We start from the raw sequence: 56636 nt of genomic DNA on the forward strand, positions 1-56636 counted from the left end.
AAATTCTATAATTTATAATGCACAAATACATTAAAAAAAGAAGAAATAACAGAAGTCCTTAATGCTGCCAGCATCTCGCTAATGGCAGAAGATACAAAAGAATTTGTTTCTAAAAATTCTCAAAACGTTTTACAAAATGTAGAGAAAGTTTTAGAAGATGCCCCTCAAAATAAAGAAACTTTAGAAATTGGAATAAATGCTGCTTTACTTAATAATGACATAAATAAAGCTAAGGAATATGCAAACCAATTAAGTAAGGAAAAACAAGAAGAAATTTTTACAAATGATTTTGGAGAGGTTAATGACGCAGAGGATTTAGATCAATTATTTAAGCAATATGATGCAAAAAAATTCATCAGTATTATCAGCTTAAAAAAAAACAACAGCTTCATATATTAAGTCATAAAATTACTCATTATATCACTTCATGGAATATTCCAGAGAAAGGGTATATTAAAAATACTGAAGCTACTTAATATAGGTAAATATAAAGGTCAAAATTGTTATAGTATTATTGATGAAAAAATAAAGAAAGCTGTTGATTCTTTACTGCCACGGTTTGAGAAAGCTATGGAGAAAGGAATAATACATCATCCATATGGAATAAATGGAGTTAAATTTTTGAAGGAGAATGCTGTTGCAATAAAAATTAACGCCGGTAAGTATATTAACGGATAAAATTTATGAAAACACAAGAAGAAGCTGAAGTATTTATTAACGGTCACCATTTGGAGATTTGCCCTACCGAAGGTTTATAAATTTTATCCTATCTAATTGATATTCTCTAACCTTCTTTGAACACTGAAAAGCCTCTACTTTATGCTGCGTTCGCCGTTTGATACCTTTGTAGCAATACCGAAAAATGGAGAATGGTGAGTGATAGTGGGCTCGAACCACCGACCTTTACGATGTCAACGTAATGCTCTAACCAACTGAGCTAATCACCCTGATAATTTTTTTAATCTTTATGTAGTTTTGGCTTTATTGAATTATGGACCTTATAATATTTACAATTAAGATAAGTGTCAATTGATTAGTTCAAGTTATATGTTAAAAAGATTATATTGATAAAAAATAGTTATATTGCATACATTTAAAAAAACAGAAAAAACTCCTAAAACAGCTATTTCAATAACTAAAACTTAAGATTAAAGGAAGGTTTTAATGAAAAACTTTGATGAATTTAAAAAAGAGTTATTATCAAACCCCGAAGTAAAAAAAGCTTATGAAGAACGAAAAATGAAATTTGAGATAGCAAGCACTTTAATAAAGGTTCGTCTTGCATCTAATATGACTCAGGCGGATGTTGCTAAAAAAATGTCTAATTCTCAAGCGCAAATAGCAAGAATGGAAAGCGGACATCATATTCCTAATTTCTTAAGCCTTCAAAAATACGCTAAAGCTGTAAATCAAAAAATTAATTTGTTGATTACCCCATCATAGGGTGTACTACTAAATCTATATGTAGTTTTTAACCCTTGTTTTTTTAAAAAATTCATTAATGTACTAGATTTCAAGCTTTATTTCCATTATTTATAATATTTTATTATTTAGTCTATAATTTTATGGTGGATTTAAAAACTAAAGCCTTTGATATTTCTCAAAATTTCACTATTTCTCTTGACGGTCCTGCTGCTTCAGGTAAAGGGACTATCGGTTTAATACTGGCCAAGAAATTTTCTCTTAAATATTTTCAGTCAAGTATTGTTTATAGGCAGCTTGCGTTTGACTGTATTAGTCAAAAAATAGATGTCACTGATATAGATGCGGTAATTGCTTTATCTAAAGAATTAAAACTCGACAATAATTTTGACTTAGAGAATGAGAATATAGGAAATATAGCATCGCAAATTGCCGTAATAAGTGAAATTAGAAATAATCTAAACAAATACCTGATTAATCTAGTAAAAACAACACCTAGAATGATTATGGAGGGTAGGGATATAGGCACCGTTGTTGCACCTGACGCCGATTTAAAGATTTTTATAACCGCAAATCCTCAAATTAGGGCTGAAAGACGATATAAGCAGTTGCAAGCAAAAGGAAAAACATGTATACTCGATGAGATTTTACGGCAAATAATTTTGCGAGATAAAAGAGATAAAGAGCGAAAAGCTGCACCGTTATTACCGGCTTCAGATGCTTTAATTATCGATACTTCAAAGCTTTCGGCTATGGAAGTCGTAGAAGAAGTAACAAATTATATAAAGAATAAAATAACTTGAAAAAGTGCTAGGTTATTTTATTCGATTTTATGGCGTTATTGCATGGCTAGTATGTCATTCCCGCGTAGGCGGGAATTCAGTAACTAAAAGGTAAAAACACACTGAATTTTTAATATTAAAAGCTCAATTTCGCTTTTTCTGGATTCCCGCCTACGCGGGAATGACATAGAACGCTTTTTTTAGCCATGCAAGAGCATCCAATTTTATTAACCTTTCAAAAAAATTTTATTAGCCTAGGCACTTTAGCTAATACTACGAGAAGAATATGTCAATAAAACTAAAACAACGATTTGTTCCACAACTTGCAGCAATGAATCACGAATTTGCGGAAGATTTCTCTAAAATGCTTGAAACCGTTGATACAAGTCATATAAAAGAAAAAACGGTAGTTAAAGGTCAAGTAATCGAAATAAAAAACGATATAATTATTGTTGACGTTGGATTAAAAAATGAAGGTAGAATACCTAAGTCTGAATTTTTAGCTTTACCTGAAGTTGGGGACGTAGTTGAAGTTTTCATCGAGAAAATTGAAGGACGTAACGGCAGAACAATATTGAGCCGTGAAAAAGCAGTTAAAGAAGAATTATGGGGACAACTAGAAATCATGTGTTCCAAGGGCGAATTTGTCGACGGTACGATTTTCGGTCGTGTAAAAGGAGGCTTTACCGTGGATTTATCCGGTGTAGTAGCATTCTTACCGGGAAGCCAAGTTGACGTTAGACCTATTAAAGATCCTACTTCTATAATGAATATCAAGCAACCGTTTAAAATTTTAAGTATGGATAAAAAGCTTGGTAATATAGTAGTTTCAAGAAGAGCTATTTTAGAAGAATCACGTTCCGAAGCTAGAGATGAGATGCTATCTAAAATTAAAGAAGGCATGGTATTAGAAGGAACCGTAAAAAATATTACTGATTACGGTGCGTTTATCGATCTTGGAAGTGTTGACGGTTTATTACATTTAACCGATATTTCTTGGGGAAGAGTTAACCATCCTTCAGAAGTGTTAGACTTTAACCAAAAGGTTAAAGTAATGGTTATTAAGTTTGATGAAAAAACCAAAAGAATATCACTCGGTATAAAACAACTTGATTCTAACCCATGGGAAGCAATTAAAGAAGAATTCCCCGTCGGTAAACAAATGACCGGTAAAGTTACAAATTTTGCTGATTACGGCGTATTTATAGAATTAAAAGACGGGCTTGAGGGACTTGTTCATTCAAGCGAAATTAGTTGGTTAAAATCTAATCAAAATCCTAGAAAAACGCTAACTATAGGGCAAGAAGTAGAATTCGTAGTTTTAGAGGTCGATACTGAAAAGCATCGTGTTTCTTTAAGTATTAAACAATGCCAAGAAAATCCTTTAACAAAGTTCGCTGAAAATAATCCTGTCGGTACTATAATTAAAGCACCGATTAGAAATATTACGGATTTCGGTATTTTTGTTGCACTCGGTAATAATATGGACGGCATGATTCATGAAGGTGATATTAGCTGGGAAGATAAAGGAACGGATCTATTAAAATCATACAACAAAGGTGACGAAATAGAATGCAAAGTTCTAGCCATTAATATTGAAAAAGAACAAGTTAGTTTAGGTATAAAACAATTGTCGCCGAATCCATATCAAGAAATCAGTGATGAATATAAAAAAGGCACCATAGTTAAAGCCCTTATAACAGAAGTTAAAGATGAGGGACTCGAAGTATTATTAAACGATAAAGTAGCAGGTTTTATTAAAAGAACTGAACTATCGGATGAAAAAGACGAGCAGAAGCCTGAAATGTTTCAAATAGACAAAGAAATAGAAGCAAAAGTTGTTTCTATCGAGAAATCAACCGGTAGAATTTTATTATCGGTAAAAGCTCATAAAATAGCAGAACGTCAAAAAGCTCTCAAAGAATATGGCTCTAGTGATAATACTACCAATATGGGAGATATACTTGCTAATGCTTTAGAAGATAAGAAGTAATAATCTATTATAAGTCATTGCGAGGAGAAACTGTAAGTTTCAACGAAGCAATCTCAGGAGTTCTATGCTACTTCATGAGATTGCCACGTCGGTTTATTAAAATAACCTCCTCGTAATGACGAAACACTATTTAATTAATCAATTTCAGGAGAAAATATTAATGTCGTATGTACCGATAGTAATTGAACCAACATCACGCGGTGAACGTGCTTATGATATATATTCAAGATTGCTAAAAGAACGTATAATCTTTGTATGTAGTACTGTTGAAGATCATATGGCAAACTTAATTGTTGCACAATTATTGTTTCTTGAAGCAGAAAATCCTAAAAAAGATATATATATGTATATCAATTCCCCCGGAGGAGTTGTAACCGCAGGTCTTGCAATTTATGACACAATGCAATATATAAAACCTAAAGTGGCTACATTATGCATAGGTCAAGCTTGTTCTATGGGTTCACTTTTACTGTGCGGGGGCGAGAAGGGGATGCGTTATAGTTTACCTCACAGTCGTATTATGATCCATCAACCATCAGGAGGTTATAAAGGGCAAGCTACCGATATAGAAATCCACGCTCAAGAAACCCTAAAAATCAAAAGGTTACTTAACGAATTGTATAGTAAACATACTGAACAAGAGTTAAAACATATCGAAAAAAGTATGGAACGTGATAATTTCATGTCACCGGAAGAAGCAAAAAAATTTGGATTAGTAGATAATATAATGTCTTCCAGAGATGCTATGGCATTGTTAGCAAAATAAAGATTAAATTTTATAGATTTAGTTTTATTATTATAGTATAAGAGAATTATAGTCAAGTCAGTGGGATTTGCACACCAGAAGCGAGGAGTTAAAACTAACTAATAGGAGAACGACGAATGACGATGCAGGCGGGTCCAAATCAATTGACTATATTGGGGTCATAGCTCAGTTGGTAGAGTGTTTGAATGGCATTCAAAAGGTCGGGGGTTCGACTCCCCCTGGCTCCACCATGTCTTATTGCTATTTCAATTTATAAATACTTCACACAGTAAACATATCATAAACTAAGGACTTTTTGCTTTTCAAAAAAAGTTAGATAATATTCAAATCTTATCATAATTCCTTTTTAGATTAGTTTTAACTTACTTAGTGAATTAATAAGAGGCTATAAAATGCATAAAGTAATTACACAATTATCAGAAATTAAATTAATTGGTATTACAACAGGTCGGAGAATATAAAGCTCAAAGCGGGGCATTTTAAAGGTAATACAAGTTATTTAATGATAAGCAATATATTAACATAAGCTTTACCCCACTTTCTACTTCTCATTTTTTGCTTTTTTTAAAATGGCTAAAAATGCCACATATAAAACTATGGTGGGATAAGGATATAGAATGGAGTTTAGAATTGATCGAACCAAAATACTCAAGCTATGTTATAGGGTATAAGCTAGAAAATAATGAGCCTAAAAATATACACGCTTACATTATAGAATCAGACTGTACTCCTTTACAATGCTTATGATTTTGAGCGTTCAGACCCATTAATAAACTTACCTTCAAAACTTGCAGCACTTGATTATTTCTTTAATGCTTAGGTTCTGTGGACATTTAATAGAATAATCATAATTATGACTCTTTTTTGCTGCAAATTATAAGTTTTTTTGAAATATGAATAACTATTCCTTCAAAAATCTTATTAATTTTCGCTAAAAAATACTTCAAAATAAAAAATCAATTAGAAATCTTCACAGAACCTAGATATATTAATATAGATTAAGTGTAAAAAGAATTAGTGAGAAAATGCTAAAAGATCAGAATTTAGATATAGAAAGAAAGCAAGACCATATTGAAATTAATCTTACGAAAAACGTTGAATCTACACTTAAAAGCGGTTTTGAATCTATTCACTTTATTCACAATGCATTACCGGAAATTAACTACGATAGCATAAATACAACTACTACTTTCCTCGGAAAATCTTTACAAGCACCTATCCTAATTTCTAGTATGACCGGAGGCACGACTAGAGCTAGAGATATTAACTATAGACTTGCACAGGTCGCTCAAAAAGCCGGTATTGCTATGGGGCTTGGCTCTATGCGGGTTTTGTTAACGGAACCGGATACAATCAAGACATTTGCAGTAAGGCATATAGCTCCCGATATCCCTTTACTAGCCAATATCGGTGCAGTACAGCTTAATTACGGAGTGACACCTAAAGAATGTCAATATTTAGTGGATGCTATTAAAGCCGATGCCTTAATTTTACACTTAAACGTGTTACAGGAACTGACTCAGCCGGAAGGTAATAGAAACTGGGAAAAGCTGTTACCTAAGATAAGAGAAGTGGTTAATTACCTCTCTATTCCGGTAATTGTTAAGGAAGTAGGATACGGTTTATCTAAAAAAGTTGCTGAGAGTCTTATTGACGCAGGGGTTAAGGTTCTTGATATTGCAGGGAGCGGTGGGACATCTTGGAGTCAAGTAGAGGCTTATCGTGCTACAAATTCGTTACAAAACCGTATAGCTAGTAGCTTTATTAACTGGGGAATCCCGACTTTAGATTCTCTAAAAATGGTGCGGGAAGTTTCAAAAGATATTCCGATTATTACCAGTGGCGGGTTAAAATCCGGCATTGACGGTGCAAAAGCAATTCGTATAGGAGCTAATATTTTTGGACTTGCCGGTCAATTTTTAAAAGCGGCAGATACTTCTGAAAGCTTGCTTTCCGAAGAGATACAATTGATAATCGAGCAGCTTAAAATTACCATGCTATGCACCGGATCACGCACTTTAAAAGATTTAGCAAAAGCAGAGATTAGGTTGTAGTAAAATTTATATTCATAATATATTGGCACCAAATTCAAAAATAACTCTTTCGGCCTTATAACCACTCATTTGAACAAGTTTAATTTCCTCAAGATAAATTACCTTTGGTAAATTCGTTAATGACTTTCCGCCAAAATATTAATGCCGGCTTATTTTCAGGAATAACCGCAACTTCCCATAATCTTTTATGCATTTGCCAAATTTGCTTAGCTACTTGCCTACCAACTCCTTTATTTTGAAATCTTGCTATAATAAAAAATTCCCCCATATTCCAATCGATTTTATAATGCGTTCCAACCTTATTAAGCAATATAAAACCTGCTATTTCGTCATTTAATTTAATTCAATAGGCTTTCCTATCCGTTTCTATAAAATATTTTTTGTAATTATCAGCTTCATATAAACCATCTCGTGGCAATGTCCAATCATATTCATCTGATTCAAACCCACAATAACGCGATATATCATATATATAAAACCGTACCATATTTTGGATTAGAGGGTAATCAGCAACGGTTGCAGTGGTTAAACGTATATTCTTTACAGATTCATTCTTCATAACTCTTTTCTTAAATATAATTTAGCCATTTCTCCGGAATTATGATAACCTAGCACTTCATAAAATATATGCGTACTGTCTTTAGCACATCGATAACCAGAAGTAAGATCAACGATTACGAGGCTATATTTTTTTGCTATTTCTTCTAAATATTCCATAAGCTTTTTACCTATTTGTTTTCCCCGATAATTCTCATCAATAACTAAAGCTTCAATATGAATTCTAGTTTTATCTGAGGCGAAAAGCAGCGATTTAGACCAAGCAATAAATCCAACTATTTTATTATCTAAACTAGCTAAAGCAACACCATACGCCTCACGATTTATAAAATTCTTAAAACGTGCTATTAATTCTTCTGAACTAGCAGGATAGCCAAGTTGAGCCATCAAAGGTAAAATATTTGTAATATTATCAGGAGTTGCTAAACTAATATTTACACTACTCATAATTATCCTTTTTCTCTTCGTTTCTTTAACCTAGCTAAATCTTTTGGACTAGGTAAATAGCTTTTTAATTTCGTAGGTAAATTCTTCGGTTAATTTAAGTTTAAATTTACCCGTTTTTAATTCAATAACAACATAGCATTTAAGTTTAACATGATAAAAAACTAAATCTAAGTAATAATCCTCTCCTTCTAATTCTATAGGTATGGATTACCTATAAATACAAAATCTTGACCGAGTTCTAATAAAAAATCCTTAATATTATCTATTAGCTTATTTTCTAGTGCTCGTTCTAAAATATTTTCTTTAATATCTAGAAATTCTAAATTATAAGGATTTTTTATAATTGATTTTGCTAAATCAGACTGCATTGCCGGTAAAGTATGTCCAAAATTATTTATACTTTTTCCTGATCTTGCGTATAAATTGCTTTTAATTTGCAAGGTTAGTACGTTACGTGACCAACCGTTTTCTATAGTTTTGTGTGCATACATACCAAAGCCTTTCAGTATGATTTTTAACTTTTGAGACAATGACTATATGATATCCCCAGGGAATTTCTCCAACAGGCTGTTGGGGGATTTGTTCATCGTTATATTCTTCAGCAAATTGCCTCATATAAGAAATATTTTGATAAGATAATCTTTTCATTTAATAAGTCTTTAGAAATATTTTCTATAACTTTTGCTCCCCACTTCTCAAGCTTTTGACGTTTAATTATTTGAAAACCAATATTTCAATATAGTTTTATCAATTCTTTATTTACGCTTAAATGTGCACGAATTCGTATTTGCTTGATTTCTAGCTTCAGATTCTCAATTAAATCGTAGTATGATTTGTAATCTAAAATATTATTCATTTACTCAATATTATTTGTATGCTCTAAAATCTTCTCTGCTAAAGCATTTGCCGTTAGATCACTAACATCTATTTCTAACAAATGAGAATGCGTTATATTAATTAACTCTGCGTTTCCTTCAATACTCAAAGATTTATAACACAAAACTCTATCGGGCCTTTGTATTCGTTTATTATTTTCCTCTACTGAAATAAGTAGTTTTACCGGTACAACAAGAGAGTCACGCTGCAAAGCCATATTTTCTACTTGCTTAAAAAGCTTATGATCACCTTAATTATCTTCTAAGACATTGGTTAATATTATTATATGGCTTTCCGGTTATTTAGGTATATGTTAAATATTGCTGAATATCATAGAAAGTACTAAAAAACACAAAATTTCCTTTCATATATCCTTTAGTGTTTTATAATGGCATACAAAAATATACTGCTCCTTTAAATTTATGGGAATTATTTGAAAATAGTGAATTAGTAAAAGCTACTTGGATTAATGATTATCAGCTAATTAATGTTCATGAAATTCCTGATGAAAAATTGACAGAAAATACTTGGTCCGGAATTTTATAATTTTTTATGAAGCACATTCATACACGAGATTTGTTAAAGAGATGGTAAGAAATAGCAGACCTTTTACCTATATTTGCTGAGGTTAATATAGGGATTGATTATATAGAGTTAATTTTATTCTACATTTTGACCAAACTCGGTCAAAATGATATAATAGAAATAGAAAAAATACTTAAATCACAATTAATATAGCCAAAAATTTAATCACAGCTGGTGTAAAAACTGATTTAATAGCTACCTCAACCGGATTAAAGAAGGAAGAGGTTGAAAAACTTAAATAAATTACTTATACATGTATTTATTATCATTTATATTAGGAGGATTAAATGCATTACTCCGTCAATTACATTTATCAATTTGCTCTATAGAGTTTTATAAAGATGTATATAAAAACTATCAAGGGTATGGAATAAGATATGTATTTACCTTATCTTTTATTCCATCAATAATTTATTGTATTTTTATATTAAATTACATAATAACTTTAAAAGATTATTTTAACGGAATACAATCATCAAAAGTTACAGCCAACATTGAATATATTATCAATCAATTACCGGAAATTAAATATAATAATTCAAACATTTCAGTTGAAGAAGTAGAGCCTATATATTTATATAGCAAGAATAACAATAAAATAGTCGTCATTGATACAAAAAATCAAGTTTCTAACAAAGAAAAAAGCAAAATACCGTTTGTACTTGAAGAGAATAAGCTGAAGATAAATTTAATTGTAGCCAATACTAAGAAAAATTTCCCAAGTACTGTTAACTATTCTGAGATATTCAAGCAAAATGAAGTAATTTTAACTCCTGAAATAATAAAAAAATATTTTGCCGATCATTTATTATATGCACCAAATTTATTTATTTATTTCGGTATGCCGGCTATTATATTATTTTGGTTTGTAACATTCTTATTAGAGAGAAGTATTATAGTTTTGTTAGTATATAGCTTAGCTAATTTACTTACTACTAAAACTTCAATACAAACTTCTATAAGGTTAGTAATGTTTTCAAGCGGAGTCCCGATAATATTACAACCGGTTATTATTATATTAATACCGGAATTAAGCATATTATTACAGCTACTACAAATGTTTACAACTTGTTTAGTATTTGTCGCTATTTGGCAAATTAACAAGAACCTATCGCACTATATGTAAGCAAAATCAGTTATCATATAATATGTGATTTTAAATCCTCAATTTACTAAAAAAACAGCCTATTATAAAATAAAAGTTTTTATTGTTAAAATGAAACCTAAAGGTATTTTTTTTATAGATTTAGGTAATTTAAATGGGTAAGAAAAAAAAGAAAGTAAGGTTTGCAGAAGAGCCGCAAGTTAAGGCATTTTCACAAGATAAAGAAGCAACAGAAGTAGACCTTATAAGAGGAAGAGTAATTAATATTTATGATAAAGGCGGCTACTTAAAGCCGGATCAATTGGTAATTCATGAACGAGAAGCTATTGGAGTAAAAAATGTTGAAGTAAAGAGCAATCTAAATTTCTTTCAACAAATTTTCGCTGCAGTAGGTCTTATAAAGGACACAAAAACAATCAAAGAAGAATTTACTTATACTATCGGCGATATACAAGGAATATTAAAGGATAACGGTCAATTTATTAATAATTCTGAAGAAATTAGAAAATTTGTTGATAAAAATAGAGATATTCAAATTGCAGATATTGACGGTATCGGTATTGGTAATTTAAATCATCAGGGTAAAATACAAATTAATTCAAAGTTTGGACTAAGTAATGAAAAAATTATTCTTTATAAGGATGGTCAATTAGCTGCTATTGCAAGAAAAGGTCCACTTATAAATCAAGAAGGAGAGCCTTTATACAAAGATAACTTAGTCCAAAAAGATAATAAAGTTTATCTAGTTGGAGATGTCAGAAGAAATATTGATACACCTTTTAGAGATCCCAAAACTAGAGCTAGAGATAATTGGAATAGATTAATAAAGAAATTTAAGCATGCTTTAATACCGGAACATGAGTTAGGAAAATTAAACGATGCAATAGTAGATTCTGTAAGAGTTAAAGTAGTTCATCCAAATCCAAAACTTGCAGAACATCATCTTCAAGAAATAGCTCAAGGTAAACAAATATGGGATGGGCATAAATTTAAAATATTACGTATGGGACCAGAAGAAAAAAATCACCAATTATTCTATGATACCTCCTCTCAAAGATTACTTGATGCTAACGGTAAAGTAGCTTCTACTATCGGTAAAGAAAGTAAAAGCATGAATAATGTTCAAGCATTTGTAATGGGAGAGGATGGAACAATTTATATGGGTACTCATAAAAATCAATATTTGCCAAATACTAAAAATCTTGTTCACGGTTCATTTTTAAGTGGAAAGCCTGCGGAAGCAGCAGGAGTTATAGGTATAAATGATAGGAGAAAAATTGATTACCTTCGTAATAATAGCGGTCATTATCAACCTGAAGCTTTAGATATGTACTGTGCTGTAAAAAAATACAAGAAACTATGCCCGGTGCTTTAGATAAAAATTGTCAAATCGATATTCAAGGGCATCTACGAATACTTGTTACTGATTTTGTAAAAAATATGGAAACCAAAGTAGGTTTCAGAAAAAATGCTAAAACTCATTATGAAAAACTAAGAGAGGAAAGAATAGAGAAAATTAAAAATTATCAAACTAATTTAAAAAATATTGCTGCTTCTTCAAAACCTAAAGCTAGAAATAGAACAACAAACAGAGGGCGTGGATAATAAATTAACTCTTTATAATTAAATGTCATTCCTGCGAAAGCAAGCATCCAGCTAAATGTCATACTCCAGCATTGTTGCGTGGATTGGTAAAACCCATTATGTCACCTAGTTCGCTTGACCACTGGGACCATAAAAATAATTTAAAGTACTAATATTTAATTGGGTCCCGCTACAAGTTTGCGGGATGATGACAAAGCAATTTTGGATTCCCGCTTCTAGCTAGGAATGATATTGAAGGTGTTTTTTGCACCATGCAACAACGTCCCTAGGTAATGTTGGATTAACACTTATTTATAATATTCTCTCCTTCTTTTCTACTGCTACTAGTTTTTACACAATTAAATTTTAGTTTATATTAACAAACTAATTTTTTATTAAATAATATAATTATATACTTGACTAAATTACTTGGGTATTGTAGATATTAAACAATTTTAAGTTTTAATAGGTTGGTTATATGATGCTGACGACGAAAGGAAGATATGCCGTAATGGCAATACTTGAAATGGCTTCAAAATCAAGTGCCGAACCGGTCACTTTGAATGAAATGTCCGTAAAACAAAATATATCGCTTAACTATTTAGAGCAGATATTTTCTAAACTTAAAAAAGCTGATCTAGTTAAGGCTATTAGAGGATCGAAAGGTGGGTATATTTTAATCGGTAACCTAGAAGAAATAAAAATTTCCGATATTATGGACGCCGTTAACGAAAATTTTATAATGACTACCTGCTATAAGAAGTCAGTTAAAACTTGCGTGCCTGATACAATAAAATGTAATTCGCATAAATTATGGCAAGGTCTTGGTAAGCATATTAGAGATTATTTTGAAAATATCTCAATTAAAGATGCTTTAAACTCAAATTTAAATATATGATATATTTAGACCATAATGCTACTACTTTTATCGACCCTAGAGTTAAGGAATTCATAATAAGTTTAATGGACAAGGAGCTTAACCCTTCATCAGCACATAGCTCAGGTAGATTTGCTAAGAATCTCATAGAAACGGTACGCGCACAAATAGCGACGGCTCTTGGTATAACCTTATCATCTAGAGAATATGATATTACTTTTACTTCATCAGGAACTGAAGGTAATAATTTAATAATGAAAAATTTTTATGACGGCGATATTTTTATTTCAGCTATTGAACATTTATCGATCTATAACCATATAAACTACGCTCCAAATATTAAAGTTATAAGTGTTAATACGCAAGGGCTAGTTGATTTAGAACATTTAGAAGAGTTGTTAGCTCAAAGTAATACTAGTAAAAAACTAGTTTCCATAATAATGGCTAATAATGAAAGCGGAGTTTTACAAGATATAGCTGAGATAGGTAAAATAACTAAAAAATATGAGGCAAAATTTCATAGCGATTTAGTGCAAGGTTTTGGCAGAATACCAATAAATATCAAAGCATTAGGATTAGATTTTGCTACAATTTCAGGGCATAAAATAGGAGGGGGGCAGGGTGGTGCTGCTTTAATTTCTAGCTCTAATTTTCAAGTTACTCCAATGATTATAGGAGGAGGGCAGGAAAAATCAGTACGCTCAGGCACTGAAAATGTTTTAGCAATTGCAGGATTTGGTTTAGCTTCTGCATTGAGGACAGACAATATCTCAGAAAATTATATAAAAATCAAAAAGTTACAAGAAAATTTAGAGAAAAAATTAAAAAAATATCCTAATGTAAATATTGTTAGTAATAACGTAGCTAGGTTGCCTAATACTACCTTAATTACTATACCAAATACGGATGCACAAGCGAAATTAATCGGGTTTGATTTACATAATATTTGCGTAAGTTCCGGTTCTGCTTGTTCATCGGGAAAAATATCTAAATCGCATGTATTAACCAATATGGGTGTAGGGGAAGAAGAAGCAAAATCTTCGATTAGGATATCTTTAAGCCATACTAATACGGTAAGTGATATAGAGGCTTTTATAGAGGCTTTTGAGGAGATTTACGATGTCATTCCTAGCTAAAAGCTACGTTGTTGCACGGCTCCGTTTATGTCATTCCCGCTTCCGCAGGAATGACATCAATGACTGTTTAAACTATACCAAAACATGAATTAATTTAACCATATGAACCCACAATTAAACAATTTAACCTTACCGATATATATGGATTATCAGGCGACGACTCCAATAGATCCAAGAGTAATGGAGGCAATGTTGCCTTATTTTACTACCAAGTTCGGCAATCCTCATTCACGCAGCCATTCTTTCGGTTGGGAGGCAGAAAACGCCGTTGAAGAGGCAAGGAGTATGGTAGCAAAGTTAATAGGAGCGGATACTAAAGAAATTATTTTCACTTCCGGTGCAACTGAGTCTAACAATCTTGCAATAAAGGGAATAGCAAAATTTTACAGCAATAAAAAGAATCATATTATTACCGTAGTCAGTGAACATAAATGCGTACTTGATGCTTGCAGGCATTTAGAGCAAGAAGGTATAAAAATCACATACTTACCGATTAAGCCAAATGGAATAATCGATTTAGAAACTCTAAAAAATGCCATTACCGATCAGACTATGTTAGTTTCAGTTATGGTGGTTAATAATGAAATAGGTGTTGTTCAGCCTTTAAAGGAAATCGGGAAAATTTGCCGTGAAAAGGGCGTTTTTTTTCATTCCGATATTGCTCAAGGTTTTGGTAAAATTCCAATTGATGTTAACGCATTTAATATTGATCTTGCCAGTATCTCAGGGCATAAAATTTACGGTCCGAAAGGAATAGGTGCATTATATGTAAGGAAAAAACCTCGTGTGCGTGTTACACCGCTCATAAACGGTGGCGGGCAGGAGAGAGGTATGCGTTCAGGTACGCTACCGACTCCTTTAATCGTAGGGCTTGGCATGGCTGCTGAAATAGCGTATAGTGAGATGGAAAAAGATACTAAGCACGTAAATTACTTATTCGACAGATTTTTAAATAATATACATAAGCGAATTTCAGAAGTTTATTTAAACGGCGATAAAAATCAAAGATATAAAGGTAATTTAAATTTAAGCTTTGCCGGAGTTGAAGGAGAATCAATGATCCTTGCCATTAAAGATTTAGCGGTTTCCTCCGGTTCTGCTTGTACTTCTGCCTCTTTAGAGCCGTCATATGTTTTACGTTCTATGGGAATCGGTGAAGAGCTTGCCCATACTGCAATTAGGTTCGGCATAGGTAGATTTACTACCGAGCAGGAAGTTGACTACGCAGTAAATTTAATATGCTCAAAAATCGATAAACTAAGGGAATTAAGCCCTCTTTGGGAAATGATGCAAGAGGGAATTGATTTGAAAAAGATTAAATGGGCTGTACATTGAGAATATCGGCATTGCGAGCAGCCGTAGGCTGCGTGGCAATCTTGTCAAATATCCTGAGATTGCTTCGTCAAAACTTGCAGTTTTTCCTCGCAATGACGGCTCAGGTATTCACGCAAGTATAACATACAAAACCAAATTTTAGAGAATAACAATGGCTTATAGCAAAAAAGTGATAGATCATTATGAAAATCCTCGTAATGTTGGATCGCTTGATAAAGAAAATAAAAATGTTGGTACAGGACTAGTTGGAGCTCCTGCTTGCGGTGACGTTATGAAGTTACAAATCGCAGTTGATGATGACGGGATTATTACAGATGCTAAATTTAAAACATTCGGCTGCGGTTCAGCTATTGCTTCAAGTTCTTTAGTAACGGAGTGGGTTAAAGGAAGATCGGTAGAAAATGCCGAGACTATTAAAAATACCGAAATAGCAAAAGAATTGTCACTTCCACCGGTCAAATTACATTGCTCACTACTTGCTGAAGATGCAATAAAAGCAGCTATAGCCGATTACAAACAGAAAAAAGAAAGCAAAAAAGACTCTTAAAATATGAAAAATGTTATTTCATTAACCGATTCTGCTGCAAAGCAAGTAAAATTGCTAATAGAAAAACGCGCCAAGCCTACCTTTGGTATTAGGGTAGGGGTTAAGTCAGGCGGTTGTGCCGGTCAGACTTATTACGTGGAATATGCCGATAGTAAAAATCAATTCGATGAAGTAGTTGAAGAAAAGGGCGTACGGATACTAATCGACCCAAAGGCATTAATGTATATTCTAGGTTCTGAAATGGACTATGTAGAGACTAAATTCAAATCCCAATTCACTTTCACCAATCCTAACGAAAAAGCTAATTGCGGCTGCGGCAAATCTTTTAGCGTGTAACACTTTAGAATCAATAAAGGTTTTAAAATATGTTTAACTGGGTTTATAATAAAATATTCTCTTATCCTTCACCTAACATTGAAAGCTTACGAAAAGCACTAGAGGAAAGAATTGATTTCTTTTCTCCGCTTAATACAGAAGAAAAGGAAAGAAGGGCTGAAATTAGACTTATGAGAGATGCTGATATCGAAAATGATAAAAAGTCTATTCTAGAAGCAATAGTAAAAAAGGACAAATTATTTTAGAACCCTATACGGAAATACCTTTAAAAGAAAGTTGGCTATTTAATCACAAAAAGGTTTTAACGCAATTAAATAACGGTATTAAAGATTCTGCTAAAGGGCAAGTTAAATTTATAGAAGATTTCAGTAAATATTTAGATGATGACTTTGAAAATTCTTTTTACTATTCAAGCTAGTAAAGATTTGGAAGAACTCGAAAATAATCAAGGATTGGAAAAACGTTTAAAAGCAGTAAAAAAACACTGGCATATCTACAGGCAACCCCTCGTCATCCTAGTTTAAATACCCATAAATATAAAACTGCTTATAGAATTTTTTGGTATTATGGACTAAACAAAGATAATATCACACTATTCTAGCAATTACAGCACATCCATAAAAAGTCAATTGCAGTTGACTATTACACCAATAGCTTTATTTTAAGAAAAATCATGCAAATCACCGGAAAATGAAATCCCCCAGCCTACTGCGATATGATTAGGATCGCGTATATTAGTATATTTAACTAAATCCTGAACAGGAGTATCATAATTTTGTGAAATTTTTGATAAAGCATCTCCTGATTTCACTGTATAAACTTTAGCGGTGCGATTTGGCATATTAACTCCTAAGATTATTTTTGATAGCTTAAAAAGCTATCAATCTTTTGTTTAGAAATCAAGAGTAAAATAATTATAGTAGTTTTAACTATTGCTAAAAATCATTATTTCAGCTATGTTAAAGCTGTTTCTTTAAATTAGATTAATATGTCACAAAAATTAGGTTTCTGGGCGGTTTTTGCCTTAGTAACCGGCAGTCAAATCGGTACTAGCGTTTTTATATTGCCGTTAAGTTTAGCACCGTTCGGTATATACAGCATTTGGGGCTGGGTACTTTCATTATTCGGTGCTATGAGTATAGCACTTGTATTTTCTACCCTTTGTGCAAAATTTCCTAAAACAGGAGGTCCGCACGTTTATGTACGGGAAAATTTCGGGGATAAAATAGCTTTTTTCACCGGTTGGACTTACTGGGTTATATCCTTTGTCAGTACAAGTATAGTAGTCATTTCGGCAATAGGTTATCTAACGCCTTTTTTTAAATCACAAGCGATTTTAGACTTAATATTACAGATCATATTATTAGGTGCTATTATGGTTTTAAATTTAAAAGGTCCTGAAGTAGCAGGAAAAGCAGAGTTTTATTTAACTCTCTTAAAATTTGTTCCATTGCTTATAGTAGGTTTATGTGCTTTATCATATTTTAATATAGATAATATAACTATTGCCGAGGAAGTAGAGAATTTAAGCATTCCGAGCATTATGGGAAGAGTTGTACTTCTTACTTTTTGGGGATTTATCGGCATAGAATGTGCAACTACCACGGCAAGTGCGGTAAAAGATCCGGCAAAAACCATTCCACGAGCCATAATAGTTGGAACTTTTTGCGTAGCAGTGTTATATATTATTAATAGCATAGGTATAATGGGATTAATCCCTGCTTCTGAACTCGTCAGTGCTAAAGCTCCTTATGCCGATGCCGCTTCATTATTATTCGGGGGTAAATGGTCAAGCGTAATTACGGTTATAGCCTCGATTATATGTATAGGTACACTCAATGCTTGGGTGCTAACTAGCGGACAGATAGCTCTTGGGCTTGCAGAAGACGGTTTATTACCGAAATTTTTTGCTAAGAAAAATAGCAATAACGCTCCAACTCACGGAATTATTGTAAGCTGCCTTGGCATTGTGCCGTTATTAGTCTTTACGGCAAATGATAATTTTGCCAAACAGATTACACAAATAATAGATTTCTCGGCAATCACATTCTTATTCGTCTATTTAATTTGTAGCTTAGCTTTTTTAAAGGTGATTTTTAGCTCAAAAGAAAATTTTTCTTATTATTATTTACTTATAGCTATAATATCGATTATCTTTTGTGCATGGGTTATCTATGAAACACCTGTTAAAACTCTGATTATAGCTAGTTCTTTTACTATCTTTGGTATTCCTTTGTATTATGGATGGTATAAATGTCATTCCCGTCTATGAGCGTTGCCTAGCTGGATGCTGAGCTGTCATTGCGAGCGACTGCAAGGAGCGTGGCAATCCAGAAAAAATAATAAAAAAATTCTGTAAATCAGAATTTTTTAACTGGATTGCTTCGTCAATTACTTAAGTAATTTCCTTGCAATGACGGCTCAGCCAGCGGGCAAGAGCACGACATAAGAGATATAAACATGACAAAAATCCGCATTAATCTGCTTAGAAATTTATTCACAGAATATGATATAGACGGTTATATAATTCCGTCTAACGATAAATATATGAGTGAATATGTTCCAAGCTATGCAAAGAGACTTGAATATATAACAGGTTTTACTGGTTCAAACGGTATAGCTATTATATATAAAGATACAGCATTATTCTTTACCGATGGACGTTATTTAGAGCAAGCAAATAAAGAGCTGGATTTAGAGCTTTTTAAGCTTTTTGACTTAAAAGATATATCTAAGTTTGGTAAAGATGCAAAAATAGGATACGATTCTGAATTATTTACTTATCCCACTATATCAAATTTAAAGTTCAATTTTCAGAAGATTAATGGAAATTTAGTTGATAAGATTTGGCCAAATCAGCCGCTAGAGCCAAACTCTAAAGTTTATTTGCATGATATTAAGTTGGCGGGCGTTAGTCATACTGATAAAATAAGTAAATGTCGTGAAATTTTTTTGGATTCCCGCTTTTGCGGGAATGACATAGAGGAAAGCGGGAATGACACCGAGCAATCTGCCTTAGTCATTCTCGATAGCTCCTCCATATGTTGGTTACTAAATTTGCGTGCCAGTGACGTTGCTTATACGCCTTTAATGTTTGCAAAAGTTATACTCACTTCTACACAATTATATTTGTTTATAAATCCTACAAGAATCGATGCCGAAATTATTAATGCTCGTCCTGAAATAACGATTTTACCGGAAGAAGAATTTGAAAATATTTTAAGAGATAGCGAGAATAAACATCTTTCCAAACCAGCTTATAGAATTTTTATTGATGATACTATAGCATCTGTTCATATAATGGACTTAGTAGCTGATAAAAAAGTACAAAAAATTACCGATCCATGCTTAATGCTTAAAGCTTGTAAGAACGATGTAGAAATTAAGCATGCAATCGATTTGCATATTAAAGATGCAGTAGCTTTATGTGAATTTTTTGCTGATTTTTCTCAATGTCATCCCCGTGAAAACGGGGATCCAGAAAAACATAATAACGAATTGACCGAGTATTCCCTCGGTTTAAAGCTTACAGAGCAACGAGCTAAACAAGAGGGCTATGTTTCGGATAGTTTTCCTGCTATTTGCGGATTTCAGGAAAATAGTGCTATTATTCATTATAGAGCTGACCAAAAAACTGCTAAAAAAATTGAAGGGCAGGGGATATTACTGATAGATTCCGGCGGTCAGTATCAAGGTGCTACTACCGATATAACTAGAACAATAGTAATAGGTACACCGACAGATGAGCAGAAAAAGCGTTATACGCAAGTACTTAAAGGACATATTGCTTTAGCTAAAGCCAAATTCCCAAAAAATATCATCGCAGGAGCTAATCTTGATATACTCGCTCGGCAATATTTATGGCAAGAAATGCTAGATTATCCACACGGTACAGGGCATGGGGTAGGGAGCTTCTTAAGTGTTCACGAAGGACCGCAAAGCATAAATCTTCGTAATAAAACAATACTTAAAGCAGGTATGATCTTATCTAATGAACCGGGGTTTTATGTTCCTGGAAAATATGGTATTAGGATTGAGAATTTGATGTATGTAAAAGAAAATAATGGATGGCTTGAGTTTGAGACCTTAAGCCTAGTGCCTTATGCTAGTAAATTGACTGATATGAAACTACTTAATATTGATGAAATAAACTATATCAAGGAATATTATAACAAAATTAGAGCTAAAATTTATGATTTATTATCCACGCAAGCGAGGAATTGGCTTAATAATGAAATAAATTTATATTGTAATTGACGTTTCCGCTATTTATTGGTATAAAGTCTATACATTTGGGACGTCGCCAAGTGGTAAGGCAACGGTTTTTGGTATCGTCATCCGGAGGTTCGAATCCTCCCGTCCCAGCCATTCGTCAATCCCTAAACATATTGACATGCATCCTAAAAGTAATTGTTCTATAATCTATATTATGGAAAATAAATGATAAGTGGTGGTGCATTCGATTGGATTTGAACCAACGACCTTTGCCTTCGGAGGGCAACGCTCTATCCAGCTGAGCTACGAATGCAAATAACTAATAAGAGCGCTCCAAAATAAATTTAATAATCGAAAACAAATAGTCTTTATAAATATTCTGAACCGGAATTTTATTTAATAACTTACTTGCTGCATTTTCTAAGTTACTCAAATAATTAACTGTTTCATTGTACATTTCATGCTTTACCATTAAGTCATGTATTTTTACAAAGTCATCTTTAGTACGCTTATCACATTTAATTATATTTTCAAGCCAAAGCTGCTTATCTTGCGCTAACTTATTATATAAAAAAATCAGCGGTAACGTAACTTTTCCTTCTAAGAAATCATCGCCAATATTTTTGCCTACCTGTTTATCATTACCCAAATAATCAAGCAAGTCATCTATAACCTGAAATATCGTACCGAGTAATTTCCCAAAGTCCTGCATATCTTTAGAAATATGGTCTACCTGCTCTGCTATAATAGCTCCAACTGCACAAGCAGTTCCAAATAGTTCGGCGGTTTTAGATTTAACTATTTGCTGATATTCGTCTATAGTTATAATACGTCGTTCATTTAACTTCACTAGCTGTACTACCTCCCCTTCGGAAATAATTGCTGAAGCTTTAGCTAGAACATTCATAGCTTTAATAGAGCCGGAAGCTACCATTAACTTAAAAGACTGACTAAAGAGGAAATCACCCACTAAAATACTTGTTTTACTGCCCCAAATAACGTTAGCCGTAGGTTTGAATCTTCTTAAAGTGCTGTCGTCTACCACATCATCATGAAGCAATGTGGCGGTGTGAATGAATTCAACGGCACTTGCGAGCTTTATATGATTATCGCCTTTATAATCAAACATTTTAGCAGTTATTATAGTTAAAAGCGGACGAATTCTTTTACCTCCTGCTTCTAGTAAATATTTACCGACCTTTTCTATTAACTCTTCATCACTTTTTAAACAGCTAATGATTAAATTGTTTAACTTAGTTACTTCATCTTTTAAATCTTGCTGTATTTTTACTATAATATTCATGGTTGGTATTTTTATAAATTGTTCTGTCATTGCAAGGAAAAACTGAAAATTTTGACGCAGCAATCTCATGCCAAAACCCTAAGATTGCCACGCCCCTTTCAGTTGCTTGCAATGATGATTAACGAAGTTCATCGAGTATACATTCCTCTAATATTTTTTGATTAACATTAGGAATTAACTCCATAATTTTTTCTTTTACATTTTCACCGGGTTGCACTTTTTTTACTGCTGCTTGATATAAAGATAAATAATATAAAGGTATAAGTTTATTTATATCATCTATATTACCTATTTTAGCTTTGTTTAAATCGGACAAATCAAACACATACTCAATGCTAGCATCAATTAAATTAGATGAATTCGGGTGATCAGAAATAGTTTTTAAAAATGATTTCAAAGCATTCCCGTATACTTCCTTACTCTCTTCCGAAAAATCTTTAAAATCCCCTACTCCGTATATATATGCACTTAAAACATCTATTATTCTAGAGTAATCATTAATTATTATCGTACCTTTACTGTAAGAATCTTTAAGAGCATTTACTATAGTTTCATTTGTTATATTAAATCCCGATGTGTTTGAATAGAGACTTAAAGCATTTATCTGTGCTCTAGTTAATTTGTTTAATTCAGTTACTAAATTAATATTTAAATTAAAATTATATTCCCTATCTTCAAAAATACTAAAATTATATTGTTTATTATTATTTAAAATATAGCTTAGTTCATTATTAAAATCTTTATATAGCTTATTATCAGAAAGTTTAAATAAATAGGTTTGCTTATCGTAATATTTCTTTATAAATTCTAATGAACCTATTATAAAACCAGGTTTTAGCTTAAATTGCGAATCTACCAAAAGATCAATATTATTATTGCCGAAATCGTTTAACTTACCTTTATATAATAAATTAATATTATTTTCAAAGTTATTACTATTGATTTTTGCATTAGTAACTTCAATTGTTAAATCTTTAGCAATATCTTTAAAATGCACACTACTAGTACTAATCAAGAAATTACCGGAAAATTTGAAATTATTATTCCAAGCGGGTCTATATAATAATAAGCCGGCAGGTATTATTCTATCTTCAAGGTTACTTTGTACTATTTCGGTTTCATAATAAATTGCTAATTTTTGCGGTATGTTATCAAGGAAATCCTGTTTACTTGTATAATACTTACTTTTGTCAAATAACATAGTAAGTATAGTATGATCTTCTTCATATAATTTTTGATTATCGACTAAGTCAAAAATTTCTGTTTTACCGGAAGTAAATTTAATATTTTCTATTAAATTTATAACTTCAAATAAATCTTTTTTAAATCGTACTATTTCAAATAATTTAAAATTTAACGGTATTTTTGTTGATAATATACAGTTCTCATTATAAAATCTTACTCCAAAGCCTCTTTGAACCGGCTTAAATTTTCCGAATGCTTCTCCGGAAAAATGTATAAATAATTTCTGCTTAAGTAAATCATAACCGATATTTATCGGTGTGGTAAATTCAGTTACTCTATTAATACTCTCTTCTTGCCAATTAATTACTGAAATACCTAATTTGAAAGGAAAACCATATGGCTGAACTTTAGAAAACTTAATAAGATATTGCTGATTAGGATTATTATCAGCCTCTTCTATATTGAGGTTGGTACCGGCATATTTTTGATTTATAGAGTGTGATAAAGAGAACATAATAGTAAACCACAACCCACTATATGCGAGTATAATAAAGATAGTTATAAATAATATTATTTTAAGAATTTTTTTCATCTTTAAATCGGTATTATAGTGTGATTTTCTGTTGTTGTATGGATAAGTTTTTTCGTCATTGCAAGGAAAAATTGAAAATTTTGACGAAACAATCTCAGGAGTTTGTTATTATTTCATGAGATTGCCACGCAGTCTACGACTGCTCGCAATGACTGGGTGGTATCCATGCAACAATGCCCGCTTGCAATGACGTTTACTTACACAGCTCTACATATTCCTTATTCAATTTTATAACGTTCCAAATCCATAAACTCATCATAACTATAAAAGTTACTAATAAATATATTATAATAGAATCAAAGGTAGCAGTCGGAATAATAATAAATATCAAAGACTGTATAAATGCTCCAAGCGATTTACCGAATTTAGTACCTATTACCTCTACGGCAGCTTTTCCCTTAGTTCTAAGCTCTAAAGATAAAGGAATATACGCCATTTCTTTTGTTGAATCGAATAATGAATATTTGGACGATTTACTCAGTATGTTCTGAATTGCTCCAACAATAATCGCTGCATATAGAAGATTAAAATCACCGAAACATTCTCCTATTTCTTCAATAAAAATTATAAAGATAAAAAACATCAAGCCGGTAATAGACAACATAATAGGAGTTAATAATGCCGAAATGAGCCAACCGAGTCTTCTAAGAATATTACTGCCTATTATCATGAAAGTAACGCATGATATCCCCATCCAAATATTAAACCTGCCCATAAAGTTAACATAGTCTATAGTGTTTGGATGTAATTCTTTTATTTTTGCTTTCCAAGGTCCTTCAACTATATTTATTAATAATCCATAACAGATTATTAATAAGGCAATACGACCTATATATTTTGAGTGAATTACTAATTTGATACTTTCAATTACCGAAAGTTTTGTTTTCATTTTAGCTGTAACTTTTTTTGCATCTAAAACATTTATGGAATCTGTTAAAATAAATCTATTTATTATTCTAAATAGAAGCATAGCAATTATTCCTGCAGTAACAATAATTGACATGATTGGCTGAAGCATTATAGCATTTCCGGCAGATGAATTAAAAGAATCCGGTAATAATTCTGAATCAATGACGTCCTGCCCGCTTGAGAAAAAGACAAGTACGCTGCCTGCTATTATAAGACCGATATTACCGACCATTCCAAGAACGGGATAGAATCTTTTAGCTTTAGAAGTATCAAAAATGTGATTGGCAAACTGCCAAAACATTAAGTTTATGACTACTGCACTCCATAATTCCGCGAAAATATACATCAGTGCATAACTCCATTGACTACCTATTTTAATAAACCATTTAAAATTAGGGTATGAAGCAATTAATTTATTTATCATTTCATCATTAGGATGATAAATATCTTGATTTGGATAAATAATATAGGCAAATAATAAGAAAAATAGTAAAAAACTACCGACTATAATGTAGAAAATATATTCAAAATTTAAGTTATTACTAAGTTTAACATAAAGTACGGTAAAAATTACGCACGAGGGTAATACTAACCATAATTTTAAGAAGCTAATAATTTCAGCCCCCATAGAGGGTACTACTAAACTATCTTTGATAGATCTTAAAGCCCCAAAATTAAAAAGGATACATAACATCATTAAAGCCATAGGTATAAATAGCTTTAATTCTTTCCTTTCTATAGGCCACATTATTTCTTTAACTTTTTCAAAGAAAATTTTAGGCGGTAACATTTTATTGTAACCTTAAATATTAAAGTTAACTTTTAAATCTCTTAAGTGCTAAAGTCAATTAAAATAATTAATTTATACTACTCCAAGGTGTTATTTCTTTATATCGCCAGTAATATTTTGTGATCTTATCTAATTTGTCCTGATTTGTCTTCCATAATTCCTGCTTATCGGTAGTCCATGGCTTAGGTCCTGCATAGTGTAAAATGAAATAAGAAAAATAAGGGCTTTGAGTCTCAAAATATGTAAAACAGTTCCATCTCATCGATAAGATTTAATAAATCTTGGTTAGAAAAAGAAAAATCACATTTTGACTTTTGTAAAGTTTCTAAAAGCATATTTTTATCTTGCTTTTTTTGCATATTTTTTAAGTTTAAAAATACTACCCCGCTATTTTTATAAGAATGAGCTATATTTCTCTTACATTCTTTTGTCACTTTATGACTAATCTATGGGAGTTATTTGAAAACAGTGAACTTGTAAAAAATACATATGGATTAATGATTATCAGTTAATTAATGTTCAAAATATTTCTGATGAAAAATTAAAAGAAAAAGCTTGGTCTGGAATCTTGCAGTTTTTTTTAAAACATATCCACAAACGAGATTTATTAAAGAGATGGCAAGAAGTAGCTGATCTTTTACCAGAATTTATTAAAGTTAATATCGGTATAGATTATATAGAGCTAATTTTGTCCTCTACACCTTGAATCAGATTAGGGAAAATGATAAAATAGAAATAGAAAAAATGCTTAAATCGCATTTAAACCCTGCATTAGGAGGAAACCTTATGAATAGCTTAGCTCATAGCTGGAAACAAGCAGGTATTGAAGAAGGTAGAAAAAAAGAGAAAATTACTATGGCTAAAGAAATGAAAAAAGAAGGGCTTTCTTTAGAAACTATTATGAAAATAACAAAATTAGATAAGAAAGATATTGAGAAATTAAAATAACATGATTACATTACATGCCGCAAATAAACAGAAGACTCACATTTTTGCATATTAAGCCTATAGGAACTTAGAGCTAAAGGCATATATACTCGATCAACTTCAAAAATTGGCTATGTTGTTTCATAAGCTCTGCGGTGCTCACGTATTAAGTATACGCTCCGCTCCTCGCCTTATAGACTCCTTGCTCTTTTTGAAGTTGATCTTCGTCTATCAATTCTTCATTTACTCGAAGTATATAAATTCATGTTAAATAACTCTCGTTTATGTATTATTTGGTTGTTTGGGCTTATTAGCGGTTTTAATCTAATGATTACCGGTAATACTTTAAATTATTGGCTTGCTAAAGAAGATATAGCACTGCAAACAATCGGTATATTATCATTCATAACGCTTCCCTACTCTATTAATTTCTTGTTAGCACCGATTTTTGATGCAGTGCAAATTAAATATTTAAACAAAATATTCGGTCATAGATTATCTTGGATTTGCTTAACTAGTAGTGCATTGATATTTCTTATATATATTTTCAGCTTTCTAGATCCTAGTACTAATCTATTATTATTTGCTTTCACGGCTTTAATTATTTCTTTTTTTAGTGCTGCACAAGATACTATATTAAGTGCTTTAAGAACGGAAATAGTACCTAAAGAATCGCTTGGGTTTACTTCAGGAATATACATATTCGGTTATCGGGTCGGTATGCTTTTAGCCGGTTCTGGAGCTATTTACTTATCTATTTATTTAACATTTAATGAAATATATAAAATCTTTGCCGGTTTAGTATTTATTTATTTAATTTTATTGATTGTAGGAATTAAGTATTGTTATTTAAACGAGAACATACATATACAGATAATCAAGAATGATATAAAAAATAATCAAAATAAAAAAAACATAATAAATTTTATATATAATGCGTTAAAACCTATAGGTTCTGTTTATTTCATTATTCTTATATTAATTTTCCTAGTATTATATAGGTTACCGGATAACTTAATTAATGTTATGATTAATCCGTTTTTGCTTCATCTTGAGTATGATGCTTTTGAAATAGCAAGCGTTGGAAAGTTTTGTGGAGTTGTAGGAGCTATAATCGGTGGACTTGTCGGCGGGGTTATTATGAAACATAAAAATATATTAAATAGTATATTTTTATTTGGTATTATTCATGCTTTAGGACATATTTTATTTATTTTTCTTGAAATAAACGGTAAAAATTCTTTATTATTATTTATTACGATAGGAATAGCAAGTATTACCGGCGGTATGACAATGACTGCTTATATCGCTTTTATTTCTGCACTCTGTCAAGGTAAATTTCGAGCTACTCAATATTCTTTTCTTTCATCGATGATGGGGATTTCGCGCTCAATTTTTCCTATAATTTCAGGCTATATGGTAGTAAATTTCGGTTGGCAAAATTTCTTTTTATTTACTACTATTATAACTATTCCGTCTTTATTAATATTATTAAAAATAAAAACTAAATTACAATAATGAATGATATATATTAAGTATAATATTTTTAATACCGTATTTTGCTATTTCTTCCATTATACCAAGTATTTTTATATTAAATCAAAGTGCAAAATATCGTAGCTTCAAAAAAGCTCTACCTAGTGTAATTGTTGCTTCGATATGTTATAATATACTTATACATATAATCGTTTTCAATCATGATTTCTTCTTTATTTTTATGATTTGGTATATAGCAATACCTTTTTTCATAATTGGATTTATTTTTCTAATCTGTATGGAATATAATACTTGGAATCAATCATATTTTAATTTAACAATAGAACCTTAGCCTATTTCTATGTGGAAACAAAGTTTAGTTTCTATATTGTGATATCAATATTATCTATATTAAACCCATATATAATGAGTATATTAAATATTGGTTTTTACAAATATCAAGGAAATGACATTGTTTATTTGTATATAGTTTTTATCATTGGCAATAATTGGTTATAATATTAGAAAATTAAATAAAAATGCTATAATATTAAAAATAATTAATAAAATGGGAGCAGTAACAATTTGGAGCATAGCTCTAGTATATAAAATGGCTATTTAAATGAATAATGATATATTAAGTGCTTTTTTACATGGCATCGTTTTAGCTCTCGGTTTAATAGTACCGCTCGGAGTACAGAATATTTTTATATTCAATCAAGGAGCAACACAGCCAAAGTTTAGCAAGGCTTTACCTAGCATAATTGCAGCCTCAATATGTGATACTATGCTTATATGTATGGCAGTTCTTGGGATATCTTTGTTAATTCTTGAAATTTCTTGGTTAAAATTATCTATATTTATTGTTGGATTTATTTTCTTAATTTATATGGGATATAATACTTGGAATCAGCCGCCTATTGATCTTACAATGAATTCCGGGGCTTTTTCAGCTCAAAAACAAATTTTATTTGCTATATCGGTGTCAATATTAAATCCGCATGCAATTATGGATACGATTATAGTAATAGGTATTAGTGCTTTAAAGTATAGCGGTATTGCAAAAATTATATTTACCTTAACTTGCATACTTATATCTTGGATATGGTTTTTTTCTTTAGCAGTTGCAGGTTATAATATTAGAAAGCTAAATAAAAGTAGTACGATTTTAACTATAATTAATAAAATAGCTGCTATTATTATTTGGGCAGTTGCTTTTTATATTGGAGTACAAATATTGTATGAAATCGGTTTTATTAACTAGACATATTGAAGAAAATAATGAAACTATAAAGGAAATAAGTAAATATAATTTAGATTTACGTGATATTCATTGTCCTTTAATTAAATATAAAACTCTAGATTTTAATATCGATATTTTAGATAATTACTCAAATATAATAATAACTAGTAAATATGCAGCAAGTATCTTAACCGGTCATAACTTAAAACAAGATATTTGGGTAGTAGGTAGTAAGTCAAAACGATTATTAGGCACGAAAGTAATGTATACTGCTAAAAATGTGGAAGATTTGATTAAGCATTTTCCTCCTGATTTATATGAGCAGACTATATATTTATCTTCAAATGAAATTACTAAAGATTTACCCAGCAAAATAGCTAGACATATCATTTATAATGTAGAATATTTGAATGAGCTGCCCGTATCTATTATAAAAGAATTTAAAAATAATATTGATTTTATATTACTTTATTCTCAAAATAGTGCTAGGACTTTAGTAAAATTATTACTGCAAAATAATTTACTAGAGTACTTACAAGATAGTTTAGTTGTAGCCATAAGTTTGAAAGTTGCAAATATAGTTAGACCTTTTATAAAAAATGTGGTTTATTGTGATGATCAAAACCTTAACGATATAATCAAGTTATTATCTGAAAATGCACAAATTCGATAGTTTATTTAAAAGCAAAAACATCTTTTTTATAGCAATAGTAATATTTGTCCTATCTTCTTTTACTCTTTATCATAATAGATCCGATATTTTAAAACTTTTTAAAAGTGAAAATAAGGATTTAAGCCAAATTCCTGATCAAGCAGTAGAAAATAAAGCAAATACTACCCTGGAAGAAAAGGAAGCAGCTCCTCTATTATCTACCAAGTCGCTTTTAAATTACGTAAGTTCTTTAAAGTTTCCTGAAGCACCGACTAATTTAGTAGAACCAAAATTAGAAACTGTAGTCAATTCAGCTTCATTCGGATACAAGGAACAAGGAGCGAAGAAGCCTATAACTAATAGGAGAGCGACGAGTGATGAGGTAGGCGTATGGGTATCACTTGACTATATTAATTACTTATTAAATGTAAATCTATTAGTATATAATTTCATGCAAGATAAGGATTATAGTAAAGAACTAAGAATAGTAAAATCCCGCCTGCTGCCTCAAGATATAAGGAATATTTTAAATAACTTAGAAGCATATAATAATTATCTTTTTTCTAAATCAAGTAGTACGGAAGTAATTTTTCCTACCAACCATAAGTGGCTGGAGAAGTTTATCAAAATTGAAAAAAAACCTTCTGCTATGATGATAAAAGAACAAGATAAACCTCTAATTTTAGAGAACTTAAACTATCTAATCGATTGTCTTTATTCAGAAAAATTTATGCAGGAGTTTGTAAATAAAGATGTTTAGGTTATTATTAATATGTGCTACTTTTTTACTGCTTTATTTCGGGTTTACTTTTATAGAGAGCTTTGATTCAAAAGTTTTTATTAGTTTATATGATTATAATATAGAGACTACCTTGTTCTTTAGTCTTATTTTAGGCCTTTTATTACTAATTTCTTGTTTTATTGTCATTAGATTTCTAATATTAATTATCGATTTACCATCTAAAATACATAATATTTTTAGTAAACGAAAAATTAATCATGATAGATATGCTTTAATTTTAGCTTTTGCCGAATATATTATGAATAATAAAGCTAAATCTGCTTCTATTGCTCGCAAAAATTTATCTTCTGAAGATCTAAAAGATTCACAAGAATTCCATAATTTAATCTTAGCCGTAACTGAAGAGGATGTAGATAGAAAAATTTCCTATTTTCAAAAACTTATTACATCTAAAGAATTTGTTTTTTACGGTAGCAAAAATCTAGCAAAACTTTATTATGATAAATCTTTTTATGAGAAAGCAGAAAATTACGCAACAAAGGCTTATAATTTCAATGAACTTGATATTGACAATTTAATTACTTTAATGCGTTGTTATGCTAGACTTTCTCTATGGACAAAATTTATTTTTATAACGAATAAGCTCGCAAAATTTCATAAACATGAGTCTATGCCGGAAATTGCTGAGTATTATTTATTAGCAGCGAAGCAAGAAGTAGAAAGTAATAATACGGCTAATGCTATAGATTATTTGGCAACGGCTGTAGATTTAAATTTTTATAACGACGAATTACTAGAATTTTACTTTAATTTAAATAATAAGCTTAATGTTAATAAAAAGATCAAAATATTAAAAGATGCTTTTCGTATTATCCCTTCTTTAAAATTAGTGCAGCTATTTAAAAAATTTACTTCTCTATCAGATAGGCAAATTTATGAAGAATTAACTCAAGAGTTAGATGCTAAAAAAGATGAAATATTAATTTTAGCAATAGAAGCTTATTTAGAATTGTAGACGTTGTGATATGGATTCTTTTATGTTATTCCCACGAGGTATTGTTGCGTGGATACCAAGTCGTCATTGCAAGCAGCCGTAGGCTGCGTGGTGATAAAAAAATTCTGTAAATCAGAATTTTTACTGGATTGCTTCGTCAATTGCTACGCAATTTCCTCGCCATGACGACTTGGGTACCTGCAACAACGCCTGCTCGCAATAACGGATAAGCCGAACCACACAACAAAAACTAATATAAAAATAATTTCTTTGGGTGCTTACTAATTTCTTCATTTACATTATTATTATGGTGATGATAATTAGATTGAATTGTTATTAAATAAGCATTTATTGCTTTAGAAAATTCTTCAGTTTTATAACGAAAGAAATGGTCAGCTCCATTGATAATTTTATAATCAACTTTAATATGGGATTGTTGCTTAGATAATCTATTTGCTAGGTCTTTTACATCATCTGCCGATACTATACTATCATTATCTCCCTGTAATATAAACCCTGGAATAGGACAAGGTGAGAGGAATGAGAAGTCATATTTATGAATTGTATTAACCGGCGGTGAAATAGCAATAAAATGATTTATTTCCGGACGTCGCATTACAAGTTGCATAGCTATCCATGCTCCGAAAGAAAATCCTAATATCAGATTAGACTGAGCATTTGGGTTATTCTGCTGTAACCAGTCGAGAGCTGCCCCCGCATCAACCACTTCACCGACTCCGTTATCAAATTTACCTTGTGATCCCCCTACTCCTCTAAAATTAATACGTAAGACGGTATAACCGTTATCTGCTAAAATCTTATAGGCATTATAAACTACTTTATTATTCATATTACCCTCATATAAAGGATGAGGATGAAGAACTAATGCAATAGGGGCGTTAGGCGCGGTAGCTTTTGCATATCTTCCTTCAATTCGTCCTTCCGGACCGTTAAAATAAATTTGTGGCATAATTATTCATAATATTTAATTTGTTCGATATGATATTTTACCACTTTTTCTTATTAGTGCAACTATTCTGAATTAAAATATGAGTGTATTGACGCATGCCGCCATATATACTAAAATGTAGTCAAATCAGTTGGATGTAATTACAAAGAGCGAGAAGCGCAGCCTATAGATAATCGGAGGGCGACGAGAGACGATGTAAGTGAATTCAAATCATTTGACTATAGCGGATAATAATAACTGAATGGAGCTATATTATGAATACAGTAGATATTAGATTACGCGTTTCAGCAGATATAAAACTTGAAGCAGCAGAAATATTTAAGCAAATGGGGATGACTATGTCAGAAGCCATGAGGATATTTTTCTAACTCAATGTATAAATAGCGGCGGTTTGCCTTTCAAACCACATATTAAGATTCCTAATGAAAAGACTATAAAAACTTTTGAGAATACAGATAAGCAAATTGGTTTAACTATCGCAAATAATACAAAAGAAATATTTAATAAGTTAGGCACCTAATTTGTATCATCATTACAAACGACTAAAAACCTTGTTGTACGACTTCTATGTCATTCCCGCGAAAGTGGGAGTCTAGAAAGGATCACCTTAATACTAGTATAAAAATTACAGATTATTGACAAAATAAACCTAAAAAAACAAGTTTTGTATAGGTTTTACTGGATTCCCGGTTTCGCGGGAATGACATATAAAGATTATCTAAGAAAATACTGCTCGCTCCACTGCATCTACGCTATGTTGCACTAAATCCTTAGCAATTTCTTTAGTAATCATCTTTTTTAGACCATTTTTAAGTTCTTGTCTAACACATCCAAGCATTTGCGGTTCTGCTACAATAATCAATTCCTTATATTTAGCTTGATCAGCAGTAGTTACTTTCTCTAAATGTTTAATAACGCTCCTTGCTGCTTCTTTATGTGCTATATCTTTTAGCGAAGTATGCGGCTCAAACAACGAAGCCGGTGTAGATTTATTTTGGTAAAGGCTTTGTCTTTTTTCTCTATGGTGGTGATGCTCCTCTAAATCCAAAGATAATTTTAAAGGTGTATTAGTAGTAATTTTAACTCCTTGAGCGTCGTAAAGCATCATTTGCTTACTATCGATAACCGCAATTAATTTTAACGCTGTTGTCCTTACCATAAATACCTCCATAAAAACTAAGTTGTAATTTTATGATAATACTAATTATTTTTAAAACCTAATATTAATTTAATAATTTTTGCTTTTCACTGTTAATAATTTGCTCAACCTTGTCATTAAGTATACGTACGTCTGTTTGCTCTATTTCTTCTTTTTCTATTACACCTATAATCTTTATCTTTATAGTTCCAGGTTGCTTAAACCAAAAACCTCTAGGCCAAAATAAACCGGCATTATGAGCTATCATCACAATTGGAACTTTAGTAATTGAAGCAAGCTTTACGGCACTTGGTTTAAATTTTACCGTTCTATCAGGCGGAACTTTAGTTGATTCCGGAAATATTATTAACCATAATCCTTCTTTTATTTTTTCCTGACCTTCTCTTAAAATCTGAGCAACCGAGCTATTAGTACCACGGTCAACCGCAATAGGTTTAACCATCCGAAGTCCCCAACCAAGCAGGGGTATATTAAATAATTCACGCTTTAATACCCAAGAATGTTTAGGAATAATCAGTTGCATAAACATTTGATCCCAAAAGGATTGGTGATTAGACACGACGATTGCAATAGTCTTCGGTAATTTCTCAAGCCCCTCTACTTCATATTTTAAACCGCAACAAATTTTTGCAAGCCACACAAAAGCATAAGAAAAGATAATGGCAATTCTATATCTTATGTGATAGTTGACATTGAAAAATGTTACTGGTATGTAACATATAAGAAAAAAAATAAATGTAAATAACGATAATAATCCGTAAAATGATAAAATTCTTAAACGCCACAGCATAATTATTAAGATAATTATATTAATTAAAATGGTATTTATAACATAATTTTACAATGAGTAAAATAAAAAGGTATTAAATGAAAAAAACTGTTCTTTCCGGTGTGCAAGCAACCGGTTCTTTACATCTCGGTAACTATCTTGGTGCAATTAAAAACTGGGTTAAAATGCAGGAAGAATATAATTGTTTTTTCTTCTTAGCAGATTTGCATGCTATCACGATTGATATTAAGCCATCAGAACTTAACAATTCAATTATGGAGGTGCTTGCTGTTTATTTAGCAGCAGGGCTTAACCCCGACAAAGTAACGATTTTTGCCCAAAGTATGGTGAAAGAGCATACTGAACTTGCTTGGCTACTAAATTGCGTTACACCGCTTGGATGGTTAAAGCGCATGACGCAATTTAAAGATAAAGCAGGTAGCGATCAAGAAAAGGCTTGTCTTGGGTTATTTTCCTATCCGGTACTTATGGCAGCGGATATCTTAATATATAAAGCCGATATAGTGCCTGTAGGTGAGGATCAGAAGCAGCATTTAGAGCTAACAAGAGATATTGCAGGGGTAATAAATAGAAAATTTAACAAAGAAATTCTAAAAGTTCCTGAGGTTTTAATTAGTGAAACAGGCACAAGAATCATGAGCTTACGGGATGGATTAAAGAAAATGAGTAAATCTGATATTTCGGATTTTTCCCGTATCAATTTAAAAGACGATAACGATCTTATTCATCAAAAAATAAAAAAAGCCAAAACCGATCATTTAAGTTTTGTTAGCTATGATCAAGAAACAAGACCGGAAATTAGTAATTTATTAGATATTTATAGCAGTTTATCCGAAGAAAGCTTGGAAAAAATAATCGGTAATTATCAAAACCAAGGTTTCGCAAAATTTAAAGAAGATTTGGCAGAAATTATTATTACAAATCTACAACCGATACGTGATAAATATTTAGAATTAATGAATGATAAAGAATATTTATTAAAAATACTGCACAAAGGAGCAGAAAAAGCAAGAATTAGAGCTTCTGAAACGGTTAATGAAGTGAAAGAACAATTCGGATTTGTAATTTAGATTCATATATTGCAAGATTTCCCTTGAAATATATAAGATTATTTGGTATGAATCTTCTTGGATAGGTGGCCGAGTGGTTTAAGGCACTAGTCTTGAAAACTGGCGTACGGGCAACCGTACCGTGGGTTCGAATCCCACCCTATCCGCCAGCTCAGTTTATAGTATTATACCCTTCTATTTGCTTTATAGTGCTTAGTATATTTATCTAGTAAAATCCTAATCATTTTTTGATAAGGCACATGTGCAGTTGCTGCTTCTGATTTAAAAAATTCTACGCTCTCTTTACTTAAAGAAATGGTTACTTTTACTGAATCATCTTTTAATAAAAGTTCTCTAGGATGTGGTAAGAAATCTTTTACTATTTTTATTTCCCCTATTTCCCCATCAGTGTATTTTATCTCTTGCTCATAAATTCTCTTGCCTTTACGCCAGTATCCTGCTCCAAAAATTCTTATATGATTACCTCGGAACATAAAACGGACTGTTAAATATTACCATCAACTTTACCTAAACAAAAATATCTTTTTTCTGTAACACTATGGTCTACATCTTGAAGGATTATCCTTTTGATATCTAGAAAAGCTTTTTGAGCTTCATAAAAGCTTACGTTATGCTACCAATATTAATTTTATTTAATAATACTTAGCTCTATACTAAATGTCCATATATGTAATTTAAAATCACTATCTTTACTAAATTCTAATAGACCTTCTAAATGATTTTTTTGTATAGAAGAAGCAATTTTAACTTCAAATGCATCATTATTTTGAAATATAAAATCAACCTCATATCCTTCTTTAGTACGCCAATAAAATAATTCATCTCTTTTGTTGTTTAAATATTTATAAGCTATTAATTCTAAGAATACATAATGCTCAAAAGATTTACCAGCATCAAACCCTGTTATTTCCTGATATTCATATTTCCTTAGGTAATTTGCTAAGTGCGGTATCGAAAAGGTAAAATTTAGGCATTTCCGTAATAATTTGCCTTTTGCTAAGTGATCTATACGGATAAAGATGATATCCTAAATACATATCTTCTAATATTTCAAGATATGTTCTAACGGTTTTTGCATCAACACCGCAATCTCTTGCTATATTACTATAATTTATCATCTCATCGTTTGAAATGCCTATAATCTCTAGAAACCTTGCAAGTGCTTCGCGTTTTCTTAAATTTGCTTCACAAACTGTACTTCAGGTAAAATATAGTCATATAAATAGGACGCAAGATATTTATGAATCTTTTTTGATGCAATATAATGATCAGGTATTAGTCCATGATTAAAAATTTTATGCCAATCAAGCTCTTTTATCTCAGAATAGCATAGAGCAGCAAAAACATATATCTCCAAGCTCTTCTGCCAAGTAAATTGCTACCTGTTGATTTTAAGCGCCTAGTACTGGAGCAGCAAAGGATAAATTGTAAAGATTTATTAGATTCTATTAAATAATGAACCTTATCTAACAGTAAGGGAATTTTTTGCACCTCATCAATAATAATAGTTGAGATGCCGTCTTTTGACTTCAACTCTTCTCTTAAACGTTCAGGATTTTGAAAGTAAACTTTATAGATATCAGCTTATAATAAATCTATATATATCCGGAAAACGTTGTTTCAGATATGTTGACTTACCAGTTTTACGTGCTCCCCACAAAAAACAGGACTGTCCTTTTGGTAATTCTAAGTCTAAAAATCTTTGTATTGTCATGATAATATCTTGCAAATTTAGATATTTTAGGAGTATATTCCCTAAATATCTATTTATCTAGTGGATTTAAGAGGTTATCTGTAAATAAATTGTAATTAGCAAGTAAAGAGCTTTTTTAGCAAAAATTGATAAGATTTTTGATAGGGTGTTTTATTCATATCTCAAAAAAATCTTATAATTTGCAGCAAAAAAGAATTAAATTATCGATTAAAATTTATTTACAGATAGCTTCCAACATCATTTTAGCGGCTTTTATGCCTGCTTCTGTTGAAGTTTTTATATTGGTAGTTTCGGTATGGAAAGTTATTTTACTGCCGTCAAGGTTACCGAGCATAAAATTGGTTTGTATATTAGACATCTTCCCAAACTCTACTTCTAGGGGTAATTTGTACGTCAATCCGGTACTCGCATCTGTGCGATTGCTTTTGTACGCTGCGGTGGCAAGTGCTTCTGTGTTTCCTTCAAATACCTCCCTATAAGCGAGTTTGGAAAGATGTCTAGGATTTGCATCTAGATATTGTGAATAAGCAGCAATCGGGGTGCGGCAATTAGCATCTAGATACTCTAAAAATGCTCTTTCGGGTTTTATGAGTTCAAAAGTGGGAAGATGATTAATTTGGTTGCATATCTCAAGCATAGCATTATCATCTTTTCTAATCTCAACTGCAATGACTCCCTGCCCTATACACGGTAACATCTGTGAATACTCTATCAAATGGCAATACTCCGGATTAAACACCTCTAACCTTTTAAGACCTGTATATGCTAAAATTGTTGCGTCAACTTCGCCGGTCATTAGCTTTTTTATTCTTGAATCAACATTCCCTCTAAAAACCGTTACCTTTAAATCCGGTCTTATTTTTTGGATAAATGCTTTTCTTCGTACTGCCGAGCTACCTATTACGGCATTTTGCGGCAGCTCTTCTATAGATTTATATTTTAGACAAACAAAAACATCTCTGGGGTCTTCACGCTCTAAAACAGCAGCTATTACTAGCGGTTCAGGTATTCTACCCGGTACATCTTTTAAAGAATGAACAGCTAAGTCAATTTTTTTATCAAGCAAGGCTTGCTCTATTTCCTTTAAAAATAAAGCTTTACCGCCTATATCGTATAATGGTTTATTTTGGATTAAATCCCCGCTAGTAATAATCGGCACTATTTCACAATTGATATCAGGAAAAAATTGTTTGATTTGCTGAATAACTAAATTAGTGTGTATTAAAGCAAGTGGACTTTTTCTTGTACCTATTCTGATAGAATTTGTCATTTGTTTTCTACTATTTCAAAAGGGCTAGTAAAACTTAAAACATTACTGTTTATAATTACTTCATGATTCATAATAACTGGATGATTTACTTCTCCATGCCCTATTCCTGCTGCTTTATAAGTTCCAATATTTTGAATATGATTTAAACAAAAACTTTTTATAGCTTGTTCTACAAACTCATCCCCTTTAGTAAAATCACCAAAGATTATTGCCTTTATGCATTCAAATATACCGGTATTTTTTAATTGAACTAGATTACGATGTACGGCATAGGCTTTTTCATTAACGTCTTCAAGCAATAGAATTTTATTGTCATCCCCGTGAAAACGGGGATCCAGTATTATTTTTTCTGGATTCCCGCTTCTGCGGGAATGACATAAAGAAGCATAGGAATGAGAATGAATTTGCAAACCAGTACTAATCAATTTAGTTAAAACCGTTAAATTCCCGCCTGTTATTGTACCTGTTATATTTTCCTCACTAATTTTCTTTATAGGTATAAGTTGTATTTCACTCTTTTCTCCTTTAAGAACATTTATTATAGGCATAATATCCTGATTAGTAGGCGGTAGTAACGAAGTTAACACTGAACCGTGAATAGTTGGGATATTATAATGGTTATTTAGTAATAAATGCAAAACGGTAATATCGCTATAGCCTATCAGGACTTTATCCCCTTTTTGTTCTATATTAAAACAATCTTCTACAAATTCACTGCATCCATATCCGCCACGAAAAGCCCAAATTATTTTAACCTGTTCATTTTCCATAGCTTCTTTAAACATTCTCAACCTTTCCTCTTTATAAGCAGCGAAAAAAGGCAATGCATCACCTGAAAAAATCTTATCATCTACTAAAGTTTTAAAACCATGCAACGCTAGTATTTTAATAGCTTCCTTTAATTTATCTTGTGCATCTAGACAGCTTGACGCCGGTGCTATAATTGATATAAAATCTCGTTGTTTATTAAAAATAATTTTTTTCATAATAATGTCATACCGTGGCCCTGCCACGGTATCCGGTAAAAATGTTAAAAAATGCGTGTTATAAGTTGTTTTTTGGATACCGTGGCGGGGCACGGTATGACAACAAACAGTACTGTATTCCTGTGATCAACGGAATGACATTTTCAATTACAAAGGCATCGTAAAAATAAAAGTAGTCTTTCCCTGTTTATCGTTTTCTGCCCAAATTTTTCCGGCGTGCAGTTCTATTACTTTCTTACATAATGCAAGTCCTACTCCTCTACCTCCTACCGTACGTGTTTTAGAGCTTACGACAAATACACCGAATATACTCTGCAATTCCTCTTTCAGTACTCCTATTCCATCGTCTTTTATACTATAAAACAAGATATTATTTTCTTGCATGTGTAGATCAATTTTTATTATTCCCTCACTACAATAGCTGATAGCATTTATTATTAGATTATCGAATGTGTGTTTAATACAATGAGGATCACAGTTAAAATTGAAAAGAATATAATTATTATATTCTTTTCAATATCAGATACAAAATTTAAGATTTTGCCGTTTAGATATAATTTCTTACATATTTTAATCCTTTCATGTAGCAATTCGCTTAAGTTTATATCTTTTTTATTGAGTGCATCATTAAGACTGGATAATTTTGAAAAATCTAGAATATTATTTATCAAGCTATTTAATTTAATAGAGCTTTTAGCTATAATCTCTACTGCATTGCGACGCTGATCTTCATTAAATTTATCATAATTAGCCCATAAGGTTTCACCAAGGCTAATAATACCGGTTAGCGGCGTATTGATTTCATGGTTTATATTACGTAAGAACTCATGTTTCAAATCAAGTAACTTCTCTAATTCCTGCTCTCTATAATTAACTCTATTACCTAAAGGAGTATTTTTTAGGTTAACTAATTTTTCTTGCTCCTGCCTTGGTTTTAAGCATACTATTAAAAGGCTACTAAATAAGGTTAGGAATATACTACTTTGAATTGAAAACTATCTATGCTAATTAATAACTTCTCATCCATAAAATATTTATAAAGCTCTATACTAGCAAACGTAACGGTCATAAGTAGTAAAGTAGCTTGCCACCTGAATATCGTTGCAATTATAAGTAAGTTAATTATCAAACACATTAATTGCAGTTGATCAAAACTACTTGATATATAACAAGTAAACTACCGAAAAATATTAATATAACGAAAGTAGCCACAAACCAAGATAAAGATATAATATAATTATTTTGAAACTTTAAAGACCATAAAGGATAAGTAATTAATATTGCAGCAGTTATAAGTGTGGTATGGTAAATAATATTATATATCTCCAAATGGTTCATTATTCTGCTACCTGATGTGATATATAAAGATGAGAACATCGATATTAAAATAAATATACCGACATAACTATAAGTAATTTCTTGATTTGGTAGGGTACTTTCCCAATATTTAAAGATGTTAAAATTCTTAAGATCACGAAATAAAGTCAAACCTTTTCTTTCTCTCTCTTGCCTGATTATTTTAACGGTTAGCGGCTCTTTTAAAGAACTAAACCCTCCGGGTTGCTTTAAAATATAATGGCTTCCAAGGAAAAAGAGTAAATTTACAATAGTTGCGGGTAGTATCGGATAAATACCTAGAACTGCTCTTAAAGAAAATATTTGCCACAATATAATAGTTAATATTGCAGTAATCATACCGATAAAAAAACTTTTGGCACTTGATTTAAAACCGTATATTAACAAAATTAACGGCAAAGTGATTAGCGGTAAATAGATGCTAGTCAATAATAAAAATAGATTTATTAAATCTTTAGTGTAGAGCGATATAATAAAACCTATTAATCCTATAGTAATTGCATTTAATGAAGCTTTTTTAATGATGTCATTAGTAAAAGTTACCACTGCAACGTTAATATAAGAGTGTGTACTTGCGATTATCATTGCCATAATAACGCCGACTATTAACCCCTTAAATCCTATATAACTTTTAATGATCCGTAAAAACAATTCATTGGTGTTAACTACCGGATCTTGAGACAATAATAATATTGCAATCCAAATGAATAAAACGGATAAAAAAAGACAAATAACTGCCGAAATAAAAAATATTCGTGATATTTGCCTTGTGTCTTCTGCCATCAATATTCTTTGAAAAATTGAAGGACCAAGTGACGGAATCACAAAATATATAAAAATATTTAAAGAAATCCAAAATTTAGGACTAGTATAGTGAAACAATCCTTGTAAATCAGTAAGACGAGTTTGTACATTTGAGTCTATAACTATATGCGGATCGCTAAAAACATTCCATACGACAATTCCTATTACTGGAATAATTGCACTATAAGTAAAAAACTGTACGGCTTCGGTAAAAGTAACCGATTTTACACCGCCAAAAGCAGAATAGCTTATTATTACAGTGGCAATACATAAATCTATGTAAAAATTTGAAATGTTAAAGAATAGCTGTAATATTAAACTTGCTACGTGGAATTGCATGGCAATCCTACCTATAGACATTAATATACTAACTATCGACGTAAGAATACGAACTTTGTTACCATACGCCTCCCCTATTATTTCTGCTGCCGATAAGCTACCCAAAAAATTCTCAAAGCGAGGAGCTATAAAGTCACTAATTAATAACCAACTAACAACGCTACCGAATATACTAGGTAATAAGTACAATAATCCGTCCGTATATATTCTTGAATTATCGATTAAAAAAGTACTAGTACCGATCCAAGTAGCAATAAGAGTTGCGACTATTGTACCTGTAGAAAAATTCCTTGTTCCTATCGCATATTCGCAAATATTTTTTATATTTGTGATATTTAGAAGTCCAACTAGCAAATTAATCGCTAAAAAGCTAGTAAAAATAAGGAGATCTATATTTGGCATAGAGTTAAGTTATAGGGATTTTCTATGCAAATAATAATAAAGATAAAAAAAGAAACAAACAATATTTTTGTGGAGTTAAAAAAGTATGTCATTCCTACGAATACACATGGGTGTCATAAGACTCGATGTCATTCCCGCGTAGGCGGGAATCCAGTACTTCAAAACTTTTTAAAAGATTTTTTTAAAGCTCGCTTTATGCTGAAATTCCTGCTTCTGCGGGCATGACATAAACGAGCCATGCAATAAGGCCGCTTTTAGCTAGGAATGACATACAAGACTCATTTTTATTCATAAAGATTAAACTTCTACTGCCCTGACCTAATGATGCTACAGTATAATCGTTATTATACCAAGTTGTGTACTCATCAAGTGCATTATGACAATCATTGTCATCAACTATAGCTGTTTTTTTCTCTTCTCATACATCTGCTGCAGTTTTTATTACCTACCATCTTGATACTTGGATCAAACGGTGGCTTGTTTTCTTTATTTAATAATGCTTTTAGAGTTGGCAGTTTTGGGTTGCTAGCATTATACTTTGTAATAAGCTGATATTTATTGTAGAATATAAAGCAATATGATTATCTTGACCAAGATCATTAATATCTAAACCTAATTGTGTAAATTTTTCAATTTGTGTCTTACGGAAATCATCAGAAATATGCGACTCCATAGCAACACGGAAAAAATTATGAATTTGTGCTTTCTCAGTTGAAACAAATTTTGCCATAAGTGCAGGGTTATGATGAAATACATCAATAACATTGGAGCTATTACTCCAAATACCCCATTCAAGTATAGTATTACCGTTTGTATCTTTCTTATCCCAATTAGTGTCAGGGATGAGGATCATTTTGTTTAATATCTGTACAGCAATATTTTCTAAAACATTTTTAACATTCTGATCTTATTGTTGAGGTATTAAACTACAAAGAGCTTCAAAAATATTAAGTTTGTTGTTAACATTAGTTCTGTTTAATATAGCCGGTATTAATTGTATGTTTCCTGAAGTTAATAATTGAAAAGGTGTATACATAAAAGTCTCCAATTTATATTAATTTTTTATAAAAAATACCATGAAATATGGTTTGTGTCTTTTGTGTCTATTTATAATTATAATAATACATGAAAACTTGATCAATGTCAAGTAATTATTAAAAAATTAACTATTATTTAATACCAAGGTGCGAGAGATAAGTTGATTTTAATCCCTTTAACGGTAACATCAGCTTCTTTATCGGCAAGATATTTTTCTTCTCTGATTAAGGCAATTGCTTTATTGTGATAACTTGAGCATATTACGCCGATTTTATTGTTATCTGCGAGTATTTCTTCATCTTTAACTAATGAAGATAAATCTTCATCTGCTGTAATTTTATATATCTTTCTTCTTATAACTCCTTGATATTTAGCCCTTGAAATCACTTCCTGCCCGACATAACAACCTTTATCAAAACTAATTGCATTTAACTCCTCAGCACCATACATATTTGGAATAGATTTATCTGTGATTAAATCTTCCACACCATCTATTATTGCAAAATTATATTTATCTTCTAGGTATATTGGATTCCCGTTTTCGCAGGGAGATGTTGTTGAGGGGGGCGGTTCCCCCTCTGTCACCCTGTGGCTTGACCACGGGGTCCAGTCTTTTTTAATTATTGTCTGGATACCGCACAGCGGTATGACATCGAGCTTATTTATTGAGCGGAAACCAAGCTTAGCATAACGAGGATCACGAACCGTAATTAGCGAATCTATATCTAATTTTTGAAGTGAGTAGATAACTTTATATTCGTTACTACAATCTATTACTTGTATTTTTGAGCGAAATTTATAGAAGTTTAAATACTCTATCAAAGCAGCTTTATTACTTTTATCAATATCAAGGTAAATTTCCTCAGGGTTATGAACATACACGAAAAAATCAAATAAATATCTTCCTTGATTATTAAGCAAATAAGTATAGCAATAATTATAGTCAATTGATTTGGACTCGCCTACTGCGTTACTCGTCGTCTCGCCTATTATTATAGGCTTCGCTCCTCGCTCCTTGTATCCGAATTCAACTGAATTGACTATACTCTTACAAATATCGTTAGTAATGAGATTTTGTAGGAACTTTACGGAATCGAAACCTATTATTTTGATAACGTCTCTATTACTTAATATTTCATACATAATTATAATATTATTGACTTTATAGGTTCCTAACTACTATACTCTAAATTTATATAAATTAAACGTAATAATCATGAGATGTTCATCTTACTGTACTTCTTCCGAATATAAGATGAGTGATCTAGTTACTAATTTAAAAAAGATTGGTCTTGAACCTCAACATTTTGATGATGTTTTATATATTCGGAAAGAGATAAATAAAGATTCTGATTTTATAGAGATATTTTTCTTTCCGTTTGGTTGTGTAACTATTTGGGGCGGCGATGAAATTCAAGAAAAAATAGTTTTAAGCGATACTGATTTAGTACCAGTAAATAAGCTTAAAGAGCCGGTATCCGATTATATTTATTTTGAATATAATACGAAAGTCAAGAAAACATTTATTGATGAAGAAAAAAATAAAATAATCTTAGCAGATAAATCAGTTTTTGTTAAACTTTCTATTTCCCATGCTCTTGCACAATCGGTTAAACTTAGCGTTCTTGAGCAATCTGTTAGTAACTTGATTGTTCAGACAACCCCTATACAACAGGAACTAGCTAGAACCGGTAGCGTATCGCTTTCTAAAAAGGAGATATTACAGCAAATAGGTATATTATTTAACGAGCGTTATTCAATCAGTTTGCATAGCGATATATTCGATACTCCAGAATTTTTTTGGCGTCGTCCGAGTTATGAGCCTCTATATCTCATGACAGCAGAGTTTCAAGACATAGAAATACGGCAAAATATAATGAATCATCGTCTTAATATGATTCACGAGCTTTTAAACATTCTTTCAAACGATCTTAATTATAAACATTCCACCAAACTTGAGTGGATTATTATTATTTTAATCGGTCTTGAAGTGGTTCTGTCGTTATCTCATACTAATCTTTTCTTAAAAATTATCGGAGCTTTATAAATAGCTTCTATGCAAATTATCGATAATCAAAAAACATTAGAAGAATTTTGTAACCGGTTAGCAAATAAGGCATGCTTAAGCATAGATACGGAATTTGAGCGTCGCTATACTTATTATGCTCAGCTTAGTATAATTCAAGTTAAAGCAGAAGAATATTGCGGAATAATTGATGCATTAAGCAATTTAGATCTGAATATTTTTAATAAGCTGCTTGCAGATAATAATATTACTAAAATATTTCATGCTCCTCGTGAAGATTTAGAGATTTTCTATAATTTATTTAAAACACTACCTGCTAATGTTTTTGATATACAAATTGCAGCAAATATTTGCGGATTCGGTAAACAGCTAAGCTATGATGACCTTTGCTATAAGCTAATCGGTATTACTATCGATAAAACCCACCAAAAATCTAACTGGCTAAAACGCCCTATTACTAGTGATATGTTAAATTATGCAATGTTAGACGTGGAGTATTTGTATAAGATATATAAAGAGGTAAATAATATAATTGTTAGAAATAATTTAACTAATAAATATCAAACTACTCTTAGTGCTTTATTAGATGTTAGAAATTATAAGGTTGAGCCGAAAGATGCTTGGAAAAAAATAAAATATGGAAGTGATGATAAGAGTTTTAATCACAAAATTCAAATGCTTGCAGCTTATCGTGAAGAGAATGCACAAACTATAAATATTCCTCGTAAGCATTTTATTTTAGATGAAGATTTAATAAAGCTTAGTAAATACCCGCCATTGAATCACAAGGATTTTAAAAATCTAAATTTAAAAAGCAAATATTTACACAAACAAAAATATAAAGATGAAATAATAAGTTTGTGTAATAACTTATAAGAAAAAAACTATAAATCGAATAACTTGTAGCCTATTATGAATAGAAAAAAATTAGCCAACTAATGTAACTTGTATCTCACTATCTTGTACTACTTTGACATATTCGTTGTATACATAATCAGGCAAGTTACTAAATGCCTGGGCTATGATAAGTGTCCCTACTAATGCTAATTGAAAGCAAATATCTCCAGTCTGAGTATCGCCGGATATTTGTCCTGTTTCTAGCCAATCTCCAACTGCTTGTGCAAAAAAAGCAAAAGGTACACCGATCAATACGACAATTTTTTTATTATATCAACCATTTTACCCTAAGTTGATTTTTATAAAAAAATATAAATTAATATTTTATACAATAAAAAGTTAAGGTTATTATACCGAAATCATAAATTTAAGCTTACGATCATGAGATTCAATCAGAAAATTATCTATTAATTGTTCTTTTAAACAAACTCCGGCGGTTAATATATTTCGGTTATTATTAAGATATCGGTCAAAATGTCCTTGGCCGTATCCAAGTCTATAACCCTCCTTACTAAACGCAAGTCCTGGGATAATAACTAACTCAGGAATAAAAAAATCATTATTTATAGGTTCATAGGTTTTAAAAGCCCCTAAAGCCAATTGATCGTTATAATGATAAGAACAATATTTTATCTCATTTTTTATGATTTTCGGTAGGAAGAATCTTATTTCAGGATGTAAGTTTGTTATTTCAAGTAAGTTAATTTCGTATTTTAGAGGAAAGTAAAGTCCTACTGTCTTTACTTTTAACTCCTGTAATAACCGGCTAATTTTATTGATTAGAGAGTTTTTGACTAAATCGGAATTAATCTTATCTTGGTTTTTTATTAAAAATTCTTTGAAATAAAGACGCAGCTCTTGTTTGGTCATAAATATCCTTAAATATTGCGAGCGACTGAAGGCCTTGTGGTATGGCTCGCTTCATCTCTGTCATCCCACGACTTGTTCGTGGGATCTAGTTAAAAATACTAATAATATTAGTATTTTGAGTGGTTTTACTGGATACCGTGGTCAAGCCACGGTATGACACCGAACTGGTTTTTCAAGCCATGCAACAACGCCGCGACTGCAAGGAGCGTGGTAATCTCATAAAGCAGGACGCTTGAGATTGCTTCGTCAAAACTTACAGTTTTTCCTTGCAATGACGTAGAAATATATCACATATTAATAGTCCTCTTATCTACACTAAGTGCTGCCTCTTTTATAGCCTCGCTTAAAGTTGGGTGAGCGTGGCAGGTTCTTGCTATATCTTCTGAAGCTGCTCCGAATTCCATATAAGCCGTAAGCGCGGCAATTAATGTACCTGCATCAGCTCCTATAATATGAGCTCCTAAAACCCTATCGGTTTTACTATCGGCAAGGATCTTAACCATACCTTCCGTACTACCGATTGCTCTTGCTCTACTATTTGCTAAAAACGGAAACTTACCGACTTTATAATTAATGCCTTTTTCTTTTAGCTGTTCTTCCGTTTCACCGACGCTTGCTACTTCAGGATAAGTATATATTACGCTTGGAATTAAGTTATAGTTAACATGTCCTGCCTGCCCTGCCATAATTTCTACGGCAGCTACAGCCTCTTCCTCGGCTTTATGAGCAAGCATAGCTCCTTTTACCACATCACCGACTGCATAAATATTTGAAATTGCTGTTTGGAACCGGTCATTAATCTCAATGCTACCTTGCTTATCCGTAATAATACCGACAGACTCAAGCCCTAGATTTTGCGTATAGGCTTTTCTGCCTACCGCCATCAACACAACATCGCTTGTTACTACTAAACTCTTACCGTCCTCCTCTATTGTCAGATTTACTTTTCCTGACTTTACTTCAGCAGATAGCACTTTAGTATTCAGTTTAAACTCTATACCTTGTTTTTGCTGTAGTTTCATAAATTGTGTAGCAATTTCTTTATCAAGCATAGGTACAATGCTCGGTGCATACTCAATAACCGTTACTTTAGCTCCCAAACGACGCCAAACTGAACCAAGTTCTAAGCCTATATACCCTCCGCCGACTACTATTAAGTTCTCAGGTACTTTAGAAAGTTTCAAAGCACCGGTAGATGAAACAATAAATTCTTCGTCTATTTTGATATTCGGTATTTCTATGACGCTGGAACCTGTAGTAATTAGGATATTTTTGGCTTTAATTTGCTCTTTATTTACTTCAACGATATTACTAGAGCTAATTTTAGCTTCACCTTTTATCCTAGTAACTTTGTTTTTGGCAAAGAGACTTTCTATACCTTTTGTGAGATCAAGAACTACTTTATCTTTATTAGCTAGCATTTTTTGTAAGTCTAGTTTTACATCCGCAGTAATACCTATATTCTCAAAATGTTTTAGAGCTGCTTCATATTTTTCGGAAGAATTCAGTAAAACTTTCGATGGTATGCATCCTATATTTAAACAAGTGCCGCCAAGAGTATCGCTTTTCTCAATACACGCTACTTTCATACCAAGTTGAGCAGCCCTAATACTGCCTGTATAACCGGCTGGACCGCTACCTATTACCACTAAATCAAATTCTTGCATATTTGTTTGACCTTAATAAATTGTTGGATCGTCATTGCAAGCAGCCATAGGCTGCGTGGCAATCTTGTCAAATATCCTGAGATTGCTTTGTCAATTACTTACATAATTTCCTCGCAATGATGTAATACTGCTAAAATACACCACTATAACCTTTATAACAACTTTAATCTTATACTATTCTTATTTGGTGAAGCAATAAAACTAATTAAATTAATATTATCTTCAAAGCCGTTTGTATAATTTTGTAGTAAAGAAAACATCTTTTTAGAAATAGCATAATTATGACTAGCATTTAGTGAATTTGCCTCACCTATATTTTTTATTTCTCTCATTAAAGCTAAAGGATTATCAAATTTTAGCTCTATATTTTCATAGTCAACAATTACTTCGGCAAATCTTGCTTGCGAAAATAAAATCGGAACATGATCAAAATGAATAAAAGGAGCAATATGAGGAGAGTGTTTAAAATCACTTGCTATTTCGGCATCTATTAAGGATTTACGTAAATTCTTTAAGCTATTTCCTCCGACAAAATTACCGATAAAAATACCGTCAGACTTTAAAAATATTCTTATATTAGATAAAAAGCGTTGTACATCATTTATCCAGTGTAACCCTAATGAATAAATAATTAAATCAAAAGAGTCTTTTGGCAATGCTAAATCTTCATCATCGATTAATAATTTATGATTATGCTCAAAAGAATCAAGCAATAAAGGCGACATATCTGTTACGGTAATATCGGCACTTCGATAAGCATTTTTTAGTAAGCTCGTAAGATAACCGCATTTAGCCGATATTTCTAGAATATCCGAAAAATCCTTATCAATCATCCCTAATCGACTTATTATATCATTAGCTGCATGCTTGATAAATAAGCTGTTACTTATCGCCTCTACTGCATTATTTCGGTGATTTTTTAGCTTTAGTCTGTTGAATATATAATCCTCTCCTATCTTGAATTTTCTCTCCTAAAATTGTTGGTGGCGGTCGAGAAATAAAACCCCCTAAAAAATCTCCTAGCAAACTATTTTGAACAAGTTCTCTCTGTCTTGCAGTGCGAATATCATCCCCTTTAACTCTATCTAGCCCTTCAAAATTCTCCTGAATATCCACAATTATAGGTTTCGTATTGTTATTATTAGGTGATAAAGGTTCTAAACTCAACAGGCTTTTTTCTGTAGGATTTAAATCCGCAGTTAGATCAAAATGCTCTAAGTAGACAGGTTTTAGTTGTTTATCATTACTAGAAACTTTTTTTCTTTCTATCGCTGAAACATTGTTCTCGGTCTTATTAGATTCTCCTAGAGATTTATAACTACTTATACACAACAATACTAATATAAATTTCTTTAACATAAATAACCCTGTATATTAACAGTTAATATAAATTAAATAATATATGCATCAAGTACTGAAATAAATTAAGGGAATTATATACTTGTATAACCTATATTTTCTTTTTATTTACCCAAGATGTAAATTCAGACATACTAAACACTTCTATTAAATTACTGCCAACTTGATCCTTGAAACATTTCAAGGCTTCTTTTTTATATCCATCACCATCAATTATTATTATAGTATCATAAATTCCTTGTTTTTTTATGTTTAGCACAAGATAAGTATATTTTTCATCAACCGATCCTCCTGATTGTTGCCACTTAGATTCTATAACTAGGCAATTAGGGTGACGTTCTGGATGATATAATATAAAATCGCTATCTGAATTTGAAATAAAATATACACCTTTCTTATTTAATGCTCTGCATTTTTCATAAAGCTTAACCTGATCTGCCTCTGTAAAGCCAAGCTTTGTATATTTTGTAAATGAAGTATTATTAATAGGTTGATATGGCGGGTCTATATAAACGAAATCTTTAGGCTTAGGCGAAATATTGCTGAAATCCTGATATATTATTTCAGCATTTTGTAAAGCTTTACTACACGCAAGTATGTTATCCTTATCAAGAATATTAGGATTCATATAAGCTCCCATCGGGACGTTGCACTCTCCTTTGCTATTTACTCTATAAAGACCATTATAACAAGTCTTGTTAAGGTATATGAAACGTGTTGCTATCTCAATAGGGTTATCGCTATTTGCGTTCTTTCTAACAGCATAGTAATAATCTTGAGAGTGATTAGCTTTATGCTTAGCTAACAGCTCAATTAATGCTCGAGCTTCATCCTTAACTGCCTTGTATGAAATCTAAGTTTATATCTGATATAATAGCTTTGTCTGGAACGAGTGCAAAAAAAAGTGCTCCTCCTAAAGGCTCATAATGATTATTGTACTAGCAGGTAAACGTAAGCACAACTCTTTGATAAGGCTTCTTTTTCCCCTGCCCATTTTATAAATTTTATAAATGGTTTAGGGATTTTGTCTTCTGCAATCTCTGGAGAATTAATTTTTAACGGAGCTTGACCTATCATTGCTAAAACCTCGTTAAAAGATAATTCTCCGTTTTTAACTACTTTGAGTTTCATACCGACCTACCAAGGCTTTATAAAATGAAATAATTACCTGTATTTAAAAGTATAGCATTAAACATATTGCTTACATTATAGTTTTTATGGTTGCACCTAAATACAAACTCGTTTAAATATCTCTCTATGTGTTTTTTTCTAATAGAATAAGAGTCCGATTATACCACGCTTAAACAACGCCCAAAAGCTTTCTATCGTGTTTGTGGACACAGACTCTCTTATATATTTACCTAAGTCGTGATTTATATATTCATGATTATATAACTTTTCTAATACCTTGTAAGCTCCCCATTCATCAGATAAAATAGTTGACCCTATTAGAATATTATTTATTGCAATTTTTTCTATGGTCTTTGAATTAACCTTTGTTATAACTTGAGCCTTAGCGTTACCGTTTCTCTCTATCATGCCGATTACAACGGTTTTTGTCTTTGTGCTGCAACCTTGTGTACTTTTAGTTTTTTTATTTTGATGTTTGTTCTTTTCTTTACCACCAATATACGTCTCATCTATTTCTACAGTACTTTTTAAAGGAATACTAAAACTTTCTAGTTTAGTCACTTCTCTAATCCTATGAAGCATAAACCATGCAGTTGTTTGGGTAACATTAATATCTCTTGAAAGCTGTAACGATGATAAACTTTTTTTTGCGTAGTAACTTGCAAAACTGCTGTAAACCATTTCTTTAAAGAAATCTGACTATTTTCAAAAATTGTGCCAACTTTGATACTAAAACGCTTTTTACATGCCTAACATTTGTGATTCGTTCCATCCGCATAATGAAAAATCTTTTGGTTGCCGCAATACGGACAATAAGCTCCGTTAGCCCAACGTATATCAGTAAAATAATTATGCACTTTTGTTCAGTAGGTAATGTTTCGAATAAATCAACAACACTTTTAAAATCTAACACTTAACTATACTAACACAATTTTATATAAAATTATCGAAACAATTTAGATTATACAAGATATATAGTTGCCTTAATTAATTATTTCTAAAGATATTATCTTCGTATTTTTTTCTATAATATATTTTGTAATTCTCATTTCTTATATCATTAAACCATTGGTCTTGTTGTTTTTTAATATAATAATTTAGGGAATTAGATTTACTTTTACTAGTTTGAAAATTATCTTCACAAAATTTTAAAAAACCTGATATTAAACTTTCTACTCCATTAGTCTCAGATTTTTTCTCAAGAAATTGCATAGAAAAATTAGTAGGATTATTATGTTTTAAATAAAATTGTTTATATTTCTCACGAATTTTATTTTCTTTTTTTATTTGTTGTTCTGAAAAAGATAATTTTTCCTCTAATAATTTATGAATTGCGGTACAATCGCTCCAAGGTAATTCTATTATTAATTGCTCTTCCTGATATTCAAAATTATCTTGAATATTGTTAAAATCGGCATTTACTTTTACCGCACTTACTAATATTAAAAAACATGTAATTAATTTAATATTCATAGAATTAATTAATTTTAGCAGGAACCGGTATCATAATACTACTTCTGTATCTTTTATTGCCACTAAAAAGTGATTTTTTTTGAACTTTGTTATTATTTACTGGAATTGTATCTTCTAAAGCCCCTTCATTATTATTTAGATAACTATGTAAGGATGCTTTATAAAGAGCCATATTACTTGCTATTTTAACTACATCTTGTTTATATTTAAACCCTAAAGAATGTGTAGCCGAATGATAATGAGCTATCGCCTTGTGCCAGCTCCCTAGCTGATCATATTTTGAACGCAAAAATTCTGCACCGTAACGAATGTTATTATTTGGATCAAATGCCTGTTCAAGGGAATTAAAAGCCCCTAAATGATGCCTTAAGTTAATCTGCATGCATCCGACATCAATACTCTCTCGCCCTTTTATAAGCTCTACTCTAACAAAACTTACGGCTTCTCTTTTTGTGTTAAAATAATAGCCTTTTCCTTCAACATTTACTGTCCAAGGCCATACTACTCTAATTTTACGGGTTGTATGTTTTTTTCCCGATTCTTTTAAAGCTATTGAATGTAACGTATTAGATGGGATATTAAATTTTTTTTCAAAGTAAGGAAAAAGTTTTGAACATTTAAAGGATTCAGCTATTTCAGGATCGGCAATAGCCGGCTTAGAGAAGAGGATAAAGGATAATAATAGGAGTAGTATGGTTTTAACGTCATTGAGAGGAAAATTACGGAGTAATTGACGAAGCAGTCCAGTAAAAAATTCTGATTTACAGAATTTTTTTATTGTTTTGCTGGATTGCCACGCTCCTTGTAGTCGCTCGCAATAACAATTTTGGCATAATTCCCAAACCATACCGGCAACGCTAAAATAACTTGAGTTACAATAAGATAAACTAACCTACCATAACTTATCTTATGAAGCAAGGGAAGTTATAGCATTTAAGAGGTAAGGATTTAATATAAATCCCAAGCAGCATCATTAGTGTTTTGAGGATTACCTAATATATCGGGTACCATATCCAACAAATTATTAATATCGCCTCCTGTCGCTTGCAAAAGATTACTTACTTGTGTTACAAAGTCTTCAGCAGTGCTACCTTGAGCATCTTGAGGATTAGTAGTCCCATCTAAAACTTGAACTCCGGCATTAATTAATGTTACTAAATCCTTAGCTTGCATACCTAAAATAGTATCTTCTGTACCGCTCTCTCCTCTATTAGAACTAGTAGAAGGTTGTATATGTGGTATTTCCTCTCTGTTAGCGTGAGCAGTTGCTTGATGAACCAAAGCTGCAAGTTGTTGATCGTTAAGATTATTTTGTTCCTTTGACATTTCTGGAGATATAGTAGAATCATCCTCAGATAGATCAATTAGATCTTTTTCTTGCAATATAGAGCTTGTATCCACACTATAGCTTAAAGCTTAACATTGAACAATCATCATCTTTAATTACGCTTTCATACCATTTTTTATGTTCGTTAGCTGCATGTTTTGCATTTTCATTATTTTTATAATTATTTGGAATAGCGTATAAGCCGTATTCTCCTTTATCTGCTTCGTCTATTATGATTTTAGCTATCTTCAGTTCATCTATACTTAAGTCAATATTTTGTTTCACTTTGTTTAAAAGAAGTTTCAGTATCTGATCGCCTTGTGCTGCCCCTTTATTATTTTCCCAGCCTCTTATTAAACTACAATAATCTATACCTGATGTTTTAGCATGCTCTAATACTGCTTTTATAGCTTTCCATTGATTATTAGCTTTTTCATTTTCACCTTGCTGCTCATCTTTAATAGCATTCTCAGCCCATTTAGCAAGTTGAGCATATGATACTAGCTCCCCTACTGCATTAAATATGGATACATGTTTACCTGGATAATCTATAATCTACTTTTGTAATTATTTCAGATAGATCAAATTTTTGAACTAATTTCGGTAATTCAACAAGAAATTCATCATAATATGGTTTGTTTAAACTCCATTCTCTTCCATTTTGCTTGATTTCATTTATAGTTTCTTGAGTAAAGTTATATAATGAATATTTATTCATAATTTGATCCCTTTGTAATTATTGGTTAAATTTATAGTTAAAAACCACGAAACATGGTATTTTTTAAAAATACTTAAAATTGTTAGGTCCTGTACACTTTTGATTAATGATTATAATTTTGAGATATTTTTTAGCAAAAATTAATAAGATTTTTGCAGAAATAGTTATTCATATTTCAAAAAAATCTTATAATTTGCAACTAAAAATGGCCATAATTATGATTATTCTATTACAAGAGTACAGAACCTAATTGACTGATTAAATAAAAATGTTTATTATCAATCCAAATTAAATGTAAAAGTATATTTTATGAAAGTTGTTAGCTCATTAAAATCGTTAAAAAAACGTGATAAAGATTGTCAGATCGTTAAAAGAAGAGGCAAAATTTTTGTAATAAATAAAAAGAATAAAAGATTTAAAGCAAAACAAGGTTAATTAATCGTTTTTGGAGAAAAAAAATATACTCGATGAACTTGAAAAATTAGCTACGTCGTCTTTGTAAGTCCTCGGATGCTGAGTGTTTATTATATGCTCCGCTCCTCGGTTTGCAGACTCCTTGCTCTTTTTCCAGTTGATCTTCGTATATTACTTTTCATTTTACTTCAGAGTATATAATACTACTTTTGAAAGAAAAGAAATAAATATGGCCGGTCATTCAAAGTTCAAAAATATTCAGCATCGTAAAGGGGCTCAAGATAAAAAAAGAGCAAAAGTTTTCACTAAATTAATTCGTGAAATAGTTACTGCAGCTAAAACCGGTTCTTCTAATAACCCTGAAAATAATCCACGTCTTAGAAATGCTTTAACCGCTGCACGTAGTCAAAATCTCCCTAAAGAAAGAATAGATAAAGCTATTAATAGTGCTAATGATTCTTCTAATAACGAAAATTATACGGAAATTAGATATGAAGGTTATGCACCGAATGGTATTGCTATAATAGTTGAAGCTTTAACCGATAATAAAAACCGCACTGCTGCAGAAGTACGCTCTAGTTTTACTAAATATGGTGGGAGTTTAGGCGAAACCGGTAGTGTCAATTATTTATTCAACCATTGCGGAGTTATTCAGTATCCAATAAATATAGCATCTAATGAAGATGTTTTAGAGGCAGTCATAGAAGCCGGGGGGCATGATATTATATCCGATGGTACCACCCATACAATCTATACGGATATTGAAAATTTCTCTAAAGTTCTAGAATTTTTAACTGGCAAATACGGCATACCTGAAGATTCGTATATAGGCTGGATCCCATTAAATACAATAATTATAGATGATAAGGAAAAAGCCGAAAAATTACTAAAGCTTGTGGAAGTTTTAGAAGAAAGCGATGATGTGCAAAGAGTTTTTGGGAATTATGAGTTATCTGATGATGTTTACGAAATAATACAAGGAGAACCATGACTTATAACGATGCAAATTATCAAATAATTATTTTAGCAGCCGGTAAAGGTACTAGAATGGAGTCCGATTTACCGAAAGTAATGCATAAAGTCGGTGGAGTTCCAATGCTTGAAACGGTATTAAAGAATTCGCTTAACGTTACAAATGATGTAATTATAGTGTATTCAGAAGAACTTAAAAAACATTTAACGCCCTATGCAAATATGTGTCGCTTTGTACTGCAAGAAGAACCTAAAGGCACAGCTCATGCTACTTATGCAGCAATAGATTTAATTAATAAAAATAAAACAATATTAGTTTTATACGCTGATCATCCTCTTATTACTCCAAAACTTATGCATGAATTAATAGCTTATTTAAGCCTTACTAATTCTGCATTAGTGACTTTAAGCTTTGAGAGAGCAAATCCGGTTCAATATGGGAGAATAGCTACT

74 protein-coding genes, 5 tRNA genes and 3 pseudogenes (2 of these 82 running past the window's edge) are annotated in these 56636 nt (G+C 31.4%); 40 read left to right on the top strand and 42 right to left on the bottom strand.

The annotated features are described in order from the left end of the window. On the top strand, positions 1-34 hold the 3' end of the coding sequence (locus tag RSL_RS10475; RefSeq protein ID WP_016830817.1) for a hypothetical protein. The gene continues 98 nt to the left of window position 1, outside the view; only the last 34 of its 132 coding nucleotides appear in the window; its start codon lies beyond the left edge, outside the window; the stop codon is at positions 32-34. 47 nt (positions 35-81) lie between these two features. Then, complete coding sequence (locus RSL_RS09535) at positions 82-399, top strand: hypothetical protein (protein WP_041472088.1); 318 nt, start codon at positions 82-84, stop codon at positions 397-399. A 471-nt stretch (positions 400-870) separates the two neighbouring features. Here the strand turns inward: RSL_RS09535 and RSL_RS03650 are convergent. Beyond that, positions 871-947, bottom strand: a tRNA-Val gene (locus tag RSL_RS03650). A 217-nt stretch (positions 948-1164) separates the two neighbouring features. Between RSL_RS03650 and RSL_RS03655 the strand changes: the two genes are divergently transcribed. The 7 genes from RSL_RS03655 to fni all read left to right on the top strand — a co-directional run bounded on the left by RSL_RS03655 (position 1165) and on the right by fni (position 7017). Then, positions 1165-1443, top strand: a complete 279-nt coding sequence (locus RSL_RS03655) for a helix-turn-helix transcriptional regulator (RefSeq protein ID WP_014273525.1) — start codon at positions 1165-1167, stop codon at positions 1441-1443. Positions 1444-1565: 122 nt separating this feature from the next. Next, positions 1566-2225, top strand: coding sequence for a (d)CMP kinase (gene cmk / locus RSL_RS03660; RefSeq protein ID WP_012719757.1), 660 nt, complete (start codon positions 1566-1568; stop codon positions 2223-2225). Positions 2226-2490: 265 nt separating this feature from the next. Further along, a complete protein-coding gene (locus RSL_RS03665; RefSeq protein ID WP_014273526.1) occupies positions 2491-4197 on the top strand; it encodes a 30S ribosomal protein S1 in 1707 nt (568 codons plus the stop codon). A gap of 160 nt (positions 4198-4357) precedes the next feature. Next, positions 4358-4963, top strand: coding sequence for an ATP-dependent Clp endopeptidase proteolytic subunit ClpP (gene clpP / locus RSL_RS03670; RefSeq protein WP_004998361.1), 606 nt, complete (start codon positions 4358-4360; stop codon positions 4961-4963). Positions 4964-5117: 154 nt separating this feature from the next. Beyond that, positions 5118-5193 (top strand) — tRNA-Ala (locus RSL_RS03675). A gap of 349 nt (positions 5194-5542) precedes the next feature. Then, entirely contained in the window at positions 5543-5710 is a 168-nt protein-coding gene (locus RSL_RS09540) for a hypothetical protein (RefSeq protein ID WP_014273527.1), read from the top strand. 278 nt (positions 5711-5988) lie between these two features. Next, entirely contained in the window at positions 5989-7017 is a 1029-nt protein-coding gene (gene fni, locus RSL_RS03685) for a type 2 isopentenyl-diphosphate Delta-isomerase (RefSeq protein WP_014273528.1), read from the top strand. Between the two features lie 88 nt (positions 7018-7105). On the opposite strand, the gene RSL_RS03690 is transcribed toward fni, so the two are convergent. The 6 genes and pseudogenes from RSL_RS03690 to RSL_RS03715 all read right to left on the bottom strand — a co-directional run bounded on the left by RSL_RS03690 (position 7106) and on the right by RSL_RS03715 (position 9115). Then, positions 7106-7327: an acetyltransferase gene (locus RSL_RS03690; RefSeq protein WP_012719761.1), complete on the bottom strand. Its 222-nt coding sequence runs from the start codon at positions 7325-7327 to the stop codon at positions 7106-7108. 33 nt (positions 7328-7360) lie between these two features. After that, positions 7361-7576, bottom strand: coding sequence for a hypothetical protein (locus RSL_RS03695; protein WP_004998351.1), 216 nt, complete (start codon positions 7574-7576; stop codon positions 7361-7363). Further along, entirely contained in the window at positions 7573-8022 is a 450-nt protein-coding gene (locus RSL_RS03700; protein ID WP_014273529.1) for a GNAT family N-acetyltransferase, read from the bottom strand. The genes RSL_RS03695 and RSL_RS03700 overlap by 4 nt, the downstream gene beginning before the upstream one ends. Positions 8023-8070: 48 nt before the next feature. After that, positions 8071-8513: pseudogene (locus tag RSL_RS03705) on the bottom strand (PDDEXK nuclease domain-containing protein). Next, a complete protein-coding gene (locus tag RSL_RS07815) occupies positions 8473-8670 on the bottom strand; it encodes a DUF1016 N-terminal domain-containing protein (protein WP_014419830.1) in 198 nt (65 codons plus the stop codon). The pseudogene RSL_RS03705 and the gene RSL_RS07815 overlap by 41 nt, the downstream one beginning before the upstream one ends. Before the next feature lie 208 nt (positions 8671-8878). Then, the gene (locus RSL_RS03715; RefSeq protein ID WP_014273531.1) at positions 8879-9115 is read right to left on the bottom strand and encodes a hypothetical protein; all 237 of its coding nucleotides are present in this window, start codon (positions 9113-9115) and stop codon (positions 8879-8881) included. Between the two features lie 161 nt (positions 9116-9276). Between RSL_RS03715 and RSL_RS09980 the strand changes: the two genes are divergently transcribed. The 10 genes from RSL_RS09980 to RSL_RS03765 all read left to right on the top strand — a co-directional run bounded on the left by RSL_RS09980 (position 9277) and on the right by RSL_RS03765 (position 16648). Then, entirely contained in the window at positions 9277-9444 is a 168-nt protein-coding gene (locus RSL_RS09980; RefSeq protein WP_014120874.1) for an Rpn family recombination-promoting nuclease/putative transposase, read from the top strand. Between the two features lie 292 nt (positions 9445-9736). After that, positions 9737-10609 carry a DUF1189 family protein gene (locus RSL_RS03725; RefSeq protein WP_014273532.1) on the top strand — a complete coding sequence of 291 codons (873 nt, stop codon included), beginning with the start codon at positions 9737-9739 and terminating at the stop codon, positions 10607-10609. A gap of 133 nt (positions 10610-10742) precedes the next feature. Next, positions 10743-11963: a hypothetical protein gene (locus RSL_RS03730; protein WP_014419831.1), complete on the top strand. Its 1221-nt coding sequence runs from the start codon at positions 10743-10745 to the stop codon at positions 11961-11963. After that, a complete protein-coding gene (locus RSL_RS03735) occupies positions 11948-12193 on the top strand; it encodes a hypothetical protein (RefSeq protein ID WP_004998335.1) in 246 nt (81 codons plus the stop codon). Before RSL_RS03730 ends, RSL_RS03735 begins: the two co-directional genes overlap by 16 nt. A 457-nt stretch (positions 12194-12650) precedes the next feature. Further along, on the top strand, positions 12651-13070 hold the full coding sequence (locus RSL_RS03740) for a Fe-S cluster assembly transcription factor (RefSeq protein WP_012150915.1): 420 nt from the start codon (positions 12651-12653) through the stop codon (positions 13068-13070). Then, positions 13067-14185: a cysteine desulfurase family protein gene (locus RSL_RS03745; RefSeq protein ID WP_014273534.1), complete on the top strand. Its 1119-nt coding sequence runs from the start codon at positions 13067-13069 to the stop codon at positions 14183-14185. Before RSL_RS03740 ends, RSL_RS03745 begins: the two co-directional genes overlap by 4 nt. Positions 14186-14287: 102 nt before the next feature. Next, positions 14288-15520: an IscS subfamily cysteine desulfurase gene (locus RSL_RS03750; RefSeq protein ID WP_010977349.1), complete on the top strand. Its 1233-nt coding sequence runs from the start codon at positions 14288-14290 to the stop codon at positions 15518-15520. 151 nt (positions 15521-15671) lie between these two features. Then, entirely contained in the window at positions 15672-16067 is a 396-nt protein-coding gene (gene iscU, locus RSL_RS03755; protein WP_014273535.1) for a Fe-S cluster assembly scaffold IscU, read from the top strand. A gap of 3 nt (positions 16068-16070) precedes the next feature. Continuing rightward, positions 16071-16403 (top strand): iron-sulfur cluster assembly accessory protein, encoded by a 333-nt coding sequence (locus RSL_RS03760; protein WP_004998325.1) that lies wholly within the window; start codon positions 16071-16073, stop codon positions 16401-16403. A gap of 29 nt (positions 16404-16432) precedes the next feature. Then, positions 16433-16648, top strand: a complete 216-nt coding sequence (locus RSL_RS03765) for a hypothetical protein (RefSeq protein WP_014273536.1) — start codon at positions 16433-16435, stop codon at positions 16646-16648. 416 nt (positions 16649-17064) lie between these two features. On the opposite strand, the gene RSL_RS03770 is transcribed toward RSL_RS03765, so the two are convergent. Then, positions 17065-17244: a LysM peptidoglycan-binding domain-containing protein gene (locus RSL_RS03770; RefSeq protein WP_010977346.1), complete on the bottom strand. Its 180-nt coding sequence runs from the start codon at positions 17242-17244 to the stop codon at positions 17065-17067. A gap of 147 nt (positions 17245-17391) precedes the next feature. On the opposite strand from RSL_RS03770, the gene RSL_RS03775 reads away from it, so the two are divergent. The 4 genes and pseudogenes from RSL_RS03775 (at position 17392) to RSL_RS03785 (ending at position 20771) form a co-directional block, all read left to right on the top strand. Continuing rightward, positions 17392-18675: an APC family permease gene (locus RSL_RS03775; protein WP_014273538.1), complete on the top strand. Its 1284-nt coding sequence runs from the start codon at positions 17392-17394 to the stop codon at positions 18673-18675. 15 nt (positions 18676-18690) lie between these two features. After that, a pseudogene (locus RSL_RS08730) lies at positions 18691-18803 on the top strand (lytic transglycosylase domain-containing protein); the annotation flags it as partial. A 60-nt stretch (positions 18804-18863) separates the two neighbouring features. Then, on the top strand, positions 18864-20660 hold the full coding sequence (locus RSL_RS03780; RefSeq protein ID WP_014273539.1) for an aminopeptidase P family protein: 1797 nt from the start codon (positions 18864-18866) through the stop codon (positions 20658-20660). 36 nt (positions 20661-20696) lie between these two features. After that, positions 20697-20771: transfer RNA gene (locus tag RSL_RS03785), tRNA-Gln, on the top strand. Positions 20772-20854: 83 nt separating this feature from the next. On the opposite strand, the gene RSL_RS03790 is transcribed toward RSL_RS03785, so the two are convergent. From RSL_RS03790 to RSL_RS10675, 5 genes and pseudogenes are all read right to left on the bottom strand, one after another. Beyond that, positions 20855-20931 (bottom strand) — tRNA-Arg (locus RSL_RS03790). A gap of 6 nt (positions 20932-20937) precedes the next feature. Continuing rightward, on the bottom strand, positions 20938-21921 hold the full coding sequence (locus RSL_RS03795; RefSeq protein ID WP_014419833.1) for a polyprenyl synthetase family protein: 984 nt from the start codon (positions 21919-21921) through the stop codon (positions 20938-20940). Between the two features lie 118 nt (positions 21922-22039). Beyond that, positions 22040-23698, bottom strand: coding sequence for a hypothetical protein (locus tag RSL_RS03800; RefSeq protein WP_014419834.1), 1659 nt, complete (start codon positions 23696-23698; stop codon positions 22040-22042). Between the two features lie 193 nt (positions 23699-23891). After that, positions 23892-25397 carry a nucleotide exchange transporter Tlc3 gene (tlc3, locus tag RSL_RS03805; protein WP_014273542.1) on the bottom strand — a complete coding sequence of 502 codons (1506 nt, stop codon included), beginning with the start codon at positions 25395-25397 and terminating at the stop codon, positions 23892-23894. Positions 25398-25464: 67 nt separating this feature from the next. Further along, a pseudogene (locus RSL_RS10675) lies at positions 25465-25837 on the bottom strand (glycosyltransferase family 8 protein); the annotation flags it as partial. Positions 25838-25923: 86 nt separating this feature from the next. On the opposite strand from RSL_RS10675, the gene RSL_RS09545 reads away from it, so the two are divergent. The 8 genes from RSL_RS09545 (at position 25924) to RSL_RS03850 (ending at position 31452) form a co-directional block, all read left to right on the top strand. After that, positions 25924-26103, top strand: a complete 180-nt coding sequence (locus RSL_RS09545; RefSeq protein ID WP_231283001.1) for a hypothetical protein — start codon at positions 25924-25926, stop codon at positions 26101-26103. After that, entirely contained in the window at positions 26100-26345 is a 246-nt protein-coding gene (locus RSL_RS09550; RefSeq protein WP_041472089.1) for an RpnC/YadD family protein, read from the top strand. The genes RSL_RS09545 and RSL_RS09550 overlap by 4 nt, the downstream gene beginning before the upstream one ends. A gap of 243 nt (positions 26346-26588) precedes the next feature. Then, complete coding sequence (locus RSL_RS03825) at positions 26589-27842, top strand: AmpG family muropeptide MFS transporter (RefSeq protein ID WP_014273545.1); 1254 nt, start codon at positions 26589-26591, stop codon at positions 27840-27842. Positions 27843-28299: 457 nt separating this feature from the next. Continuing rightward, complete coding sequence (locus tag RSL_RS03830) at positions 28300-28422, top strand: hypothetical protein (RefSeq protein WP_012150903.1); 123 nt, start codon at positions 28300-28302, stop codon at positions 28420-28422. Then, a complete protein-coding gene (locus RSL_RS03835; RefSeq protein ID WP_010977336.1) occupies positions 28423-29064 on the top strand; it encodes a LysE/ArgO family amino acid transporter in 642 nt (213 codons plus the stop codon). It begins immediately after the preceding gene. Continuing rightward, complete coding sequence (locus tag RSL_RS03840; RefSeq protein ID WP_014273546.1) at positions 29042-29716, top strand: uroporphyrinogen-III synthase; 675 nt, start codon at positions 29042-29044, stop codon at positions 29714-29716. Before RSL_RS03835 ends, RSL_RS03840 begins: the two co-directional genes overlap by 23 nt. Continuing rightward, positions 29700-30455, top strand: a complete 756-nt coding sequence (locus RSL_RS03845) for a palindromic element RPE2 domain-containing protein (protein ID WP_014273547.1) — start codon at positions 29700-29702, stop codon at positions 30453-30455. The genes RSL_RS03840 and RSL_RS03845 overlap by 17 nt, the downstream gene beginning before the upstream one ends. Beyond that, a complete protein-coding gene (locus tag RSL_RS03850; RefSeq protein ID WP_014273548.1) occupies positions 30448-31452 on the top strand; it encodes a tetratricopeptide repeat protein in 1005 nt (334 codons plus the stop codon). Before RSL_RS03845 ends, RSL_RS03850 begins: the two co-directional genes overlap by 8 nt. A 229-nt stretch (positions 31453-31681) precedes the next feature. Here the strand turns inward: RSL_RS03850 and RSL_RS03855 are convergent, their stop codons facing one another. Next, complete coding sequence (locus RSL_RS03855; protein WP_012736801.1) at positions 31682-32401, bottom strand: alpha/beta hydrolase; 720 nt, start codon at positions 32399-32401, stop codon at positions 31682-31684. A gap of 254 nt (positions 32402-32655) precedes the next feature. Between RSL_RS03855 and RSL_RS10485 the strand changes: the two genes are divergently transcribed. Continuing rightward, positions 32656-32769, top strand: coding sequence for a type II toxin-antitoxin system RelB/DinJ family antitoxin (locus RSL_RS10485; RefSeq protein ID WP_014273549.1), 114 nt, complete (start codon positions 32656-32658; stop codon positions 32767-32769). A gap of 23 nt (positions 32770-32792) precedes the next feature. After that, the gene (locus RSL_RS09560) at positions 32793-32921 is read left to right on the top strand and encodes a hypothetical protein (protein ID WP_012262417.1); all 129 of its coding nucleotides are present in this window, start codon (positions 32793-32795) and stop codon (positions 32919-32921) included. Between the two features lie 198 nt (positions 32922-33119). On the opposite strand, the gene RSL_RS03870 is transcribed toward RSL_RS09560, so the two are convergent. Beyond that, positions 33120-33560, bottom strand: a complete 441-nt coding sequence (locus RSL_RS03870; RefSeq protein WP_004998294.1) for a host attachment protein — start codon at positions 33558-33560, stop codon at positions 33120-33122. A gap of 64 nt (positions 33561-33624) precedes the next feature. Then, the gene (locus RSL_RS03875; protein ID WP_010977331.1) at positions 33625-34350 is read right to left on the bottom strand and encodes a lysophospholipid acyltransferase family protein; all 726 of its coding nucleotides are present in this window, start codon (positions 34348-34350) and stop codon (positions 33625-33627) included. Between the two features lie 77 nt (positions 34351-34427). Between RSL_RS03875 and trpS the strand changes: the two genes are divergently transcribed. Then, entirely contained in the window at positions 34428-35420 is a 993-nt protein-coding gene (gene trpS / locus RSL_RS03880; protein WP_014273550.1) for a tryptophan--tRNA ligase, read from the top strand. 59 nt (positions 35421-35479) lie between these two features. Next, positions 35480-35569: transfer RNA gene (locus tag RSL_RS03885), tRNA-Ser, on the top strand. Positions 35570-35584: 15 nt separating this feature from the next. On the opposite strand, the gene RSL_RS03890 is transcribed toward RSL_RS03885, so the two are convergent. The 12 genes from RSL_RS03890 to ygfZ form a co-directional block, all read right to left on the bottom strand. Beyond that, the gene (locus RSL_RS03890) at positions 35585-35893 is read right to left on the bottom strand and encodes a hypothetical protein (RefSeq protein ID WP_014273551.1); all 309 of its coding nucleotides are present in this window, start codon (positions 35891-35893) and stop codon (positions 35585-35587) included. Between the two features lie 155 nt (positions 35894-36048). Beyond that, positions 36049-36441 (bottom strand): DUF4143 domain-containing protein, encoded by a 393-nt coding sequence (locus tag RSL_RS07865; RefSeq protein WP_407635700.1) that lies wholly within the window; start codon positions 36439-36441, stop codon positions 36049-36051. Next, positions 36338-36553, bottom strand: a complete 216-nt coding sequence (locus tag RSL_RS03895; protein WP_377184049.1) for a DUF4143 domain-containing protein — start codon at positions 36551-36553, stop codon at positions 36338-36340. Before RSL_RS03895 ends, RSL_RS07865 begins: the two co-directional genes overlap by 104 nt. Positions 36554-36734: 181 nt before the next feature. Next, a complete protein-coding gene (locus tag RSL_RS07870; protein WP_231287652.1) occupies positions 36735-36953 on the bottom strand; it encodes an AAA family ATPase in 219 nt (72 codons plus the stop codon). A 395-nt stretch (positions 36954-37348) separates the two neighbouring features. Next, positions 37349-38404 carry a hydroxymethylbilane synthase gene (gene hemC / locus RSL_RS03905; RefSeq protein WP_012150935.1) on the bottom strand — a complete coding sequence of 352 codons (1056 nt, stop codon included), beginning with the start codon at positions 38402-38404 and terminating at the stop codon, positions 37349-37351. After that, positions 38401-39390, bottom strand: a complete 990-nt coding sequence (locus tag RSL_RS03910) for an LD-carboxypeptidase (protein ID WP_014273552.1) — start codon at positions 39388-39390, stop codon at positions 38401-38403. Before RSL_RS03910 ends, hemC begins: the two co-directional genes overlap by 4 nt. Before the next feature lie 147 nt (positions 39391-39537). Continuing rightward, positions 39538-39885, bottom strand: coding sequence for a sensor histidine kinase (locus tag RSL_RS09990; protein ID WP_324602883.1), 348 nt, complete (start codon positions 39883-39885; stop codon positions 39538-39540). Then, positions 39828-40226, bottom strand: a complete 399-nt coding sequence (locus tag RSL_RS09995; RefSeq protein ID WP_014419838.1) for a sensor histidine kinase — start codon at positions 40224-40226, stop codon at positions 39828-39830. The genes RSL_RS09990 and RSL_RS09995 overlap by 58 nt, the downstream gene beginning before the upstream one ends. Positions 40227-40524: 298 nt before the next feature. Beyond that, entirely contained in the window at positions 40525-42291 is a 1767-nt protein-coding gene (locus RSL_RS10000) for a sodium:solute symporter family protein (RefSeq protein ID WP_233417483.1), read from the bottom strand. Positions 42292-42793: 502 nt separating this feature from the next. Further along, entirely contained in the window at positions 42794-43144 is a 351-nt protein-coding gene (locus tag RSL_RS03935; protein WP_014273553.1) for a hypothetical protein, read from the bottom strand. Between the two features lie 54 nt (positions 43145-43198). Then, entirely contained in the window at positions 43199-43327 is a 129-nt protein-coding gene (locus RSL_RS10490) for a hypothetical protein (RefSeq protein ID WP_014273554.1), read from the bottom strand. Positions 43328-43464: 137 nt separating this feature from the next. Continuing rightward, complete coding sequence (ygfZ, locus tag RSL_RS03940) at positions 43465-44472, bottom strand: CAF17-like 4Fe-4S cluster assembly/insertion protein YgfZ (protein ID WP_014273555.1); 1008 nt, start codon at positions 44470-44472, stop codon at positions 43465-43467. A 112-nt stretch (positions 44473-44584) separates the two neighbouring features. Between ygfZ and RSL_RS03945 the strand changes: the two genes are divergently transcribed. Both RSL_RS03945 and RSL_RS03950 read left to right on the top strand, forming a co-directional pair. Beyond that, the gene (locus RSL_RS03945) at positions 44585-45376 is read left to right on the top strand and encodes an RMD1 family protein (protein WP_014273556.1); all 792 of its coding nucleotides are present in this window, start codon (positions 44585-44587) and stop codon (positions 45374-45376) included. Between the two features lie 9 nt (positions 45377-45385). Then, positions 45386-46231, top strand: coding sequence for a ribonuclease D (locus RSL_RS03950; protein WP_014273557.1), 846 nt, complete (start codon positions 45386-45388; stop codon positions 46229-46231). 51 nt (positions 46232-46282) lie between these two features. Here RSL_RS03950 and RSL_RS03955 read toward each other — a convergent pair whose 3' ends face one another. The 14 genes from RSL_RS03955 to RSL_RS04015 form a co-directional block, all read right to left on the bottom strand. Next, positions 46283-46504 carry a hypothetical protein gene (locus RSL_RS03955; protein WP_014273558.1) on the bottom strand — a complete coding sequence of 74 codons (222 nt, stop codon included), beginning with the start codon at positions 46502-46504 and terminating at the stop codon, positions 46283-46285. Positions 46505-46600: 96 nt separating this feature from the next. After that, positions 46601-47122, bottom strand: coding sequence for a 5-formyltetrahydrofolate cyclo-ligase (locus tag RSL_RS03960; protein ID WP_012150945.1), 522 nt, complete (start codon positions 47120-47122; stop codon positions 46601-46603). Between the two features lie 287 nt (positions 47123-47409). After that, entirely contained in the window at positions 47410-48789 is a 1380-nt protein-coding gene (gene lpdA / locus RSL_RS03965; RefSeq protein ID WP_014273560.1) for a dihydrolipoyl dehydrogenase, read from the bottom strand. A 152-nt stretch (positions 48790-48941) separates the two neighbouring features. After that, positions 48942-49661, bottom strand: a complete 720-nt coding sequence (locus RSL_RS03970; protein WP_228368922.1) for a methyltransferase domain-containing protein — start codon at positions 49659-49661, stop codon at positions 48942-48944. A 31-nt stretch (positions 49662-49692) separates the two neighbouring features. Further along, on the bottom strand, positions 49693-50148 hold the full coding sequence (locus RSL_RS03975; protein WP_014273561.1) for a hypothetical protein: 456 nt from the start codon (positions 50146-50148) through the stop codon (positions 49693-49695). Positions 50149-50239: 91 nt separating this feature from the next. Beyond that, positions 50240-51001, bottom strand: a complete 762-nt coding sequence (locus RSL_RS03980; RefSeq protein WP_081463615.1) for a Dam family site-specific DNA-(adenine-N6)-methyltransferase — start codon at positions 50999-51001, stop codon at positions 50240-50242. A gap of 77 nt (positions 51002-51078) precedes the next feature. Continuing rightward, positions 51079-51279 carry a hypothetical protein gene (locus RSL_RS03985; protein WP_014419841.1) on the bottom strand — a complete coding sequence of 67 codons (201 nt, stop codon included), beginning with the start codon at positions 51277-51279 and terminating at the stop codon, positions 51079-51081. A 138-nt stretch (positions 51280-51417) separates the two neighbouring features. Further along, positions 51418-51960: an IS1595 family transposase gene (locus RSL_RS03990; RefSeq protein ID WP_014273562.1), complete on the bottom strand. Its 543-nt coding sequence runs from the start codon at positions 51958-51960 to the stop codon at positions 51418-51420. A gap of 68 nt (positions 51961-52028) precedes the next feature. Next, entirely contained in the window at positions 52029-52136 is a 108-nt protein-coding gene (locus RSL_RS10885; RefSeq protein ID WP_100206898.1) for a transposase, read from the bottom strand. Positions 52137-52266: 130 nt separating this feature from the next. Beyond that, positions 52267-52752, bottom strand: a complete 486-nt coding sequence (locus RSL_RS03995) for a DUF2532 domain-containing protein (RefSeq protein ID WP_014273563.1) — start codon at positions 52750-52752, stop codon at positions 52267-52269. 4 nt (positions 52753-52756) lie between these two features. Continuing rightward, positions 52757-53599, bottom strand: coding sequence for a lytic transglycosylase domain-containing protein (locus RSL_RS04000; protein ID WP_014273564.1), 843 nt, complete (start codon positions 53597-53599; stop codon positions 52757-52759). 101 nt (positions 53600-53700) lie between these two features. Further along, positions 53701-54153 carry a hypothetical protein gene (locus tag RSL_RS04005; RefSeq protein WP_014273565.1) on the bottom strand — a complete coding sequence of 151 codons (453 nt, stop codon included), beginning with the start codon at positions 54151-54153 and terminating at the stop codon, positions 53701-53703. Between the two features lies 1 nt (position 54154). Further along, on the bottom strand, positions 54155-54364 hold the full coding sequence (locus tag RSL_RS04010) for a hypothetical protein (protein ID WP_014419842.1): 210 nt from the start codon (positions 54362-54364) through the stop codon (positions 54155-54157). A 250-nt stretch (positions 54365-54614) separates the two neighbouring features. Further along, positions 54615-54797: a hypothetical protein gene (locus tag RSL_RS04015; protein WP_014419843.1), complete on the bottom strand. Its 183-nt coding sequence runs from the start codon at positions 54795-54797 to the stop codon at positions 54615-54617. A 309-nt stretch (positions 54798-55106) separates the two neighbouring features. Here RSL_RS04015 and ykgO point away from each other — a divergent pair, with 309 nt between their 5' ends. The 3 genes from ykgO to RSL_RS04030 form a co-directional block, all read left to right on the top strand. Continuing rightward, positions 55107-55232: a type B 50S ribosomal protein L36 gene (gene ykgO, locus RSL_RS04020; RefSeq protein WP_004998227.1), complete on the top strand. Its 126-nt coding sequence runs from the start codon at positions 55107-55109 to the stop codon at positions 55230-55232. A gap of 208 nt (positions 55233-55440) precedes the next feature. Beyond that, a complete protein-coding gene (locus tag RSL_RS04025; RefSeq protein WP_014273567.1) occupies positions 55441-56202 on the top strand; it encodes a YebC/PmpR family DNA-binding transcriptional regulator in 762 nt (253 codons plus the stop codon). Continuing rightward, positions 56199-56636, top strand: the 5' portion of a protein-coding gene (locus RSL_RS04030; protein WP_004998219.1) for a sugar phosphate nucleotidyltransferase. 309 nt of this gene lie beyond the right edge of the window; 438 of the gene's 747 nt are visible here — the first part of the coding sequence; the start codon lies at positions 56199-56201; its stop codon lies off the right edge, out of view. The genes RSL_RS04025 and RSL_RS04030 overlap by 4 nt, the downstream gene beginning before the upstream one ends.

The sequence above is a fragment of the Rickettsia slovaca 13-B genome, from assembly GCF_000237845.1.
GTDB lineage: Bacteria > Pseudomonadota > Alphaproteobacteria > Rickettsiales > Rickettsiaceae > Rickettsia > Rickettsia rickettsii.

Coding starts and splice junctions, on each gene's coding strand:
- RSL_RS09535 (WP_041472088.1), top strand. CDS start 82: ATGGCAGAAGATACAAAAGAATTTGTTTCTAAAAATTCTCAAAACGTT.
- RSL_RS03655 (WP_014273525.1), top strand. CDS start 1,165: ATGAAAAACTTTGATGAATTTAAAAAAGAGTTATTATCAAACCCCGAA.
- cmk (WP_012719757.1), top strand. CDS start 1,566: ATGGTGGATTTAAAAACTAAAGCCTTTGATATTTCTCAAAATTTCACT.
- RSL_RS03665 (WP_014273526.1), top strand. CDS start 2,491: ATGTCAATAAAACTAAAACAACGATTTGTTCCACAACTTGCAGCAATG.
- clpP (WP_004998361.1), top strand. CDS start 4,358: ATGTCGTATGTACCGATAGTAATTGAACCAACATCACGCGGTGAACGT.
- RSL_RS09540 (WP_014273527.1), top strand. CDS start 5,543: ATGCCACATATAAAACTATGGTGGGATAAGGATATAGAATGGAGTTTA.
- fni (WP_014273528.1), top strand. CDS start 5,989: ATGCTAAAAGATCAGAATTTAGATATAGAAAGAAAGCAAGACCATATT.
- RSL_RS03695 (WP_004998351.1), bottom strand. CDS start 7,576: ATGAAGAATGAATCTGTAAAGAATATACGTTTAACCACTGCAACCGTT.
- RSL_RS03700 (WP_014273529.1), bottom strand. CDS start 8,022: ATGAGTAGTGTAAATATTAGTTTAGCAACTCCTGATAATATTACAAAT.
- RSL_RS07815 (WP_014419830.1), bottom strand. CDS start 8,670: ATGAAAAGATTATCTTATCAAAATATTTCTTATATGAGGCAATTTGCT.
- RSL_RS03715 (WP_014273531.1), bottom strand. CDS start 9,115: ATGGCTTTGCAGCGTGACTCTCTTGTTGTACCGGTAAAACTACTTATT.
- RSL_RS03725 (WP_014273532.1), top strand. CDS start 9,737: ATGTATTTATTATCATTTATATTAGGAGGATTAAATGCATTACTCCGT.
- RSL_RS03730 (WP_014419831.1), top strand. CDS start 10,743: ATGGGTAAGAAAAAAAAGAAAGTAAGGTTTGCAGAAGAGCCGCAAGTT.
- RSL_RS03735 (WP_004998335.1), top strand. CDS start 11,948: ATGCCCGGTGCTTTAGATAAAAATTGTCAAATCGATATTCAAGGGCAT.
- RSL_RS03740 (WP_012150915.1), top strand. CDS start 12,651: ATGATGCTGACGACGAAAGGAAGATATGCCGTAATGGCAATACTTGAA.
- RSL_RS03745 (WP_014273534.1), top strand. CDS start 13,067: ATGATATATTTAGACCATAATGCTACTACTTTTATCGACCCTAGAGTT.
- RSL_RS03750 (WP_010977349.1), top strand. CDS start 14,288: ATGAACCCACAATTAAACAATTTAACCTTACCGATATATATGGATTAT.
- iscU (WP_014273535.1), top strand. CDS start 15,672: ATGGCTTATAGCAAAAAAGTGATAGATCATTATGAAAATCCTCGTAAT.
- RSL_RS03760 (WP_004998325.1), top strand. CDS start 16,071: ATGAAAAATGTTATTTCATTAACCGATTCTGCTGCAAAGCAAGTAAAA.
- RSL_RS03765 (WP_014273536.1), top strand. CDS start 16,433: ATGTTTAACTGGGTTTATAATAAAATATTCTCTTATCCTTCACCTAAC.
- RSL_RS03770 (WP_010977346.1), bottom strand. CDS start 17,244: ATGCCAAATCGCACCGCTAAAGTTTATACAGTGAAATCAGGAGATGCT.
- RSL_RS03775 (WP_014273538.1), top strand. CDS start 17,392: ATGTCACAAAAATTAGGTTTCTGGGCGGTTTTTGCCTTAGTAACCGGC.
- RSL_RS03780 (WP_014273539.1), top strand. CDS start 18,864: ATGACAAAAATCCGCATTAATCTGCTTAGAAATTTATTCACAGAATAT.
- RSL_RS03795 (WP_014419833.1), bottom strand. CDS start 21,921: ATGAATATTATAGTAAAAATACAGCAAGATTTAAAAGATGAAGTAACT.
- RSL_RS03800 (WP_014419834.1), bottom strand. CDS start 23,698: ATGAAAAAAATTCTTAAAATAATATTATTTATAACTATCTTTATTATA.
- tlc3 (WP_014273542.1), bottom strand. CDS start 25,397: ATGTTACCGCCTAAAATTTTCTTTGAAAAAGTTAAAGAAATAATGTGG.
- RSL_RS03825 (WP_014273545.1), top strand. CDS start 26,589: ATGTTAAATAACTCTCGTTTATGTATTATTTGGTTGTTTGGGCTTATT.
- RSL_RS03835 (WP_010977336.1), top strand. CDS start 28,423: ATGAATAATGATATATTAAGTGCTTTTTTACATGGCATCGTTTTAGCT.
- RSL_RS03840 (WP_014273546.1), top strand. CDS start 29,042: ATGAAATCGGTTTTATTAACTAGACATATTGAAGAAAATAATGAAACT.
- RSL_RS03845 (WP_014273547.1), top strand. CDS start 29,700: ATGCACAAATTCGATAGTTTATTTAAAAGCAAAAACATCTTTTTTATA.
- RSL_RS03850 (WP_014273548.1), top strand. CDS start 30,448: ATGTTTAGGTTATTATTAATATGTGCTACTTTTTTACTGCTTTATTTC.
- RSL_RS03855 (WP_012736801.1), bottom strand. CDS start 32,401: ATGCCACAAATTTATTTTAACGGTCCGGAAGGACGAATTGAAGGAAGA.
- RSL_RS10485 (WP_014273549.1), top strand. CDS start 32,656: ATGAATACAGTAGATATTAGATTACGCGTTTCAGCAGATATAAAACTT.
- RSL_RS03870 (WP_004998294.1), bottom strand. CDS start 33,560: ATGGTAAGGACAACAGCGTTAAAATTAATTGCGGTTATCGATAGTAAG.
- RSL_RS03875 (WP_010977331.1), bottom strand. CDS start 34,350: ATGCTGTGGCGTTTAAGAATTTTATCATTTTACGGATTATTATCGTTA.
- trpS (WP_014273550.1), top strand. CDS start 34,428: ATGAAAAAAACTGTTCTTTCCGGTGTGCAAGCAACCGGTTCTTTACAT.
- RSL_RS03890 (WP_014273551.1), bottom strand. CDS start 35,893: ATGTTCCGAGGTAATCATATAAGAATTTTTGGAGCAGGATACTGGCGT.
- hemC (WP_012150935.1), bottom strand. CDS start 38,404: ATGACAAATTCTATCAGAATAGGTACAAGAAAAAGTCCACTTGCTTTA.
- RSL_RS03910 (WP_014273552.1), bottom strand. CDS start 39,390: ATGAAAAAAATTATTTTTAATAAACAACGAGATTTTATATCAATTATA.
- RSL_RS10000 (WP_233417483.1), bottom strand. CDS start 42,291: ATGCCAAATATAGATCTCCTTATTTTTACTAGCTTTTTAGCGATTAAT.
- RSL_RS03935 (WP_014273553.1), bottom strand. CDS start 43,144: ATGATCCTCATCCCTGACACTAATTGGGATAAGAAAGATACAAACGGT.
- RSL_RS10490 (WP_014273554.1), bottom strand. CDS start 43,327: ATGTATACACCTTTTCAATTATTAACTTCAGGAAACATACAATTAATA.
- ygfZ (WP_014273555.1), bottom strand. CDS start 44,472: ATGTATGAAATATTAAGTAATAGAGACGTTATCAAAATAATAGGTTTC.
- RSL_RS03945 (WP_014273556.1), top strand. CDS start 44,585: ATGAGTGATCTAGTTACTAATTTAAAAAAGATTGGTCTTGAACCTCAA.
- RSL_RS03950 (WP_014273557.1), top strand. CDS start 45,386: ATGCAAATTATCGATAATCAAAAAACATTAGAAGAATTTTGTAACCGG.
- RSL_RS03960 (WP_012150945.1), bottom strand. CDS start 47,122: ATGACCAAACAAGAGCTGCGTCTTTATTTCAAAGAATTTTTAATAAAA.
- lpdA (WP_014273560.1), bottom strand. CDS start 48,789: ATGCAAGAATTTGATTTAGTGGTAATAGGTAGCGGTCCAGCCGGTTAT.
- RSL_RS03975 (WP_014273561.1), bottom strand. CDS start 50,148: ATGTTAAAGAAATTTATATTAGTATTGTTGTGTATAAGTAGTTATAAA.
- RSL_RS03985 (WP_014419841.1), bottom strand. CDS start 51,279: ATGAAACTCAAAGTAGTTAAAAACGGAGAATTATCTTTTAACGAGGTT.
- RSL_RS03990 (WP_014273562.1), bottom strand. CDS start 51,960: ATGGTTTACAGCAGTTTTGCAAGTTACTACGCAAAAAAAAGTTTATCA.
- RSL_RS03995 (WP_014273563.1), bottom strand. CDS start 52,752: ATGAATATTAAATTAATTACATGTTTTTTAATATTAGTAAGTGCGGTA.
- RSL_RS04000 (WP_014273564.1), bottom strand. CDS start 53,599: ATGGTTTGGGAATTATGCCAAAATTGTTATTGCGAGCGACTACAAGGA.
- RSL_RS04015 (WP_014419843.1), bottom strand. CDS start 54,797: ATGAATAAATATTCATTATATAACTTTACTCAAGAAACTATAAATGAA.
- ykgO (WP_004998227.1), top strand. CDS start 55,107: ATGAAAGTTGTTAGCTCATTAAAATCGTTAAAAAAACGTGATAAAGAT.
- RSL_RS04025 (WP_014273567.1), top strand. CDS start 55,441: ATGGCCGGTCATTCAAAGTTCAAAAATATTCAGCATCGTAAAGGGGCT.